Origin of the sequence: Frankia sp. Allo2 (genome assembly GCF_000733325.1) — a bacterium.
GTDB lineage: Bacteria > Actinomycetota > Actinomycetes > Frankiales > Frankiaceae > Frankia > Frankia casuarinae.
Window position 1 is genome coordinate 57,672 of the sequence record NZ_JPHT01000007.1, and the last position, 57,671, is coordinate 115,342.

A 57,671-nucleotide genomic window follows, 5' to 3' on the forward strand; every position below is an offset into this window, starting at 1 on the left:
TCGGACTTCTCGACGCTGGTGGTGCCGACCAGGACCGGTTGGCCCTTCTCGTGCCGCTCGGCGATGTCCTCCACCACGGCGTCGAACTTCGCNATCTCGGTCTTGTAGACGACGTCCGGCTGGTCGAGCCGGACCATCGGCTTGTTCGTCGGGATGGGGACGACCCCGAGCGAGTAGATCTGGTGGAACTCGGCCGCCTCGGTCATGGCGGTACCGGTCATGCCGGAGAGCTTGTCGTAGAGCCGGAAGTAGTTCTGCAGCGTGATCGTCGCGAGGGTCTGGTTCTCCTGCTTGATCTCGACCTTTTCCTTGGCCTCGATCGCCTGGTGCATTCCCTCGCTGTAGCGACGACCGTGGAGCACGCGGCCGGTGAACTCGTCGACGATGAGAACCTCACCGTCGGTAACGATGTAGTCCTTGTCCCGCTTGTAGAGCTCCTTGGCCTTCAGCGAATTGTTCAGGTAGCCCACGAGCGGGGTATTCACCGATTCGTAGAGGTTCTCGATGCCGAGCTGGTCCTCGACCTTCTCAACCCCGGACTCGGTGATGGCCACCGTCCGCTTGCCCTCTTCGACCTCGTAATCGACATCGCGTTCGAGCAGCGGGGCGATCCGGGCAAACTCCGTGTACCACCTGGTCGGATGATCCGCTGGACCGCTGATGATCAACGGCGTGCGGGCCTCGTCGATGAGGATGGAGTCCACCTCGTCGACGACCGCGAAGTTGTGGCCACGCTGGACGAGCTCCTCCGAACTCCAGGCCATGTTGTCACGGAGGTAGTCGAACCCGAACTCGTTGTTGGTGCCGTAGGTGATGTCGCAGGCGTACTGGGCCCGCCGGACCGGCGGCGGCATCTGCGGATGGATCACCCCCACGGTGAGGCCGAGGAAACGATGGACCCGGCCCATGTTCTCGGCGTCGCGCTGGGCGAGGTAGTCGTTGACGGTGATGACGTGCACACCCTTACCGGCCAGCGCGTTGAGGTAGGTCGGCAGGGTCGAGACCAGCGTCTTGCCCTCACCGGTCTTCATCTCGGCGATGTTGCCGAGATGAAGGGCCGCGCCCCCCATGATCTGCACATCGAAATGCCGCTGGCCCAGCGTGCGCCGCGCCGCCTCGCGCACGGCGGCGAAGGCCTCGGGCAGCAGGTCGTCGAGGGTCTCCTTCCCGTCCGCGAGCCGCTGGCGGAACTCGTCGGTCATGCCTCGCAGTTCACCGTCGGACAGGCCGGTGAAGTCGTCCTCGATCAGGTTCACCTGCTCGGCGATCGCCTTGAGCTTGCGCAGGATCCGGCCCTCGCCGGCACGCAAGATCTTGTCTAGTACCACGGGCGAAACTCCTCCGGCAGGCGCGTCGGCGAGGTCACCGACCCCACGATGCTAGCCCTTCGACAGCCGCCTACAACATCCATCCGCGCGCGGTTCCTCCGGCTGGGACCGGTGAGGAGCGGGCGACGGGAAGGGGTGCCGGCGAGCGAGGCCAGGGGTCGTACGGACGGGAACGACCAGAACGGGATGACAACACGGCGTGCATGGTCCGCCCATGCCACGCCGCACTGTCCAACGACCGGGAGCGCGGATGGGTGCCCTGGATCGGCGGCAACGGTGGCGGCCGGTGCAAGGTTGGAGCATGGCACCTCTCGAACCGGCGGAGATCACGGCGGGCCGTCTGCATCTGCGCCCCTGGCACCCCCGGGACGCCGACGCCGTACACCTGGCCTGCCAGGACCCGGAGATAAGCCGGTGGACGAGAGTCCCGACGCCGTATCTGTACCAACACGCGGTGGACTTTGTCTCACGCCAGTCGCCGCAGAGCTGGGCCAGCGGGACCGGGGCGCTGTTCGCGGTGGTGGATGCCACGACCGAGCAACTCCTTGCCTCGGTCGGACTGACGGATCTCTCCGGCGACGGCGACGCGAAGATTGGTTACTGGTGCGCGGCGCCGGCGCGCGGGCGGGCAGTGACCTCCCAGGCCGTTGCCGCGCTGACCCGCTGGGGTTTCGGAGCTCTGGGGCTGGCCCGGATCGAGTGGCGGGCCGCGGNGGGCAACCNCGCGTCTCGCCGCGTGGCCGAGAAGGCCGGCTTCACCGTGGAGGGCACCCTGCGCCGGGCCCTGCTGCTGGGCGACGGTAACCGGAGGGACTGCTGGGTGGGATCGCTCCTACCGGACGATCCCGCGCCGCGGTGACGCCCCCCCGACCGGGCCTCAGGTGATCTCGAGCAGCTTCTCCCGGACCGCGTACACGACCGCCTCCATCCTGGAGTGCAGCTGGAGCTTCTCCAGGATGTTGCGGATGTGGTTCTTGACCGTGTTCTCACTGATGTAGAGCTGCTTGGCGATGTCACGGTTGTTCATGCCCTTGGCGACGAGCCGCAGCACCTCCATCTCCCGGTCGGTCAGCCGGGGGGTAGGGAGCTGCGGACGGTCATCCTTGTTCTTAATCATGGCTGCGAACTCGCTGAGCAGCTTCGACGCCATGGACGGGCTGATGAGGCTCTGCCCCCCGTACACGGCGCGGATGTCCGCGGCGACCTCGTCGATAGAGATCTCCTTCAGCAGGTAGCCCATGGCCCCCGCCTTAATCGCGTCATAGAGGTCGGCCTCCTCGTCGCTGATGGTCAGCATGACGATCTTGGCGCTCGGGACAGCCTCCTTGATGGCGCTCGTGGCGTCGATCCCGCCACGGCGCGGCATCCGCACATCCATGAGCACGATGTCCGGCGCCATCTCCTTAGCCATGGTCACCGCCTCGGCACCGTCCGCGGCCTCCCCGACGACCTCGATGTCAACCTCCTGCCCCAGCACCATCTCCAGCCCACGCCGGAACAGCGCATGGTCGTCAACGATCAGCACCCGGATGGGGTTCGCCTCCGATGGCGTCGGCAGCATCTCCTCAGAGCGCTGCTCCTCCACCGTCATCTGACCTCCCTGGACCACTGCCCGCGGCGCACCGCCCCGCGTGCCTCCACGCGGGGCGGTGCGCCGTGTACTCCGACACCCGAGGCAAATGGTCGCACGTCGGCCGGCGGACGCGGCCTTCAGATCGTCTAAACGGCGGCGGCCGAGCTCACGAAGGCGCCTCGGGTTGGCGACGGCCGCTCGTCCCGCTGATCGGCGCCCGCCGGCCCCGACCTGCCGGCCGCCGCCGAACCGGACAACCGGATGACNCCNNNNTCGTANCCNNCCCGCCGGTAGACGACGCTGGGGAGGCCAAGATCGACGTCGAGGAAGAGATAGAAATCATGCCCCACCAGTTCCATGTTGGACAGGGCCTCCTCCAGCGACATCGGCTCCGCCTCGTGGGTCTTCTCCCGGACGATCAGCGGAGCCTGCTCGCTCTGCTCGCCCGCACCGATCCTGGCGGTGGATTCGTCGGCCGGGGCGGCGACGACCGGCCTGGATCCGCCGCTGCCGCTCCTTCCGGCGGCACCGGCCTCCTCGGCACCGGTCGGTAGGGCAGCCGCCGGCTTCGTGCCCTCCAACGGCATGAGACTGCCGAGCGGAACCGAGGTGATCCCGGTCGGCTTGGCTCCAGCGTGGTTGGCGTGGTGGCGGACCCGCCGGTCGGCGGCCCGGCGCAGCCGCTCGGCCAGTTTGCCGGCGGCCAGGTCGAGGGCGGCGTAGCAGTCGGCCGCGGCGGCCTCGGCCCGGATCACCGGACCCCGTGAGTACACGGTCAGCTCGACCCGGTCGCAGACGTCGGACAGCCGGGGGTTGCGTTCCTTCGACAGCTCGACATCCACCCGGATGATGTTGGAATTCAGCCGTTCCAACTTGGCGAGCTTGGCCTGGACATGATTGCGGAACCGTTCCGGAACCGCGGTGTGCCTGCCCTTGACCACGATGTCCACGCGATCCACCTCCTGTTCGCCTGTCCGACGCCCACGGCCCTCGCCAAGGCTGCCGACCGTGCGCCGGTGTCTCGGAACTTCCGGAGGGAACCGTCTCCGCGGGGCCGAGACGATCCCCCGGGCGCCCTATCTACGGTTGTCGCACCTTCCCAACGTTCTGCGGCTGGCTGCCCGCATTCGGCTCCCTTCCCTTCAGCGGCGGCGCTACTCCGTCCGCCGGCCCGGTATCCGCACGACGAGTGCACTGCGACCGACAAGCGGTCACTCCCGCTCCGTCGGGCCACTCGGCCGTTGCGCCGACTGCCTGGTCAGGCGGTGCGTACTGGTAGTTTCACCCCGACGGCCCCGTCATTGCGAGCAAGCGGTCCCGTCCGCGCGTCGGGCCCGAAGCGGCCACCACCGCGACGGCGCTCGCCCGCAGGGCGCCGGCTCGTAGGGCCCGTACCGCCTCACCCGCCGTGGCTCCCGTCGTCAGTACGTCGTCGACCACGACGATGCGCGGGTCCGCGGGAGGTCCGTCCGAGAGATCGTCGGCGGCCCGCACCAGCCGGGCCGTGCGGGCAGGACCGACCAGGCCGAAGGCGCCCGTGAGGTTGACGAACCGTGCCGCCGCCCCCAGCCCGGCCTGGTCCGCCGTGTGCCGCACCGGCCGCAGCACGGGAGCGATTCCGACCCGGTGCCCGCGTCGGCGCAGGACCGCGGCCGCCACGGAACACAGCAGCTCGAGGTGGTCGAAACCACGCCGACGCCGCGCGGCGCGGTTCGAAGGCACCGGGACCAGCACCACACCGCGCCCGCGAGGACAGCGACCGGGATGCACGTCGGTGGCACCCACCGCGCCCGACGACACCGCCCGCGCTACCGCGCGGGCGAGCGCACCGCCCAGCGGACCGGCCAGGTCGCGCCGGCCACGCTCCTTGTAGGCGAGAAGGAGCGCCCGGACCCGGTCGGCGTAGCGGGCGGCGGCCAGGCACGGCGGCAGCCCTCGCCGCCACGGGGTGGCCAGGGAGCCCGCGGCGGCGAGGAACACGGGACCACGAAGCTCGGCGACACACGCCGGGCACGCCGACGCCCCCCAGTCGCCGCATCCGGCGCAGGCAAGCGGCATGATCAGATCAGCGAGAATCGCAAGATTCCTGGTGAGCAGGGACAACGTGGCTCGAGGCATGACAGGAAGGATCAGCCGCGGGCCGCGGGCCGACCAGCCCCGAGTGGTGATCTGTGGATACCGCCCCCGGCAGTCGCGAAGCGGCTGTGGACAATCCCGGGCGACGCGGTCGGCCACCGGCCCCGCAGCCGAGGTGGGGCCGGCCTGGCCGGCACGTCCCGGCCGGCACGTCCCGGCCAGCACATCCCGGCCAGACCGCGTAATTCCGCCGGCATCGCCAGCATCCATCCTGGCCGAGAGCACAGAATCCTCACAGTGGCCGCGGCATGCCCACCACAAGCACGGCATCCTTACCTCGACACATCGAACCTCGACACCGAACCTCGACACCGACCGCGACGAGTGGAGACACACCGATGGCCGACGGACCCGGTTGGGCCTCGCCCGGCACCCCGCCGCCCGGCGCCCCGCAGGGCCCGTGGGGACAGTGGCGGTGGGGCCCNGCCGTCCCNAAACCGGGCATCATCCCGCTGCGCCCCCTCGCTCTGGGCGAGATCCTGGACGGCACGTTCGCCACGATCCGCACGAATCCCGGCGCGACCGTCGGGGTGACGGTGGCGGCCGCGGCGGTGGTGGAGACGGTGTCCACCACCGTCGCGATCAGCGGCGAGGACGCGTCGCCGGGCGCCAGGGCCGCCATCACCGTCGCGATGCTCGGTCTCGATCTCATCCTCGGGCTCTTTCTTTCCGGGGTGCTCAGCGTCGTGGTGAGCGAGGCGATCCTGGGAAGCCGAATCACCACAATCGACGCGGTCCGACGGGTCGCGCCGCGGCTGCCCGGCCTGCTCGGCCTCACGGTCATCGTGGCGCTGTCGGTGGTACTGGGGCTGATCGCGCTGCTGGTCGGGGCGATCGTCGTCGGGGTCTACCTGGCGCTGGCCACGCCCGCGTACGTCCTCGAGGGCGGCACCGTGCGCGACGCGCTGCGACGGTCGATCGCGATCGTGCGTGGATCATGGTGGCGGACGTTCGGTATTCTGCTGCTCGCCATGCTGGTGGCGGGGTTCCTCGGTGCGATCTTCGCCATCGCCGCCAGCATCGTGATGGCCTCCTCCGAGTCGGTGTTCGGCGACCCGATCAGGGGTGATCTCACCGTCACCGGCTACATCGTCCAGGCGATCGGCAGTCTGCTCGCCACCGCGATCTCCACGCCGATCGTCTCCGGAGCCGTCGTCCTGCTCTACGTCGACCTCAGGATCAGACGCGAGGGTCTGGACGTGACCCTCGCCGAGGCGGCCCGCGCCCGCACCGCCGGCCTGCGGCCCTCCGGATGACGCTCGGCGGTCCTGTCACTCGGGACGGAGCTCGGGAGGAGGCTCGGCGGGAACTTTCCAGGCACCTCTACAGAAGTTCCGAACCCAGCTGGTGGAGCCGGGCGGTCCGGTGGATCGACGACAGGATCGGGGATCTGGTCCACTGGCTGCTCCCCGGCGGAGACGGCCTCGGCGGAGGGTCGGGTGGTCTCGGGGTCCTCGCGCTCGTCCTCGTACTCGTCGTCGTGGCGGTGGCGCTGCGGTGGTGGCTCGGCCCGGTGCGCCGCAGCGCGCGTACCAGGCGGGAGGATAACGACCTGTCCAGTTCGTCAACCGCGGCGCAGCTGCGTGCCGAGGCTGACGGCCACGCCGCCGGCGGAGCCTATGCGGAGGCGGTTCGGTCCCGGCTACGGGCCATCGTGCGGATGCTGGAGGAGAAGGGCGTGCTCGATCCGCGCCCCGGCCGTACGGCCGGTGAACTCGTCGAGGAGGTGGCGAGAATCGCGCCGTCCCCCGACGGCGGGCAACCCCGGGGCGGAACGGACCGGCCGGGCGCGACGACGGGCGCGGCGGGCGATGGACCCGGCACGGCGTTCGAGCCGGCCGCGGCGCTCGCCGCGGCGGTCGAGGTCTTCAGCGAGATCTGGTACGGCGGGCGCCCGGGGTCCGCGGCCGGCTACCGGGTCCTGGTCGAGGCCGACCGCGCCCTGATCCAGCTGCGTCGCGGCGCAGACGGCACAGACGGCACAGACGGCGCAGACGGCACAGACGGCACAGACGGCACCGGCGGCACCGGCGGCACCGGCACCCTCGCGGTCCCGGCATGACCATCCCCGGCGCCCCGGCGATCACCGGCGACCATCTCGGTGGCGGCGGGACGGCCGGCGGCCGGTCCGGGCGGGGGTCGCCGAGCGCGTTGCGCAGCGGTCCCAGGCCCCCAGCGGTGCGCCGCGGGATCCTCGTGGTGGCCGTCCTCGGCGTCCTGGTCCTCTGTTACGTGGTCGTCTCGGCGCTGGCCGGGCGGCCCGACGGCCAGGCCTACCTGGACGTGGCCTCCGCCGAGCCCGGAGGAACCCGGGCCCTAGCCGAGATCCTGCGGGCACGCGGGATCATCGTCTCCGCCACGGACAACCCTTCCGGCGGCCGGCAGCAGGGGCCGAACCCCGGTGGTCTGGGCGGCGGGGTCGGTCCAGCCGGGGCGGGCGGTAGGGCGACGCTGGTCGTCGTCCATCCGGGACGGCTCACCCATGACGAGCTGATCGCCCTGCTCGGACGGGTCTGGCAGGGCGCCGACGTCGTCCTCGTGGCGCCGGACGCCACGGTGCTCGGTGCCCTAAATGTCGGGGTGGTCACAGCAGGCTCCGCGCCCAGCGGCGAGCAGAGTGATCCACGGTGCCTCCTGCCCGAGGCGACCACGGCCGGAACAACCTCGATCGGCGCCGACGAGACCTTCACCCGCCAGGGCGACGGAGCCGGTCTCGGCGACATGGCGGTCTCGTTGTGCTACGGCGACCCGCACGGCGAGGCACGCCTCGCCGTGCTGACCCCCACCCGATCGGGCTCACCACGCGCCGGTGGCGGGCGGCTGGTACTGCTCGGCTCGGCGGGGNTCCTCACCAACGAACACCTCGGCCGCACGGGGAACGCGGCGCTGGCCCTCGGCCTGCTCGCCCGGCAACCCGTACTGTCCTGGATCACACCCGACGCGGGTGGGGCCGGCGGGGNCGGCACGAAAAGCATGATGGATCTGCTGCCGTCCGCCTTCTGGTGGACCTTTCTGCACATCGTCGTCGTCCTGGCGCTGCTGGCGCTGTGGCGTGGCCGGCGGCTCGGGCCGCCGGTGCCGGAGCCCCTTCCGGTGGTCGTCCGGGCGGCCGAGACGGTCGAGGGACGCGGGCGACTGTACGCGGCGGCACACGCCCGGGACAGGACCGCCGACGCGCTGCGGGCCGGGACGCGCGTCCGGCTGGCCGAACGGATGGGCCTGCCCCTGATCTGGACCCCCGCCGGTTCCCTGAGCCCCGATCCCGTCGCTCTGGTGACCACTGCCAGCGAGCAGACGGGACGGTCACCCTCGGAGATCGGATCGCTCCTGTACGGTTCGGGCATGCCGCCGCAGACCGCCGGACCGCCCGGTCACCTCGGGCGGGCCAGGGACTGGTACCAGTCAGGCCGCTACCCGGCCGAGAACGGACAGCGGGCGGCATCCGGCGGGGCCGGACGGTATCGCGACGGCGGATCCGAGCGGACCGCCGCGGCGGGCGTTCCCCGGGCCGGCGTTCCCCGGGCCGGCGTCGGCGCCCCTCGACGCGATACGCAGGACGCGGCGCTGCTGGCGCTGGCCCACGCGCTCGACGAGCTCGATCGACAGGTAGGCATACGGTGACATCCCCGCGCATCGACGCGCCGACGACAGCCCCCCCGCCCTCGACCGCATCGTCGTCCGCCGCGGCGCCGGGTCCGGGAGAGCAGCCGGCACCACCGGACGCGCAGACGGCCCGCCGGTCCCTGATCGCGCTGCGCGGTGAGGTGGCCAAGGCGGTGATCGGTCAGGACGCGGCGGTCAGCGGGCTCGTCATCGCCCTGCTGTGCCGGGGACACGCACTGCTCGAGGGGGTGCCCGGCGTCGCGAAGACGCTGCTGGTCCGCACGCTCGCGACCGCGTTGGCACTGGACACCAAGCGCCTGCAGTTCACCCCGGACCTCATGCCCGGCGACGTCACCGGCTCGCTGGTGTACGACAACCGCAGTTCCGAGTTCACCTTCCGGGAGGGCCCGGTCTTCACCAACCTCCTGCTGGCCGACGAGATCAACCGGACTCCGCCGAAGACGCAGGCCGCCCTGCTGGAGGTGATGGAGGAGCGTCAGGTCAGTGTGGCGGGCGTCCCNCGGCCGCTGCCGGCCCCCTTCGCAGTCCTCGCCACCCAGAACCCGATCGAACACGAGGGCACCTATCCGCTTCCCGAGGCGCAACTCGACCGCTTCCTGGTGAAGGTGACGCTGCCACTGCCGCCCCGCGACGACGAGGTCCGTGTCCTCGCCCACCATGCGGACGGGTTCGACCCCTCCGACCTGCCCGCCGCGGGGGTCCACCCGGTCGCGGGACCAGCGGACCTCGCGGCGGCCCGCGCCGCGGTGCTCACCGTCGCAGTCCACCCGGAGGTGCTGGCCTACATCGTCGATCTGGCCCGGGCGACCCGCGCGGCACCGTCGGTACAGCTCGGGGTGTCCCCCCGCGGCGCCACCGCGCTGCTGGCGACGGCCCGGGCCTGGGCGTGGCTGTCGGGACGCGGCTATGCGACCCCCGACGATGTCAAGGCGCTGGCCCGGGCAACCCTGCGGCACCGGATCAGCCTCCGTCCGGAGGCCGAACTGGACGGCGTGACGGCCGATGTCGTGCTCGAACAGGTACTCGCCACCGTTCCGGTGCCCCGGTAGGCGGAAACGGTGGCGATCACCGGCCGTACCGTCGCACTGGCCCTGTTCGGGGCGCTGGTCGTCGTCCTGTCCCCCGCCCCGGGCCTGACCCTCGTGCTGGTCGACCTGGTGGTGGTGGGCTTGGTCGCCCTCGACCTCGCCCTGGCGGGTGGGGTCCGCACGCTGGAGTTCAGCCGCTCCGGACCGACCGCCGGGCGGCTGGGTCAGCCCGTTCCGCTGGTGCTCGGCGTCACGAACGGCGGCACCCGCACGGTGCGTGCCCACATCCGCGACGCCTGGCCGCCGTCCTCGGGGTCCCGGCCGCGGGAGCACCGGGTCACCGTTCCGGCGGGGGAGCGGCGCTTCCTGGAGACGACGCTGCATCCGACCCGGCGCGGCGACCGGGAGCCGTTCCGCATCACGATCCGTTCGCTGGGGCCACTCGGCCTCGCCGGCCGGCAGGGACGGCATCACTGCGCATGGCGGGTCCGAGTGCTGCCGCCGTTCACGTCACGCCGCCATCTGCCGGCCGCTCTCGCGCGGCTGCGGGAGGTCGAGGGCGAGGTCGCCATCCGCGGCGCGGGCGCCGGCTGCGAGTTCGACAGCCTGCGGGACTATGTGATCGGCGACGACGTTCGGCTGATCGACTGGCGGGGTACCGCCCGGCGCGGGACCGTCGTCGTCCGTACCTTCCGACCGGAGCGTGACCGCAGGGTCGTCTGCGTACTCGACACGGGTCGGACCTCGGCCGGGCGAATCGGCGATACCCCCCGACTGGACCACGCGCTCGACGCCGCGCTGCTGCTCACCGCGGTGGCGCTACGCGCGGGTGACCAGGTGGGTCTCGTGGCGCACGACAGCGTTCCTCGGATCACCCTGCCAGGCGGGCACGATCACGGGTTGCTCGCCCGGATGAGCGACGCGATGGCCACCCTGGAACCGGCCCTGATCGAGGCCGATCATGGCGGAATCGTGTCGACGGTGCTGCGCGGGACTTCGCGGCGGTCCCTGGTCGTCCTGTTCACCGACCTGGTACCAGCGGTGATCGAGGAGGGGCTGCTCCCGGCTCTGCCGACGCTGGCCGCGCGGCACACTGTCGTGGTCGCGGCGCTGCGCGACCCGCGCGTGGACGAGATGACGACCGGCCGAGGTGACGTCCGTGAGGTGTACGCGGCCGCGGCGGCCGAACAGACTCTGCTGCGGCGACGGGAGCTCACCGAGACGCTGCGCCGCCGCGGGGTCGAGGTGGTGGACGCACCGCCGAGCGGCTACGCGGCGGCCGTCACCGACATCTACCTCACCCTGAAATCCCTCGGCCGGCTCTAGACGACTATCTCAGCGAAATCATCGAAGGTGATTTCGCGAGGTGCCGGCCGGGCCGGCCGGTGTCCCCGGATGGTTCCGTGGCGGTAGACGGTACTCTGACCAGCATGGTCCGGGGATGGCCGCTGCCAAGGCGGCGTCACGGGACATCGCACCGACCGCGTCGCGCCCTTGTCCAGGAGGCCGGTTTCCGCGGTTCTTGGCCGGCCGAGGCACACCATGCCCCTCCCACCGCCCGGCCCGAGGCCGGCGCGACCCGAGAGTCCGCGCTCCGGCGCCCATCCGCGAGGGTGGGGCATCTCAGGAGGTCTTCCATGCAACGCCCACGGCGGCCTGCCGCTCTCGCGCTGGTGGTCGCGGCGGTACTGGCACTCGCGTCCTGCGCGTCGTCGGGTGGTTCGACCCCGGGCTCGTCGGGCACCACCGGGTCGGCCTCCCTTCACCTGGTCAAGCCCGGCCAGCTGACCATCGCCACCGGCTCACCGGCATATGAGCCGTGGTTCGCCGACGGCAGACCGGAGAGCGGCCAGGGATTCGAGAGCGCAGTCGCCTACGCCGTCGCCGCGAAACTCGGTTTCACCGCGGCGCAGGTGCACTGGATGAACGTGCCGTTCAACAGTTCGTTCGCACCCGGCGCGAAGAACTTCGACTTCGACATCAACGAGATCTCGATCACGCCGGAACGGCGGCAGGCAGTCGACTTCAGCAGCGGCTACTACGACGTCGCGCAGGCCGTCGTGGCGCTCAGATCCTCACGTATCGCGCACGTGACGACTCTCGCCGGGCTGAAGAACGCCAAGCTCGGCGCCGCGATCGGCACGACGAGTCTGACCGCCATCAACAAGCAGGTGAAACCGGCAGCGCAGCCGGCCGTCTTCAACGACACCAACGAGGCCGAGACCGCGTTGGAGAACGGCCCGATCGACGGGATCGTCGTCGACCTGCCCACCGCGTTCAAACTGACCGCCACCGAGATCGAGAATTCCGTCATCATCGGTCAGTTTCCCTCGACCGGCGAGCCCGAGCAGTTCGGCCTGCTGTTCGAGAAGGGTAATCCGCTGGTGCGCAACGTCAACGCCGCGCTGGCGGAACTGACCGCCAGCGGCGAGCTCAGGAGGATCACCGAGCAGTGGCTTTCAACCACGGCCGGAGCCCCCGTTCTGAAAACCGATGGTGCTCGCCACCCATGAGATGGTGCCGGGTAGTCGGTGTACCCGCGCTCAGGCCACCGGGAGCAGGTCGGCGCCGCCGCGTCCGGTGTCGATGTCACCGGTCTCTCCGGCCGCGGCCGCCCGGCCGCCATACAGCCGGACGTAGGCGATGAAGCCGCCGAACGCTACCGCGCCGATCCCGATCCGGATCGCCGTGGGCAACCCCGACGGGGTCACGAACGCCTCGATCAGCCCGGAGGCGGCCAGCACGAGCGCCATCCCCATCGTGATGGCCACCGCCGCGCGCCCCTCGGCGGCCAAGGCCTCCACCCGCCTGCGCGGACCCGGCGCAATGATCGTCCAACCGAGACGCAGCCCGACCCCGCCCGCGACGAACACGACCGTGAGCTCCAGCAGGCCGTGCGGGAGGATCAGGCCGAAGAACTGCCCGCTCTCCCCACAGCTGGACATGTATCCGCCGACGACGCCGAGATTCAGCGCGTTCAGCAACATGACCAGCAGGGTCGGGAGACCCAGCAGCACCCCGGAGACCACCGCCTGCGCGGCCACCCAGGCGTTGTTCGTCCACACCTGGCTGGCGAAGGACGAGGCCGGATTCTCGGTGTAGTAGGACGCGAAGTCGTGGCGGCACAGATCCGCGACCGCGTCCGGCGCACGCAGGTTCGCCTGCACCTCGGCGTCGTGCACGACCCACAGACCGACGGCCAGCGCGACGAGCAGGGAACCGAGCGCCGTCGCGACAGCCCACCATCGGCGTTCGTACACGGCCACCGGAAACGTCACCGCGAAGAAACGGCCGACGACATGCCAGCCGGGGTCGGGTGCGCCGCCCACCGCCGCCCGGCCTCGCGCCACCAGGTTCGTCAGATCGTCGACCAGGGTCGTGTCGTACGACCGGCTGCGGATGACCGAGAGGTGGGTAGCCGTGCGCTGGTACAACTCGACCAGTTCGTCGAGCTCGTCCGGTGCCATCCGCCGCGGCCGGCCGGCCTTGTCGACGAGCCGACCAAGCCGGACCCATTCCGGACGGTGCACGGCGACGTACGCATCGAGATCCATGGCGGTCTCATCCTCCCAGCCCGTCGAGATCCTCCCAGACCTCGAGCCGCACGCGTCCGAACCGTCCTCACCGCCGTCGGCGGCACCACCCGGCGAGGAGGATCGAACCGGGCGGCGTAAGCCATAAGGTGATGTCCGGATACCCATCGAGGTCCCGGGGGGCCCAGATGAACCAGGTCGTCACGGGAAAGGGATCCGCCGGTCTCGCCGGCACGGGTGTCCTCACGGGTGAGGCGATCGTCACAGGTGAAGCGATCACCATCGAACTGCGGGTGGCTCGGCTGGGCTCCCGTCTGATCGCCGGCCTGCTCGACCTGCTCATCCAGCTCTACATCCTCTACGCGGTCGGCGCCGCGGCCCTGCTGATCGTGCGGCCCGACAACGACGCCCTGATCGCCGCGGTATTCCTGCTGGTCTACGTCGGCGTCGTGCTCGGGTATCCGGTCACCTGCGAGACGCTGACGCGCGGGCGGACCCTCGGCAAGATGGCCATGGGGCTGCGTGTCGTCCGCGACGACGGAGGTCCCATCCACTTCCGGCACGCGTTCGCCCGGGGTCTGGTCGGGGCGGTCGTCGAACGTCCCGGACTGCTACTGGGCCTGCCCGCGGTGATCAGCATGCTGGTGTCGAAACACGCGAAGCGGCTGGGGGACGTCTTCGCCGGCACGGTCGTCCTGCAGGCCAGCGTGCCGCGCCCTGGCGGAGCGCCGCCGTCCGTCCCGCCCCAGCTCGTCGGCTGGGCCGCCACCCTCGACCTCACCGGGTTGGATGATGCTCTGGCCCTGCGTGCCCGCCAGTTCCTCGGCCGGGCGCACGAGCTGTCCCCGCAGGCCCTCGAACGCCTCGGCAGCGGGCTGGTCCGGCAGGTGCGGGCCGTCGTGACACCACCGCCGCCGCCCGGCACGCCGGGCTGGGCCTACCTGTCCGCCGTGTTGGCCGAGCGAACCCGGCGTGCCTACCATCGGCTGACGGCGAACCGGCCGAGATCGATACCCTCTCCCGTCTTCTCCCCGTACCCGACGGCCCAGTACCCGACGGCCCAGTACCCGACGGCCCAGTACCCGACGGCCCAAGACCAATCCCCGCCACCCCCCTACCCCACGGCCCCGCAACCCCCGCCGGGCCGGTAACCCCCGCCGGGCCGGTAACCCCCGCCGCCCTCACCGGTCCCCGGCAGGCAGCCAGCCCATCATCCGGCCGCACCCGCCCGGACCAGCCGGGACACGCACCATCAGATCCACACTTCCTTAACGTCTGCTAAACAATGTGGGGCGTACCGCACACACCGGACGTGGCGGCTGGTCCGCCGGTGAAACGCTCGTCTAGCGTTACCTAGGAATCAGACCGTCCGCACCAACCGCCTCGAACCCGGCGCGCACCCGCTGCCACGTCGCACCGGGTTCGAGGCGGTGATGCCGGTGAGCGACCAAGTGCCGGCTCACGCATGCTGGACAGGTCCCAGGAAGACTCCGGCCCTTGCGCCGGTCCACGGAGGGGGTGACGTTGACGTCTGTCGGACGGGAGTCGAGCACTCCATCTCAAGCCACCCCGCCCCCGCGCGCGAGCAAGCCGGCCGACCCGAGCAAGCCGGCCCGGCCGGGTGTCCCGTCGCGCGCCGTCGCGCCGGAACGTGCCCCCGCCCCGCCCCGATCCGCCGCATCGCCCCGATCCGCCGCATCGCCCCGATCCGCCGCATCGCCCCGATCCGCCAGGCCATCCCGATCCGCCAGGCCATCCCGATCCGCCAGGCCGGGCAACGTGGCGAGCGGCGTCACCTATGCGGACGACGGCGCTTCCGCGCGTCGCTCCCCCGGCGGCACGGGCGACGGTCCGGCCGCAGCCGGCGCGGCCGGGGCCGGTGGAGCGGGTAGGCCGCTCAACCCCCGTCCGCCCGTGAACCGGCGTCGGGTCCTGAAGAAGATGGGGCTGACGGCGATCGTTCTGGGGCTGGTCGTCGCGTTGTTGTCCCTGCCGTTCGTCGGTGCGGTCGGCCTGTTCGCCAAGGAAAGCGCGGACCACTTCCTCGGGCTGCCCGGCGAGCTCGTCACGCCTCCGTTGCCGCAGAGTTCGACGATTCTGGCCGCCGACGGATCAGTGATTGCCACGTTGCGCGGCGCCGAGAACCGCATCGTCGTGCCCGGCAACGAGATCCCGAAGATCATGCGCGAGGCGATCGTCTCGATCGAGGACGCCCGCTTCTACAAGCACGGCGGCGTCGACCCACAGGGCGTCTTCCGCGCCGCGCTGCGCAACAGCGAGGCCGGCGGAGTCGCTCAGGGCGGTTCGACGCTGACTCAGCAGTACGTCAAGAACGTGCTGCTGCAGAACGCCCGCACCACGCGGGAGCGAGAGGTCGTGGCCGGAGACTCCCTGGACCGCAAGATCCAGGAACTCCGGTACGCCCTGGACATCGAGAAGCGGTTCTCCAAGGACGAAATCCTGGAGCGCTACCTCAACATCGCGTATTTCGGTGACGGCGCGTACGGGATCGGCACCGCCGCCGAGCACTACTTCGGGGTGCCCATCTCCCAGGTCACCCTCGAACAGGCGGCGCTGCTAGCCGGGCTCGTGCAGAGTCCGTCCCGGTACAACCCCGCAGCTCACCCGGAGGCCGCGCTGGCCCGGCGCAACACCGTGCTGGACAAGATGGCCGCCGAGGGGTATGTCTCTACCATCCAGGCGGAGGCGGCGAAGCAGCTGCCGCTGAACGTCGTGAAAGCCCCGCCGCCAGCCGCGGACTCCTGCGAGACGTCGTCGGCGCCGTTCTTCTGCGACTACGTGCGCTCCCAGCTGCGGGCGAGCCCGGCGCTCGGTTCCACCCTGGAGGAACGCAACCGACGCATCTACGAGGGCGGCCTGGTCATCAGGACCACTCTCGACCCACTGGTGCAGCAGGCGGCGCAGGACGCCGTCAACTCGACCATATCGCCGAGCAACCGGGTGTCGGCGACCGAGGTCGTCATCCAGCCCGGTACCGGCAACATCCTCGCCATGGCAGTGAACCGGGTGTACGGCTCGAACACAGCAGCCAACCAGACGGTGGTGCCGCTGCCGACCAACGCCACCTTCCAGCCCGGGTCGACGTTCAAGACCTTCGTGCTCGCCGCCGCGCTCGAACAGGGCTACGGCACCTCGACGGCCTTCTACTCCCCGGCCTGCTACGAGAGCAAGAAGTTCCCGTTGGACCGCGGTGAGGGCGACTGCCCCAGGGGTTTCTCGAACTCCGATCCCGCCGAGGCCGGCATCTACGACATCCCCAAGGGCACCTGGGACTCGGTGAACACCTTCTACGTGCAGCTCGCGGAGAAGACCGGCATCCCGGCGGTCCTGGAGATGGCCAAACGCCTGGGCGTCACACCGCCGAAGGCGGACAAGATCGGCTCCACCGACGGGGCCACCGCCATCGGTGGCGGCCAGTACATGTACGTTTCCCCGTTGCAGATGGCCGACGCCTACGCGACGATCGCCGGCGGCGGGGTGCGCTGCACGCCCCGCTTCGCCACCGGGGCCGTCGACTCCAGCCACGACCCGATCGACATCGCCCAGCCGCCGCAGTGCGAACAGGTACTCGCCAAGGGTGTCGCCGACACCGTNACCAGCGTGCTCGCCGGCGTCCCGCTCCACGGGACCGGGACCAAGGCGGCCATCGACCGCCCCTCGGCGGGCAAGACCGGCACCACCGACGAGTTCTCGGCCGCCTGGTATGTCGGCTTTACCCCGCAGATCACCGCAGCGGTAGCCGTCGGCGATCCCATGGGAGCGGAGAGCCACCCGCTGCGGGGCGTCGTCGCCGACGGCCGGACCTGGCCCCGTGTCTTCGGCGGCGACCTGCCCGCGATCATCTGGAGCAAGTCGATGCGGGCCGCCCTAGCCAACCAGCCGGTAGTCCCGTTGCCCGGTGCCGATCCGACCGTCGCGCGCGGCATCAAGGGAGGTCTGCAGAACACCCCGCCAGCGCCGGCACCCGGTCAGGGCCTCGGCGACCTGTTGCAGAACCTGGGTCAGCAGATCTTCCCTGGCACGGGCGGGCAGCCGCAGGGAGGCGGCACCCCGCTCGGCCAGCCCGGCACGGACCAGAGCGGGCAGAACCAGGGACAGCCGCAGCAACCCCAGAACGGCGCCGAACCGGGATCCGGCAGAGGGGATCAGCCTGCCGCCCACTAGCCCGCCTTCCGGCGGTCTGTCAGCGCCTGAGGTCTGTCAGCGCCTGAGGTCGTGGGCGGCGGGTACCTGCACGGGATCGACCCCGAGCGCCAAGGCGAGATAAACGGCCGTGTAGTCGAACAGGCCGATGAGTGAGGCGAGCCGTTCCAACGGCCCGCCGCCGTCGGCGCGCAGTTCGGTGACGCCGACGCCTCGCTCGGCCGCCACCGCCACCGCCGCCTCGGCCTGCCGGGCGACATCCGGACGTTCGACGTCGGGATCGCGCAGCAGGACCAGGCGGAGCCGGATCGACTCGTCCTCCTCGGCGCGGTCGCGGAAGAAGTCGTCGAGGTCGTCGCGCGCCGGGTCGCCAGCCGCCGCGAGACCCGCCCCGAAGGCACCGTCGAACAGCGCGACCTGGTGGCGGGCGGGATGCGGCAGCGCCCCGGCGATGGCCGGATACTTCGCGCTCGTCGCGAGCTGGGTGACGGCACGTTCGGCCACCACGTTCGTCACCGGTGAGGTTCCCCAGATGAGCGGCAACGTACCGGCCAGCTCGAGCGCGAGCGTCTTCGCCGGATTGACGAACGACTCGCTGGACGAACGGCAACGGGTCGCGACGTCCTCGAGGCGGACGGCGGCCGCCTCGATCGCCTCGTCCGCCACCCGCGCGATACCCAGGGCCCGGGCGACGATGATCAGTGGCAGCGACAACGACCACAGGACGGCACGAGCGGGCCGCTCCGCCGAAGTCACGACGAGGGGCGCACCGGCCACCCCGGCCAGGTAGGCCAGGGGGGTGTCGGCAGGGGCGACCACGGCCACCCGCGCGCCGCGCCGGTTCGCCTCCTCCACCGCCGAACAGGTCTCCGCGGAGGCACCGGACGCCGACACCGCGAGGACGATGTCGGCCACCCCCACCCAGCCCGGAAGGCCGTAGGTGTGGTGACCGATGACGGGCACCGGGCTGGCCGGCCCGGCGACGGCGGCGAGCACCTCGGCGGCCAGCGCCGCGCCGCCCACACCCACCACGACGACCGCCCGGGGCCGTCCGTCGGCGGCGAGGCGACCGACCCCGGCCTCCTGGGCGAGGGTGGCACCGCGACGGACCTGGCGGGCGGCGGAGGCGATGTGCGGCAGGAGACCGCCGGCGTGACCGGCGTCGATCCGGGCGGTGTCGTCGAGGATCGCCTCGTCGAGATACACGTCGAGGCCGCGGCGTCAGTTCGACGCCGACGCGCCGGAGAACGGGATCGCCTCGTCGAGCAGCATCACCGGGATGTCGTCCCGCACCGGGAACGCCAGGTCGCAGGCGAGGCACACCAGCACGGGGGCGCCGCTCAGCTCGTCGGGCCGCAGCTCACCGTGCTTGCTGCACGGGCAGACAAGGATCTCCAACAGCAGCGGGTCGAGACTCATCAGGCTTCCCTTCCGCTCCGGATCCGAGCGAGGATCTCGTCGCGCAGCCGGTGCATCGTGGCGTCGTCGGGCCCCTCCACATTGAGCCGCAACAGCGGCTCGGTGTTGGACGGGCGGAGGTTGAACCAGGATCCGTCCGAGAAGGAGATCGTCAACCCGTCCAGGTGGTCCACGTCGGCAGCGTCCGGCGCGTACGCCTTCTCGATCACGTTCATCGCCGCCGCGGCGTCCGCGATCTCGGAATTGATCTCACCGGACGCGCTGTAACGGGCGTACCCCCCGAGCAGCTCGGACAGCGGCCGGTCCTGGCTGCCCAACGCGGCGAGCACATGGAGCGCGGCGAGCATGCCGGAGTCCGCTCGCCAGAAGTCGCGGAAGTAGAAGTGACCGGAATGCTCGCCACCGAAAACCGCGCCGGTACGGGCCATCTCGGCCTTGATGAACGAGTGGCCCACGCGGGTCCGGACCGGGACCCCCCCGCGCTCGGTGACCAGCTCGGGGACCGCCCGGCTGACGATGACGTTGTGGATGATCGTGCCCCCCGGCTCCCGGGCCAGCTCGCGATCGGCCACCAGGGCGGTGATGGTCGACGGAGAGACGATCTCCCCCCGCTCGTCGACGACGAAGCAGCGGTCGGCGTCGCCGTCGAAGGCCAGGCCGATGTCGGCTCCGGAGCTGCGGACGGCGGCCTGCAGGTCCCGCAGGTTCGCCGGCTCGATCGGGTTCGCCTCGTGGTTCGGGAAGGAGCCGTCCAGCTCGAAGTAGAGCGGGATCACTGTCAGCGGCAGCCCGGTGAAGGTGGCCGGGACGGTCAGCCCGCCCATGCCGTTGCCCGCGTCCACGGCGACCGTCAGCGGCCGGATCTGCGCCAAGTCGACCAAGGTGCGCAGATGACGCACGTAGGAGNNNNGCAGGNCCCGCCGAGCCACGGTGCCGCGACGACCGGGACCGGCGGGAATGCCCGCCTCGATCATCGCGCGGATGTCGGCGAGCCCGGTCTCCTGGCCGATGGGTGCCGCGCCGGCCCGGCAGAGCTTCATGCCGTTGTACTTCGCCGGGTTGTGCGACGCGGTGAACATCGCACCCGGAATGTTCAGCGAACCGGCGGCGAAGTAGAGCAGATCGGTGGATCCCAGCCCGGCGGCGATCACGTCCGCGCCCTGGCTGGCCGCCCCTTCCGCGAAGGCCTCGGCGAGCGGGACCGACGACTCCCGCATGTCGTGCGCGGTCACGATCCGCGGGGCGCCGAGCAGCCGCACGAAGGCGGCTCCGGTGGCTCGGGCGACGTCGGCGTCGAACTCCGCCGGCACCACGCCACGCACGTCGTACGCCTTGAAGATCCGCGAGAGGTCACGCATCCCTTCCAACCCTTCTCCCTGGTGTCCCCCGGCACCGGGTGAATGGTGCCTCCCGGCCGCGCGGCCACTACTGCGACCGGCTCGGTTGACCTTATCCGCCGGGTCCGACACCGCTGGAACCGCGTCCGGGCGAACTCGCGCCGAACCACTCGCCGAACCACCGGTACCAGGACAAACGGAAGATCGGGACGACCACCTGACCGGGACGGCCAAGAGGTGGGAGCGCTCCGGATCAGGACGGACTGGGAACGGCCCGCAGGTGACCCCGCCGGCCACCCGGGGGTGGGGCCTGCGGACCCTGCGGGGGCTCCGGCCCTCCCCGCCGGGACGCCTCACGCACGGCGTCCGCGAGGGCCTCCAGATCGTCCCCGGCCACCTCACGACCCCCCTCACGGGGTGCCTCGGCCTCGAGCCGGACCACAGCCCAGCCAAGCGGCACGGTGAGCCGATCCGCGTGGGTGCCGCACAGATCGTAGGAGTGTGGTTCGACGTACGGGGAGAGCGGGCCCAACACCGCCGTGGATTCCNCGTAGGCGTACGTGAGCGTGGCGACCGCGGCTGCGGAACAGGCCGAGCGGGAGCAGCGCCGAGGCTTCACGTTCCGGACGGTAGCCCCCGGAACGGACGACGGCCACCACCTCGGGTCGTGTCGCGTGGCGCGACGACTAATCGTCACGCGGCGTCGACCATGCCATCGCGGCCCGCATACAATATCCCTCGTTCAGCACGTATCCAGAGCGATTTTGAGATCATGGACCGTCCTCGAGCTGGTAGCGATGGGGGATGGAGCGCAGGGATGTGACCGGAACCGTCGTTGCCGCGCCCACGGATCGGCGCACCACTCCGAGCGATGCCGGAAGCGGCGCGGAGTTCACCGCGATCGACGGACGACCGTCCATCCTTGAACGCTACGCTGACAGGGTGACCGAGCCCGAGCGGTTCCCGGCAGTCGCCCGGCCGATCCCGCCACGGCGCCGGCGCGACCGGCGCGGCCGTGGCATCCGGGGCACTCTCCTTCCGCCGGACGTGCCCGCCTACGCCACCCGCGGCGACCGCTTCGACGATCTCGTCTTGGACGCCGTCGAGCATCTCGACCACCGGTGGTCCACTGAGCTCGCGGACGTCGAGTTCGCCGTCGAGGACGTACCGCCGGTGGCGGTGACCGATGACGAGATCCCGCTCGCCCATTACCAGCCGGCCGGCGGCAAGGGTCGGTCGGGAACCCCGCGACGCATCGTCGTCTACCGCCGCCCGATCGAGGCGCGGGCCGTCGACAGCGAGGACCTGGCCGAGCTCGTCCTCGATGCGATCANCCACGAGANGGCTGAGATGANGGGGGTCGNCCCCGCCGTGATCGACCCGGAGGGCCACGGCTGGGGCGACGAGGAATAGCGAGCAACAGCGAGGAACAGCCGAGCCGCGGTGGCTGGCCGGCCGCAGGACACCCACCACGAGGGAGACCGTGACCACCAGGAACGAGCCCGCTCGGGCGACGGCATCCGGCGCCCGGGTCCTGCCACTGCACGGTCAGGCGCAGTCGTACGCCTGGGGGTCCCCGACCGCGATTCCGAACCTGCTCGGGGCGGCCGCGACCGGTGAGCCGGTCGCGGAGCTGTGGCTCGGCACCCATCCGGTGGCGACGGCCCTCGCCGAGGACGACGGCATCCGCCGTCCGGCCACCGACCTCGTCGGTCAGCTGCCGTTTCTGCTCAAGGTGCTGGCCGCCGAGAAGGCGCTGTCGCTGCAGGTGCACCCGGACCTGGCGCAGGCCCGGGCCGGCTTCGACGCGGACGACGCGGCCGGTCTCGGCTTGGGCGATCCACGTCGACGTTACCGTGACCGGAATCACAAGCCCGAACTGATCGTCGCGCTGTCCCCGTTTCGGGCTCTCGCCGGCATGCGTGATCCCGGCCGGACCCTCGCCATCGTCGCCCGGCTGGGCTCACCGGCCCTCACCGCCGCCTTCCGACCACTGGCCGACGATCCCTCGGGCGGCGCCGCACAGGTGCTCCGCTCCCTGCTGACCATGCCGCGCGAACCCGCCCGTGACCTCGTTCGCGGCCTCGTAGCGACGGCCCGCCGGCTCGCCGCCGGCCCGTACGGCGCGGCAGCGCCGACGGCGCCGGGGCCGCCCAGCGCCGAAACGGACGACACGGCGACGGACGGGGCCGCGGTGGACGGCGCCGAAGCCGATGACGTCGCGCGGGCGGCCGATCTGATCGGTCTGCTCGCGGCCGCGCACCCGGGCGACGTCGGGATCGCGGCCGCCCTGTTGCTGAACGACGTCACCCTGCGCCCCGGGGAGGGGCTCTTCCAGCCCGCGCGGCTGCTCCACGCCTACGTCTCCGGCCTGGGTATCGAGATCATGGCGGCCTCGGACAACGTGCTGCGCGGCGGGCTCACCCCCAAGCACATCGATGTCGACGAGCTCCTACGCATCCTCGATCCCACTCCGAGCGCGGCACCGATCCTCATGCCCCGTACCCTCGCGGTCTCCTCCGGTGGTCTGCTCCGCGGCTGGGATGTCCCCGTCGGGGACTTCGCCCTCACCGAGGCGATCTGCACCGGGGGTGCCCTGGACGTGGGACGGCCCATGCTGCTGCTGGCCATCGAGGGTGCGGTCCGGGTGACCGGCACCGCCGACGACGGGACGACCGTCGCCCCGGTGGAGTTGCGCGGGGGCCGGTCCGCCCTGCTGGCCGGATCCGCCGCGTTGACCCTCACCGGCACCGGTCGGGTCTTTCTCGCCGCTTCCGGCCGCTGACGGGCGACGCCACCGACAGGGCGGGGTGCTGACGGCCCGGAAGACCGGAAACGTCACGAACCTCCCGCACGTCCTGGGAGGACGCCGACCGGTGCCCGGCCCGCCACGAGGCGAAGGTCGAAGGTCGGCGGACACAGGCCTAGCCGCGCTGATACAGGACGGTGGGATCCTCGATGGAGACCGGAGCGTCGAGGAGCCTCGACGCCCCCCACAACGGAACGACGGTGGAGATGCTCCGCGGCATCACGGGCTTGGGCATCCCGAAGGTCGACGACGCGGCGGTCGACGACGCGGCGGTCGACGACGCGGAGCCGGTGGAGCCGGAGGAACCGGAGGGGGTAGGCCCACGGGGCGGATCCCCGGATACCCGGCCCTCCCCCGGCGTACCGGGGGGAGGGCCGATCACGGCGGTGGCCTCCAGCGGGCCGCCGACCGCGACAAGCCGTCCACCGGCCCGTCCGATCGGCATGCGGGCAGTCGCGACGGTGCCCGGCCGTACCCGTACCAGCTCGCCGTCGATCCACGCCGTGACCGCTCCCGCCGGAGCTGCGAGCACGACGACGCCGGTCGCGCCGGGCGGCACCGGTGGGAGGGAGACGACCGCGTCCGGCGCGGATCCCGCCCCGGCGGCCAGCCCCGTCGGCCCGGAGAGGCCGACCGCCTGGCCGTACGCGTCGAGCCCGCGCGGGTCGAGCGGAGGATCAAGGCTGGTGGCGCCGACCCAGGTGGATCCGCCGGCCGAGCCGGTCGACCGCTCTCCCGCCCGGCCCGACGGTGCGGCCAGTCCGGCGAGCACCGGTGCGTCATCGGCCGATTCGACCAGGACCGCCGAGGCGGCGCCCGCCGGCAGCGGCACGGGCGTGGTGATCGCACCCGTGGCGGGCACGACGACGGCCTCCAGGCCGATCGGCGTGTGCCGACCCGTACCCGTGAGGACCGTGATGCGCACCGTGGCCTCCCGCAACGGTGCGGCGAGCACCAGGTGCGCCGTCGAGGACGCTGACCCCGCCGGGACGACGACCCCGCCAAGCAGGAGACGCCGGGCCGGGGCGGAGGTGCTCGGGACAAGGCTCACCGGATCCGCACGCCCCGCCCGGTCCGTCCCCGGCACCGAGTCCGTACGCCCCGCGCTGGGCCGGTCCGCGACCCAGGTGAGAACCCGGCCGGAGCGCACCTGGACGTCGAGCGCGGTCGCGGTGGCCTCCGGTGCGAGGGAGGCGAGTCGCCGGATCACCGCGTGCTCCGGGGGCACGGTGATGTCCTGCGGCGACGTCGCCGGTCCGTCGGAAAGCACCCGCACGTTGATCCGGGCCGGTTCATCTGCCAGATTCGACCAGATCACCACCGGATCCCGACCGGCCACGGTCGATGGTCCGGTGAACCAGACCCGGGCCCGGGACGGCTCGCAACGCGCCTGAATCGGCCCGACGCCGTCCATTGACCCGACGCCGTCTTTGTCCCGGGCCGTCACGGTGGCCGACAGTCCCCCGGCGGACGCACCCTGGGCGGTCACCAGGATCGATCCGCGGCTGCCCGCCACGCCGGTGACGGCGCTGCTCTCCGAGGGCCGCGGAAGGTCCAGGTGACGTCGACCACGGGCGTCCATCCGTAGTCCAAGCCCTTTGGTTGGAACCTCGGACCCCACCGTGGACACCCGCACCCGGCCCGTCGGTCCACCGCCGGCGGCCACGTCCAGGCCGAGCGAACGGGCCCGCCCGCCCGGCCCGTCCGGATCGGGTGCCACCAGCGTCAGGTCCGGGCAGGCCAGCATGGCGCCTGACAGCGGCCAGATCCGTCCCTTCCCGGCACCGGTGCTGGTGCTGGTGCTGGTGCCGGTGCCGGTGCCGGTGCCGGCGAGGAACGCCCCGGTCAGCCCGAGCAGTCCGAGGACCGCCAGCGGCAGCACCGTCCGCGAAACGACCGTCCGCGAAACGACCACGACGTGACACGACGGCCGCTGGTATGACGGCCGTTCGACCTTCCCGACCCGCCCCGGCTGCGTCGCAGCCGGGGGAGCCATCCGCCGCGACCGCATGACCGGGATTCCCAGCATGACCGGGATTCCCAGCAGGACGAGCGCGGCGAGTGCCGCAGCCTGGCCCACCACTGCCCGGTGGGGTGAAGTCCGGTCGTGGTCGATGCGGAGCCGACCGCCGTCGGGCGGCAGTTGGAATCCGGCTGCCCAGCCCCACGCCCGGAACGGAGCCAGCGGCCGGCCTTCCAGCCACGCGTGCCATCCGGCATCCGCCGGTACGGCGAGCACCAGGCAGCGTGCCGGGCCGGACCGGGCTGCGAGGGCGGGCAACCGCTCGCCGGAGGCCAACCGACGTACCGAGGAGGGCGCTGGCGGCAGCGGCGCCGAGAGGAGGGGAGGAACACCCGGCGCCGTACCGATCGGGCGGGTTGTCGGCCTCGTCGCCGCGGGAGCGGAGTGCCGCGCCACCGGCTCACGACGATCGGCCCGATCGGACTCCATCACCCAGGCCAGGGGTCCGCCCGCCCACCCGGATGCGTCCGGTCGCGGCGCGCCGGCCCCACCGGGCTCTCCCAAGGCCGTCGCACCACGGGCCGCAACGGCGGGGCGCCAGAGGATCGCCCCCGGGCGGGGACGATCCCGGATCAAGGACGGCGTCGCGTCCAGGCGGGCGACGAGCTGAGAGGCCGAGTCGACCGTAGGTACAGCGACCGATGTCACGCCCAGAAGCGGGAGCCAGCCGGCTGCCCGGCCACCGTTGGTGGCGAGGTCCGCGACCATGTCGGCGAGGAACCGGCCGGACCGCCGCGGGGTGCGGGCGCCGGCCTCGGGAAACGTCGGCCCGGACGCGGAGGCCAGGGTGTACCGGATCGTTCTGGCCGAGGCCGGTTGGTGCAGGACGAGGACGCGGGCACCCGGCCCAGCGGCGCGGGTCACGGCCGCGACCGCGTGGGCGAGGGCGGACCCCTCGACGCCGGCCGGGTTCGCCCCTGTGGTGTCGCCGGGCCGGGCCACGTCCACGGCCAGGAAGCGGGCGGCAAGGATCAGCGGCCCGACGAGGAGGAGCAGCGTCACGGGAAGGACCACCAGCACGGCCGTGCGCCGCCGGCGGCCCCGCTCCCGGCCCGCGAGGCGGCCGAACAACCAGCAGGCCAGACATCCACCGACGAAGCCGGCCACATCGGCCCTGGGTCCGCTGTCCGCACCGGCCAGCAGGGCCAGGGAGTACTGGGGCAACCGGGCCAGGGTGATCGCCGATTCGGTGAGGACAGCGACGGGATCCACCCGCAGGTCCGGAAGCACCGGGATGATCGTCGCGAGCAGAGCGACGATCATCCCGGGCAGCCTGGACCGCGCGGTCAGGAACGCGACGACGACCAGGCCCGCCCAGGCGATGGCCAGCGTCGACGGGGCGCAGGCGATGAACCCGACCAGACAGATCGCGAGCGTCCACACCGGCCGGCCCGGCGCCCCACCGACGCCAAAGCCGGAGCCGTCCCGCCGGTCCCGCAGGACCGCGTCGGCGGCGGCGAGCACCAGGGGAAGGCCGATCACCGCGCCCACGGTGTCGGTGCGGCCGGCGAGGACCGACCCGGTCATCACCGGGTTCAACCCGTAGCCGGCGGCGAGCCCGAACCGGGCGATCGGATGTGGTCCCAGCCGGGCNAGGGCCCGGTAGACGCTCAGGCCCGCGAGCGCCGGGCCGGCCGCCAGCAGGATCCAAGCGGCCGGCGCCGGCCTCCCCCCCAGCAGAGTGGCTGCCGCGGCGAGCAGCGCGGTGAAAGGGGGTGCCGGCCCAGGACCACTCAGAGGTCCATCGGGCGCCCCCGCCCATCCAGACCACACGGCCGACCACAGGTTCCGGCTGCCTGCCGGGAGCGGCAGGCCCCCGCCGAGCATGTCCGCCGGCATCCCCCGCATGGCCAGGAGCCCGACGGCACCCAGCAGGGCCGCCAGGGTCGTCGGCGGCCAGGCCGGCCGGCGCGGGTGCACATCCGGTCTGGGCCCGGTGACCATCAAGGTGGTGTCGGCGACGTCTTCGGCGGCTCCGGCCCGATCAAGGAGATCATCGGCGCCGGCTCCGCGCCGCCACGGCAGGCGGGCCGGGAACAACGGGCGGACGGCCCGATGCGGCNCCGCCCACGTGCGGGCGGCGCGCCGACGCATCCGGCGCAGCTGCCATGGCCGCCCCAGCACGGTACCGGCGAGCGTGAGCTCGGCGAGCGCCGCCCGGCGTCGGCCGCGCAGGAGCAGGCCGAGGGTGCGCACGACCGTTCCGACGAGCAGGGCGACCACCATCGCCGGAAACAGCACCGTCGCCGTGTTCGCCAGCCGGACCCGTAGAACCCCCGCGCGGTCGGCCGATGCCCTGGGGAAGGCCGGCCCCCCGGAAAAGGCTGAGGCCGAGGTCACGGTCACCGTGGCCGACGGGACGACGACGACCCGNAGGCCGGCACGGGCCACCCGCCAGCCGAGATCGATGTCATGACCACCATCGAGCTCGGGGTCGAGTCCACCCAGCAGTCGCCAGACCACCGCCCGCACGAGCATGCCCGAACACGCGACGGCGAGGACGTCACGTACCCCGTCACACTGTCCATGATCATCATAGTCCGGGCGAATTCCGGGATGCCGTCGCCCGGCCCGGTCGACGCTCACCCCGGCTTCAACCACCCGGGGTCTCGTCACCGGCCGGGACCGCGCACCTGCCGGTCCAGCGGAACCGCCCGCTCCGGCGGGTGGGACGAATTTGGCGGGTGGGGCGGATTCCGGAGCGCGGGCGAGCAGTTTGGGGCCGAGGACGGCGGCGCCCCGGTCCAGCCGGGCGTAGGCCAGCAGGGTGTGCAACGCGCCCGGGGTGGGGATCGCGGTGTCGTCGAGGAGCCAGACGAATCCGTGCTCCGGTGGGTTCCCCAGCCGAGCCAGCCCCACGGCTACGGCGGCGCCGAACGGTGTGGCGGACGGCACCTCTACGACGAGGGGCTCGGCGACCGGGTCACCGGCCTGAGCATCCGCGCCGTCGGTGCCCGGGTCGACGGGATGGTCGGCGGACGGGAGGCGACCCTCCCCGTCCAGGGGAGACGCGCGTTGCCGGGGAACGCATCCCCCGCCACCGAGCCGCACCTCGACGACCCGGTCCGGCGGTCTGGTCTGGGCACGCAGGGCGGCCCGGACCTGGGCGGCAACGTCGGGTCCACCACCCCCTCGACCGAGCACGCAGACCGCGACGACCGGCGGCCCCGCGTCATCGGCCACGGTCACCGCGGCGACCGTGGCCGCCTGTGACCTGCCCGGATCGCCCGTCATGCGCCGACCGCCGGTCACCGGTCGGGATCAGACCGCTCGGCGTCGCTGCTTGCGCCTCTCCCGCTCGGACATGCCGCCCCAGATCCCGAACCGCTCGTCGTTCTCCAGCGCGTACTCCAGGCACTCGGCCCGGACCTCACAGCCCGAGCAGATGCGCTTGGCCTCGCGGGTCGAGCCGCCCTTCTCCGGGAAGAACGCCTCGGGATCGGTCTGCGCGCACAGCGCGCNTTCCTGCCACTCCATCGCCTCGCCGAGAAGGTCCCCCATCCCCAGATCGATCACCTGGGCGAGGGCGGACCTCCCGGCCGATCCACCAAGATCCTCCAAGTCCTCGGTCTCGGCCTCGTCAGCCTCGTCAGCCTCGTCAGCCTCGTCGACATCGTCGACATCGTCGATGTCCTCGACGGAATCGTCCTGGATGTCCTCGACGAGGTCGGTGCCCTCGGCGACGGACCGACCGGTCAACTCGGGGAGGGCGGGAGCGGCCGTGGCCGGCACCCGCGCCCGCGGGACCGTTTCGGATGTGGCCCNGGTGTGCCGTTCGGTGAGCACCCGCTCAGGGTGATCAGCGAACGGGTCATGCTCAGCGGGACGCTCGACGTCCGCGAGGACAGTGTGGACGCCCGCGTCGGCGTGCTCCATGTGGACTCCTCCAGACCCGTCGCGGTGCGGTCGGCCACCCCTGGGCGCCGGCGCGCAGGTGACTAGTTTCCACACCGGTCAGGCGACGCACTACCGCACGAACCCCGCCAGCGGGGGGAATGACACGCCGGTAATTACACGCTCCAGACTCGATCGCGTCAACCCCACCGTCGCAACATCTTCTACAACCAGCGATGAGACCATAGCTCACAGTCACTACAGCCTGTCGCCGAGGGTCCACGCAACCCTCCCTTCCGTCACTCTGCGCGATCAGACGGGTCGCGGCAACGGCATTATCCCGCCCAGATCTAAAGGGCATAANCCCCNAAAAGGGCAGGTCTGAGCTNGGGCAACCGCCGCAGGCGCATACCGATCAGCCGCCAGACCCGGCAACCCCAGCCCATTCGACTACGGAGAGTAGTTTTTGGTGATCAGAACTTGGCGGGTGTCAGGACACCACCGGCAGCATGGCCCGGACGGTGCGGCCCCGGGCAGCGCGAAAGCGCTCGTCAGGGATCCGGCCATACGTGGTGGTGCGTTGCCGAGCGGGACGACCCGCCCCCGCGGCCACCTCCTCGAGTTCGGCCACGGAGCGCCGCGAGCCGTGCTGCGAGCCGGCCATCCGACTGATCGTCTCCTCCATCAGCGTGCCGCCGATGTCGTTCGCCCCACCGGTGAGCACGGCCCGACAGCCCTCCACCCCGAGCTTGACCCAGGAGCACTGGATGTTGTCGATCGAGCCGTGCAGCAGAATGCGCGCCATCGCGTGCACAGCCCGGTTCTCCTGGCGGGTGGGGCCGGGACGAGCGACACCGGCCAGGTAGATCGGCGAGCTGTGATGGACGAAGGGGAGGGCCACGAACTCGGTGAAGCCGCCGGTGGAGTCCTGGATGCGCCGTAGCAGGCGCAGATGGGCCACCCAGTGTGCGGGGGTGTCCACGTGCCCGTACATCATCGTGGCCGAGGAGCGCAGGCCGACCCGGTGCGCGGTGGTCACCACCTCGACCCAGCTCGCCGCGGGCAGCTTGCCCTTCGTCAGCACCCAACGGACATCGTCGTCGAGGATCTCCGCCGCGGTGCCGGGGATCGTGTCGACGCCGGCCTCACGGGCCGCGGTGAGCCAGTCGCCGATCGACAGGCCGGTGCGGGTGACGCCGTTGAGAACCTCCATCGGCGAGTAGGCGTGCAGATGCAACCCCGGCGCCTGCCGCTTGATCTCACGGGCAAGATCGAAGTACGCGGCGCCCGGTAGATCGGGATGGATCCCGCCCTGGACGCAGACCTCGGTCGCGCCGACCGCCCAGGCCTGCGCCGCCCGGCTGCCCACCTCGTCCAAGGACAGCGTGTAGGCGTCGGCGTCCCCACGGCGTTGCGCGAACGCGCAGAACCGGCATCCGGTGTAGCAGACGTTGGTGAAGTTGATGTTGCGGTTGACGACGTAGGTGACGTCCTCGCCCACGACGTCGCGGCGCAATCCGTCCGCGAGCGCGCAGAGCTCCTCCAGGGCGGCGCCGTCCGCGCCGAACAGGGTCAGCGCCTCGGCGTCGGTGATCCCGGCCGGATCGGACCCGGCGTGGCGCAGGGCGGCGAGCATGTCGGGGTCGATCCGCCGCATGGCACCGGCACCGGCAGCCGCGCCGGCCCGGCTCGCGATGGCCCGGCTGCCCGTGCCGACGACTCCGTCAACCCCCGTCCCGGCCGCGCTGACCTGTGCCCGAAGCGACTCCCAGTCACCGTAGACCGTGTCGAAGTCCGCCCGTTTCTCGCTGCGGCGCCCGACCGTGTCGACCGCGGCGTGCAGATCGGTGCGGCCGGTGTCAGCGAGTCCGCCGTCGGGCTCCTGCCAGGGGCGGCCGACCGGGAGCACGCCGTCGGCGAGCAGGCCGTCCACGCCGGCCAACGCCCCGACGTGTCCGGCCAGGCGCGGGTCGATCCACGGTTCACCGAGATGGGAGGGGTAGACGGTGAGCCGGGGCCGCAGCGTGAACCCGGCCTGCGCCGTCACGGCCGCCAGGACGTCCAGGTCCGGCCAGGGCCGCTCGGGGTTGACGTGGTCGGGGGTGACCGGGGAGACGCCGCCCCAGTCGTCGATGCCGGCCGAAAGCAGCAGGGCGCACTCCACGGTGTCAACGAGGTTCGGCGGAGCCTGCACCCGCATCGTGGGGCCCAGCACCAGCCGGGTGACCGCGACGGCCGCGGCCAACTCCTCGGCACCGACGTCGGGCGCGGAGCGCATCGCGGTGTCGTCCTTGGCGCGGAAATTCTGGACGATCACCTCCTGGATCGACCCATAGCGGCGGGCCAGACCTCGAAGCTCGAAGATCGTCTCGGCCCGCTCCGTCCGGGTCTCCCCGATGCCGAGCAGCAGGCCGGTCGTGAACGGGATCGACAACCGCCCGGCGTCGGTGAGGACCCGCAGGCGGACGGCCGGGTCCTTGTCGGGTGATCCGTAGTGCGCCCCGCCCGGCTCCGACCACAGGCGGGTCGCGGTCGTCTCCAGCATCATCCCCATCGACGGGGCCACCGGCTTGAGCCGGGCGAGTTCCACCCAGCTCAGTACACCCGGGTTGAGGTGCGGAAGCAGACCGGTCTCCTCCAGCACGGCGATCGCGACGGCACGCAGGTAACCCAGCGTCGAGTCGTAGCCGTGGGCGTCGAGCCATTCCCGGGCCGCCGGCCACCGATCCTCGGGACGATCACCAAGCGTGAACAGCGCCTCGGCGCAGCCCGCCGCGGCGCCCGCCCGGGCGATGCCGAGCACCTCGTCCACCGTGAGGTAGGGGGCGGGCAACCGGTGCGGCACGGTGGCGAAGGTGCAGTAGTGGCAGCGGTCCCGGCACAACCGGGTCAACGGGATGAACACCTTCGGCGAGTAGGTGACGACACCCGGCCGCCCGATCGACGCCAGACCCGCGTCGCGGACCCCGGCCGCCGAGCGGCACAGGTCCGCGAGGTCATCGCCGCGCGCGGCCAGCAGAATGGTGGCCTCTACCACGTCGAGCGTGGCGCCGTCCCGGGCCCGGCGCAGCGCCCGGCGTAGCGCCGACGGGGACGGTGGGGAACTGGATTCGGCACCGCTGGATTCGGCACCGCTGGATTCGGCACCGCTGGATTCGGCACCGCTGGATGTCGCCGCCGTACTCATCATGAATTCCTCTGATTCTCCGGCGGCGCCCCCGGCGCCCGGCAGGTGAACCGGTCCGGTCGGTGGCCATCGGGATCGAAGGGATGCGGTGTCGAAACGGTACTGAGCGGTTCGGGAGGAAACCCGGTCGGCCCGGAGTCAGGGGGTCACGCGGCCGGCCGCACGCCACCCGGTGGCGGGTCTGCGCAGCCGGTCGAGCGTGCCGATCAACATATTCGTCCGCCGGCGCGAGGCCAGCGTCTCGACCAGAGCCTGCGTCCGGTCGGCTCGCCGGCCGGCGCCGGCGACGTCGGACCCGTCCGGCGTCGTACCGGTGGTCTGTCGCATCTGGGCCCGGCGGGCGGCCACGACCTGGGGGGCGCGGACCCCAGCAAGCGCGCGATTAAGGGAGGCAGACAGGGCTTCGAGGCTCTTGGTGGTTCTGATATCGGACATGACGGTCCTTCCAGCAACGTAGAGAGCTGGGATTCACTCTCACAGCTCTCTCTAATCGGAATCAAGAGAAAGACGGTGAGCAGGACACATCCGCCCGAGACGTCCACCGGACCCCGCTACCCGAGCCCGGCCGGAGTGCACCCACCGACACCGGGACACGATTCCGATCATGCCGGCGTCGGGACGGCGCCGGCGTGCGCCGGCGTACCGCACGGGGGCTACCACTACTGGGCATCGATTTTCTCCTGCCCCACCATGGGAGTCGTTACGCTGATCAGGTGCCACGCAACCGCCAGGAGGTTCCCCGCGAGGAACGGATCGATGCGTTGCTCACCGTCGCCGAGGAGCAGTTCCTGGCCCGCGGGTTCGCCGGGACGTCCATCGCGGAGATCGCCCGTTCCGCCGGCATCGAACCGGGCTCCGTCTACTGGTATTTTCGGTCGAAGGACCACGCCTTCGCGGCGGTGCTGAACCGACTGCTCGACGTTGAGGTCGACCGGATCGCCGCGTTACCCGGAGACCCGGCGGCGAAGCTCTTCCTTGCCCTGGACTCGGTCGAGCGGCGCCGCACGCTGCATCCCTGTGTCGCCGAACGCGCCCCGCACGCCGCGCCGGCCATGGAGTACCACGAGCGGCTGCACGACTGGCTGCACGGGCTCGCGCTCGCCGCGGTGCACGACTTCGTGCCCGAACCCGATCGGGAGCTCGCGGCGGACGCGGTGGTCGCCACCATCGAGGGCGGGCTCGCCAACCCTGCACCCTCCCGGCCGACCAGCCATCTCGTGCACTTTCTGCTCTCGGCCTTCTGCACGGACACGCCGATACCGGCGAAGCCGGAGTTCCACGGATGGATGACGCCGTTGTTCGCCCGACCGAGGCTCGGTTAGGAACCCCGACCGAGGCTCGGTCAGGAACACGACCGGCGCGCCCGCCCCGGTCCGGAGAAATCCGTCCGTGGCCCGGCGGTGGCCGCTATCACCCCGGCCGGGAGATCCACCACCGCCCACCGGTGCCCCATCCGTCGGGGCGCGGTGCCAGGATTGGTCGGTGTGAGAGTTACAGCCCTGGCTGGCGGGATCGGTGGCGCCCGGTTCCTGCGCGGCGTGCTCGCGGCGCTGCCGGAGGCCGACGTGACGGTAATCGGCAACACCGGCGACGACATCACGTTGCACGGACTGCGCATCTGCCCCGATCTCGACACCGTCATGTACACCCTGGGCGGCGGGATCTCGGCCGAACGGGGCTGGGGGCGCGAGGGCGAGTCGTTCGTCGTGGCCGAGGAACTCGCCGCCTACGGCGTCGGGCCGGCCTGGTTCGGACTCGGCGACCGCGACCTCGCCACCCACCTGGTGCGCACCCGGATGCTCGACGCCGGCTACTCCCTCTCGGACGTGGTCCGGGCGCTGTGTGAGCGGTGGAAGCCGGGGGTACGGCTGCTGCCGATGTCNGACGAGCGGGTCGAGACCCACGTGGTGATCTCGGACGCCGACGGCCAGCGCGCGGTGCACTTCCAGGAATGGTGGCTGCGGCTGCGTGCCGCCGTGCCGGCACAGGCGATCATCCCGGTAAACGCGGAAAAGGCCAGGCCCGCGCCCGGCGTCCTGGCCGCCATCGCCGACGCGGACGTCGTACTGCTCCCCCCGTCGAATCCGGTCGTCTCGATCGGCACCATCCTCGCCGTTCCCGGGATCCGCTCGGCCGTGCACGAGACCGCGGCGCCGGTGGTCGGGGTGTCGCCGATCATCGGCGGCGCGGCCGTGCGCGGGATGGCGGACGCCTGCCTGGCCGCCATCGGCGTCGAGACCTCCGCCCAGGCGGTAGGCGTGCATTACGGCGGCNGGGGGCGCNCCGCCGAGCCGGCCACCGCGCCCGCCACGACCGGGCACGGGACGGCCCCGCGCCCGGGAGACGGGACGGCGGACGGCCTGCTCGACGGCTGGCTCGTCGACACCGCCGACGCCGGCGCGACCGTTCCCGGCGCGACCGTGGCCGCGACACCCCTGTTGATGACCGATCTGAAGGCCACGGTGGCGATCGTCCGGGCGGCTCTGGAGCTCGCCGGTGTCTGAGCGCAGCGCGGAACGGGCGCTGCGCGTGTTCCCGCTCACCGGCATCGGCGAGGTCCGTCCCGGCGACGATCTCGCCGTCCTGGTGGCCTCGGCCGTCCGGACGCACGGCCCGACACTCGCCGACGGCGATGTCGTCGCGGTCACCTCAAAGATTGTTTCGAAGGCCGAGGGACGGCTCGTCACGGTGTCCGGCGACCGCGAGGAAGCCAGACAGGCCATGATCGACAGTGAATCGGTACGCGAGGTCGCCCGGCGCGGCCCGACCCGGATCGTCGAGACGCACCACGGTTTCGTCCTCGCCAGCGCGGGGGTCGACGCGTCGAACATCGCCAAGGACTCCCTCGCCCTGCTCCCGGTGGATCCGGACGCCAGCGCCAGGCGGCTGCGGTCGGGCCTGGCCACCGTGCTCGGCGTGGATGTCGCCGTCATCGTCACCGATACCGCCGGACGGCCGTGGCGGCGCGGCCTGACCGACATGGCCGTCGGGGTGGCCGGCATGGCGGCGCTGCGCAGCCACGTCGGCGACCTCGACGGCTACGGCAACGAGCTGGGGATGACCGAGGTGGCCGAGGCCGACGAGCTCGCCGCGGCCGCCGACCTCGTCAAGGGCAAGCTGGGCGCCACACCGGTGGCAGTCGTCCGCGGCTACGGCCGGCTGCCCGACGACGGCGCCGGCGGGCGGGCACTGCTGCGTCCCGCTGGTGAGGACATGTTCCGCCTCGGCACCCTCGAGGCGCGCCGGGCGGCGCTGCGCGACCGGCGCACCGTGCGGGACTTCTCCGACGCCCCGGTCGACCCGGCCGCGGTCGACCGGGCGATCGCGGCCGCACTCACCGCCCCGGCCCCGCACCACACCACACCATGGCGTTTCGTGATCGTGACCGAGCGGCACGCCGCGCTGCTCGACGCGATGGCCGAAGCCTGGGCGGACGATCTACGACGCGACGGGTTCGACGAGGCGGCCGTCGAGCGTCGGCTTCGGCGCGGCGAGGTGCTGNGGCGTGCCCCGCTGCTGATCGTTCCGATCATGGTCCTCGACGGCGCGCATCCCTATCCGGACGCCCGCCGCGCCGCCGCCGAGGAGCGGATGTTCACCGTCTCCGTCGGGGCCGGGGTGCAGAACCTGCTCGTCGCCCTGGCCACGGAGGGTCTGGGGTCGTGCTGGGTGTCGTCGACGCTGTTCTGCCCGGAGGTGGTCACCCGGGTGCTCGACCTGCCGGCCGATTGGACACCGATGGGCGCGGTCGGGGTCGGGCACGCCGCCGCGCCCGCACCCGCCCGACCGGACCGCGATACCGCGGCGTTCGTCCTCCACCGCTGACCTCGTGGCCGACCTCTTCCGGGTGGCCCGGCTCCGGGATGATCCGGGACGCCACGGTCACGGTGCGGCGTGGCGGAACAGGGCGTGTCCGGTGGTGTTCGGCGGGTCGGATCCATCCTGCCCGGACGACGTGGTTCAACACTTCGTAGGATCAGTTGCCGTGGGTAAGAAGAGCGTCGAACGCAACACCCGGCTCGAGCAGTTGCGCCGTGAACAGAAGCGCAGGGAACGCCGCCGCGCGCTGCTCATCTACGGGACGTCGGGGCTCGTCGCCGTCGCGCTCCTCGTCGGCATCATCATCTACAGCGTCGCGGACAGCAGATCGAAGAACGAGGCCCGCAAGGTCGGCTACGTCGCGCCGGCCTCGGCGGCCGCCACCGCGGCCGGGTGCACCGGCACGGCGAACGACCCGTTCCGCGGCTCGACGCACGTCAGCACGGCGGTCACGTACGAGGCGTCACCGCCATCCTCGGGTAACCACAACCCCGACCCCCTGCCCGACGGCATTCCCTTCTACAACCCGAACTCGGGCATCTCGGTGGAACGGGCCGTACACAACCTCGAACACGGCTTCGTGATCGGCTGGTACGACAAGAGCCTGCCGACGGATCAGGTCGACAAGCTGCGCAAGCTCGCGGCGGACGCCGGGCCGCGGTTCATCGGTGTGCCCTGGCCCCGGAGCACCTTCGTCGACAACAAGCACTTCGTCCTGACCGCCTGGGACCGCACCCAGCGCTGCTCGACGGTCTCCGCGGACGTAATCAAGGATTTCGTCACCAAGCATGCGAACCCGGACGCCGCCGGGGCCACCTGGGACTCACCGACCGCGCCGGAGTCCGGCGCGGCGGGCGGCACCCTGAACGTGACGGCGGACGGCCCCCTGGTGGATCCGGGCGCGGCCGCCTCCCCGATCCCCGGCGCGGGCACCATGTCACTGTCGCCCACCACCCCGGCCCCGGCACCCTAACCCTCTCGGCCGGGGCGGAGATGTCGGTGACGAGGCGGGCCGCCCAGGACGAGCACCGTCCCGGGCACGGCCCGCCCGGCTAGCTCCAGATACCGGTGCTAGCTCCAGATACCGGTGATGTCCGATGCGCTTCCGGCGTTACCCGCGTGGGTGGTCAGTCCACTCAGGTCCTCCAGGGTACGTAGCACGTTGTAGTGGTTGTAGGTCGTCGACGAGCTGCTTCCGGGGGTGACGTGCGCTCCGTAGAGCACCGTGGTGATGTGATTGCCGCTGGAGCCGTTGTCCTCGTCGAAGGTCACGATGAGCAGACTGTTGTGGGTCTGGGCCCAGGTCGCGTAGGCGCTGAGATTGCTCTTCAGCCACGTGTCACCGGTGGAGACCGAGCAGTCGTGCATGTCGTTGCACAGGTTCGGGATGACGAACGAGACCTTGGGCAGCGTGGAGTAGTTGCTCGGGAACTGGGCGAAGGTGTGGGCGGTGTTCAGCGGCACGTTACTGAAGGCGAACCATGGATTGTGCTTGCGCGCATACTTGGTGCTGCTGTTGGTGCACACCGTCGAGCCCTCGGCGGGCAGGCCCTCGTTGTAGCTTCCCCAGGTGCGACCGGCGGCGATCAGCTCGGAGCCGAGATTGGCGGCGCTACTGAACCCCGGCGTGTAGCAGTTGTCGTTGGTGATGCCCTGGGTACCTCCGGAGAAGAGGGCGAGATAGTTGGGCTGGCTCGGGTGGGTCAGGCCGTACGACGCGGTGAGGTTGGCGCCACCACTTTTCAGTGTATTGTTGATGTAAGGGGCGCTGGAACTACCGATGATCTGCGAGTAGGAATGGTTCTCGAACACCACCACGACGACATGGTCAGGGCTGGGCAGCGCCGCCGCCCGCGCGGGCGCGATATTCCAGGATACGAGCACGGCGACGATCAGACCGACGGCAAACGCGGTCAACACGAGACGTGAACGCCGGACACCGGCGAGAACGGACACGGCAGGCCTCCCGAGGAACCAGAAAAGTAACAACGAGTTCTTACCGTGGAGCCAGATCAGGTTAGAGCCTCCACCGGACATCGTCAGTGCACCAGAGGTAAGAACCGGGGAAACAGGAGGGGCCGGATCCCGAACGGGAGATGTCGGGTTCTCTCCGCATCGGTAACCCGAGCGGGGTCGCGCGGAGGCCGCGGGACGAATTTCCCACGGTGTTTCTTCGGCGTATCTGTGGCCTGTCTCCGGCTATCCGGGTACAAGGCTGTCCGGTCCTCGTCAGGGCCGCGGCCGGGCCGGCTCATCACCCCGGATCCATNCCCTGGACCGCCGAACCAGACGATCAGGAGGAACGGTCCTGGCCCTCGGCTCAGCCCCCGCCGTGGCGGATCGGCATCAGTAGGTAGCGGTAGGCGCCCTCGTCGACAGCGCCGCGGCCGCTGTCCTTGCCGGTGAGCACCGCGGGTTTCGCGGCGGCCTCGACCGGATCGTCGTCAACGAACCCGATCGTCGCCTGATCGTCCTCGACGGCACCGAGCCCGTCCAGCAGGTAGGACGGATTGAACAGCACCGAGAGCTCGGGACCTGCGTACTCGACCGGAATCGTCTCGCTGGCCTGTGCGCCACCACCGTCCCCGGCCTCGGCGACGACCTGGTTGTGGGTGAAAGTGAACCGCAGCGGCCCGGTGCGGGTGGCGACGACGGCCACCCGACGGACCGCCGCGGCGAGCGCCGCGGTCTGCGCGGTGACGACGAGCGCGGCCGCCTCGGGCAGGAGCTTGCGGTAGTTGGGAAACGTCCCTTCGATGAGCCGGACGATGGTCTGCCGGCCGCCGGCGGCGAGGCCGAGCCGGGCGCCGGACGGATCGTCGAGGTCCAGACCAATCACGATGCGGGAGGCCGACGTCGGCGTGCGGGCCACCTCGGCGAGAACCTTGGCAGGCACGTGCGCGAGCGCCCACGGATCGTCGACTGTCGGCTGCCAGGGTATGCCGCGTACCGCGAGCCGGTACCGGTCGGTGGCGACGAGGGCCAGCCCACGCCCGGAGATCTCCATCCGGACCGCGGTGAGCACGGGCATGGTCTCGTCCCGGCCGGCCGCCGGGGCGACCTGACCGACCGCGGACGCGAACCCAAGCGTGTCCACCTCGCCGATCGGTCCGGGAAAGCTAGGGAGCTGCGGGTACTCACCCGGGTCCATCAGCGGCACGGTGAAACGGACGCTGCCGCAGCGCAGGACCAGCCGGTCACCGTCGACCACGACGTCGACCGTCGTCGCGGGCAGGCTGCGCACGATGTCCGTGAGGAGCCGGCCGGGCACCAGCACCCGCCCCGGTTCGTCCACCGAGGCCGCGACCGGAGCCCGCACCGCCACCTCCGTGTCGTACGCGCAGATCGTCAGGACCGAGGCCGTGGCCGCCCCCAGGGGCGCCGCGGAACCGGGAGACGCCGCGGAGCCCGACGGCAGGGGAACCGCCGCGGAACCGGGAGACGCCGGGGAGCCATGGCCCGCGGCGAGCAGGATGCCGGTCAGGACGTTCCGGGCCGGGCCCGGCCGGTTGGGCAGATGCCGAGCGGCCCAGCCGGTCGCGTCGGCGAACGCGTCGCGTTCCACGCTGAACCTCATGAGTGCGATTGTCCTCGGCCACGGCGCGGAATCGCCGCATTCAGCGGACGGTTTTTGTTCCCCGTCCGTGGATGTCCGCGAGATCTCCGCACGGACGGACCGCAGCCGCCGCGTCGTGAGGAAACGCGGCGGCGCTACCAGTGGTCCGCCGCCACCCGCAACCGGTCGGCTGCGCTCAGGTGCGGTCCGAGCTGAATCGCACAGCGCCCGCCGAGAGGACGACTCCGGGGAACACGCGCGCCCCGGACCGTAGTTCGTTGCCTCGCTCGATCCGTACCCCGTCGCCGATGACCACCCCGTCGAGCGCGACACCGGAGCCGATCACCGCGTCCCGACCGATCACGCTGTCCCGCACGACCGCNCCGGCCTCGACAACCGCACCGTCGAACAGCACCGCACCGTCGATCGCGGCACCCGCGCCGACCCACGCGCCGGCCCCGACGGTCGCCCCGCCACCGATCTTGGCGTCGGCGGCCACGACGGCACCGGGCAGCACCAGGCAGTCCCCGACCGGCCCCGGCAGCGCCGGCGACGCCATCCGGCCGGTCACCAGGTCGCGACTGCCCTGCACGAACGCCGCGGGAGTTCCGAGGTCGAGCCAGTAGGTGTCATCCGGGTAACCCATGACCGCCGTGCCGGCGGCCAGCAGTCCCGGGAAGGTCTCCCGCTCGACCGAGACCGGTCGTCCCGTCGGGATCGTGTCGATGACGGACCGCCGGAACACGTAGCACCCGGCGTTGATCAGATTGGTGGGCGGGTCCGGGGTCTTCTCCAGGAAGGCGGTGACGCGACCATCGTCGTCGACGGGCACGACCCCGAAGGCACGCGGGTCCACCACCCGGGTCAGATGCAGGGTGACCGCCGCGCCGGTCCCCGTGTGCCGCGCGACGAGGGCCTGGATGTCCAGACCGGCGAGGATGTCACCGTTGAAGATCACGACCGGATCGCCCGGTCCCCCGTGGAGCCGCTCGGCCACGTTGCGGATCGCACCGCCCGTGCCCATCGGCTCGGTCTCGGTGACGTACTCCAGCTGGAGTCCGTGCGCCGAGCCGTCCCCGAAGTACTCCTCGAAGACCTCCGCCCGGTACGAGGTGGCGAGCACCACCCGGTCGATTCCCGCGTCTCGCGCGCGAGCCAGCATGTGCGCGGTGACCGGCACCCCCGCGACCGGCAACATCGGCTTCGGCGCCGACATCGTGAGCGGTCGCAGGCGGGTCCCCTGACCGCCGACAAGCATCACTGCGTCCATGGGGCGTCAGTGTCGCAGAACACGCGGTGGACGCTGAAAACGGATCGGGGTCAGGACCATACGACGAACGGCATGCCATGGTTTCGACACGTTGTGTCGGACCGGGGTTCACCAAGCCGCCCGGATATTCCAAATATCTCGGACATCCAGGACATCCATGACTACCAGCAACTCGCCTGCCGGCCATCGGCCGGCCGCGGTCCGCTCAGGCGCCCCGCGCGGCACCACCCCGGGGAAGCAGATCCGCAGAACGGGTCGCCTTCGCCCCCGCGCTGTCCCGGGCGAAGATCAGCGCGAGCAGCAGCCGAACCACGAGACCGACCCCGAGCAGCAGCCGCAGCGGCGCGCGCGCGTTGCCGGGGTACTGCCAGGACAGGTAGCGGAACATGCTGCGGTGATGAGCCAGCACCATCCGCCGTGACGACCGCTTCGTCGAGTGTCCGCCGAGATGCTCGACCACCGCGGACGGCACGTACACCGACTGCCAGGACGCCTCGCCGATGCGGCGGCCGAGGTCGACATCCTCCATGAACATGAAGTAGGACTCGTCGAACCCGCCGACCGCCTCGAACGCCTCCCGGCGCAGCAGCTGGCAGGAACCGGACAACCAGCCGGCGGTCATCTCCNGGGGGANNCCCCGCNCCCGCCGATAGGAGGCCGTCCACGGGTTCGTCGGCCAACACCAGCCGAACAAGGCGTGCCCCACCCCGCGGCCGAGCGAGGGCAGGTCCCGGGCCGAGGGGTAGAGCGCCCCGTCCGGATTGATGATCCCCGGGCCGAAGGCCCCGCCCCCCGGCCAGCGGTCGGCCGCGGCAAGCAGTTCGTCGACCGCACCGGGCGCGAAGGAGATGTCGGCATTGGAGATCACCAGCCAGGGCCCGCGGGCTCCGGCGGCACCACGGTTGACCGCGGTGCCGTAGCCGAGGTTGCGACCCGGGCGCACCAAGCGCACCTCGGCCCGCTCGGCGGCCGCCGCCGTGCCCTCGTCGAGGTGCGGCGAGTTGTCCACCACGACGACCTCGTAGGGCCGCGTGGTCGCCTTCGCCAGCGAGTCGAGGAAGGCTCCGATCACCTCCCCGGACCGGAAGGTCACGACGACGACCCGGATCTCCGGATCCACACCCATGTCTCGCCCGCCCGTTCTCGCCCACCACCGGTCGCCCGACACATTCCCGTGACGACGCACGGCACCTTGTGCACCGAGGAGACCGTAGCGCGCCCTTTGCGGCGGTCCTCGCCCCGGGGCCGGGCCGACGGGCGCCTCAGTGCTCGGCGACCGCCCGCGCGTAGCTCGCGAGATGCGCCTCGGCGCTGGCCGCCCAGGTGAACTCCCGGGCCCGGGCGAGACCGGCCTCACCGAGTTGCCTGCGCCGCTCGGCGTCATCGAGCAGGGCGCCCATCTCCCGGGCGATCGAGCCGGCGTCCGGCTGAGTGTAGGCGACGGCGTCGCCGCCGACTTCCGGCAGCGACAGACGCGGCGTGGTGAGAACCGGGGCGCCGCAGGCCATCGCCTCCAGCACCGGCAGCCCGAAGCCCTCACCGTGCGAGGGATACGCCACCAGTGACGAACCTCCCAGATAGCCCGGCAGGTCGGAGAAGCGCAGATAACCCGGCCGGATCACCCGCAGGTGGCTCGGCACCGAGGCGACGGCGGCATCGACGTCGTCGTCCCAGCCGGAGCCGCCGGCCAGGACGAGCGCGGGCGGCTCGTCCCGCCAGTGCACCGCCTCGGCCCAGCCCCGGATGAGGTTCGGCACGTTCTTGCGCGGCTCCAGCATCCCGAGGAACGCGACGTAGCGCGAGTCGCCGAGCCCGAGCCGGCGGCGCACCCGCCGCTTGTCCTCCTCGGTCGGCGGATGGAAGGTCGACGTGTCGACGCCGTGGTAGGCGACGTCGGTGGTCGTCGACTCCCCGTCGAGCACCCGCACCAACTCGTCCCGGGTGGCCTTCGAGGGGACGATGATCCGGGCCGCCCGGCGCACCGCGGTGCGCATCGCGGACCGGAAGAACGTGCCCTTCACCGCGGTGTGCATGTCGGGCTCGGTGAAGAAGGTGACATCGTGAATCGTCACGCACACGGGCTGGTGCGCCCGCAACGGCATCGTGTAGTGCGGTGAATGGATGACATCGGCATTCACCTGTTCGGCGACCAGTGGCAGCCCGGTCTGTTCCCAGGCCAACCGCGCGGGCCGGTGGGCGATGGCCGCCGGCCCGGACAGAACGGTGGCGTGTGGGGCCATCCGGCTGTAGCGTTCCTCATCCGACCGTTGGCAGACGAGCGCCATGTCCGCGCCGGTCGCGCCCAGCGCCGCGACCAACCCGTCGACATAACGCCCTACGCCACCACGGTCGGCCGGGACCGAAGTGGCGTCGACGAGCACCCGGGGTCCCACGGCGCTCCCTCCCTGACGCGCCACCCGCGACGGGGTGGTCGCTTGCTTCACGGTGACCGCTTGCTTCTCAACGGGGGCAACACTACGCCCGCCCGTCGTCGGCGACGGACACGGCGGGGGAACCGCTGACTCGACGGNAGAGCGCCCACGTCGCCAGTGCTGCCCCTTTCCAGGTAAATGACCGGGCACGGAGACGTCCAGACTCCGACAGCCGCCCCCGCAGGTCCGGATCGCCCATGACCTTCGCCACCGCGGCGCCCAGCGCNGCCGGGTCGTCCACCCCGACCACCACGGCGGCGTCCCCGCCGACCTCGACCAGCGCGGGGGCATCCGAGACGATGACCGGCACACCGTGCGCCATCGCCTCGACGACCGGCAGCCCGAAGCCCTCCGACCGGCTCGGCGCGAGCAATACGCCCGCACGGGACAGGACCACGGCGAGATCCTCGTCACTGAGCCGCCCAAGGGTGCGCACCCGGTCCGCGCCCAGACCGTGCCTGGCCGCCGCCGCGCGCACGTCCAGCCCACCCCAACCGGTCGCGCCGACGTGGACCAACGGCAGGCCCGGATCGTCCGGTCGTCGCAGCGCCGCGAGCGCGGTGTCGAGGCCCTTACGGGGTTCGAGCGTGGCGAGGGTGAGTAGATAACGCCCCGGAGGGGGTAGCCCCATCCGCGCGGCGCGGGCGTCGGCATCGGGCGGAACCCGGACCACCGCGTCGGCGACTCCCTCCCCGATCGCGTGCAGGCGATCTTCGGGGATCGGCAGATGCCGGGCGATCTCGGCCGCCACCGCGAGCGTCGGCACGACGATCGCGTCGGCGTGGCGTGCGGCCCGTTCGCCCATCAGCCGGTGCCACCGGACCCCGTGCGGGGTCAGGGTCTCGGGATGCGTCCAGGGAACGGCGTCGTGGATCGTCACGACGAGCTTCGGGCGCGGCCGGCGCCGGTCCAGGGCATCGCCCAGGGCCGGCGCGACGGTTCCGGAGGCCCAGGAAGCCAGCGACGGACGGGGCGGCGCGCCGGAAAGTCCGGAAGGTGGATATGAGTCCACATAACCAGGGGAGCACCGATAACCAGGAGAACGCCGATAACCAGGAGAACGCCGGGAGCCACCGGACCGTTGCCCGCGCCGGGACCCGGTCCGGTCGTCGAGGCCGCGCAGGGCGTCCGCCACCGAACCGGTCACGAACCCCCGGGTGCCACCCGCGGGTGGCACCAGCAGGGTCGGAGCGTGAATGACGTCTACCCCCGTCGGAGCCGGACCCACGCCACGCGCCCAGGCCACGGCGAGTGCGCGGCGAGGCAGACCGAGCCGGAACGGACCGAGGACGCCGGGCAGCACGGCCGGACCGACCTCTCGGCGCCCGGCACACCACCCGGTCACCCGATCCTCGGGAGCGGCGGTGCGGGCGAGCGCCGCCGCGAGTTCGGCGGAGTAGCGCCCGGTCCCGCCGGGAACCGGCGCGAGCAGCTGCTCGACAAGGAAACCCACACGCACGGGTCACAGTCTGCCCCTGCCTCCTCCGTCCCCGGACAGCCGGCCCGGTCCCCGGACAGCCGGGGCCGGCGGGTCAGCGGGTCAGCGGCCGCGGGCGCGCAGAGCCGCGAGTACCATCACGACGCAGGAGATCCCGCCGACCAGGTATCCCCAGCCCCGATGGCCGAAGAGCGCGAACCCGGCACCCGTCCCGGCCACGATCAGCCCGAACAGCAGCACTGTCAGGACGGCGGCGAGGATGCGCTGGTTGCGCAGGGAGGTGGGGGGCGCCGGCGGGCCCGTCCGCGGGTCGTGCTCCGGCTGCCGGCGCGGTTCACGGCCGGGGCCCGGGCCTGCCGACCGGCCGGCGGGCGCCATCGTTCAGCCCTCCCGTCTGCGGGCGTGGGTGAGTACGACGCTGCCCGCGGTGTCGGGAGCCCGCCGGTCCGACAGGGCGACGGCCGGCGAGAGCACGGCCGCGGCGTTCCATCCCGTCCTGCCGCCCTTGGCGGACAAAGTCAGGTAGAGCCGCTCGGCGCGTTCGCTGCGGAACATGTACGTCTGCCGGATGACCTCAAGCCCGACATCATCGAGCAGCTTGGCGAGATGGTCGCCGGAATAGGTGTGCCTGACGTGGTAGCGCTCGCGGTGCCGGTCGAACAGGTCCGGCCAGGACGCCGCCCGGGTGAGGGCGTCGGCGGACATCACCAGGTCGCCACCCGGACGCAGCACCCGCGCCATCTCGGCAAGCGCGGCCGGACCATCGTCGAAGTGCTCGATGGCGCAGACCGACATGACGACGTCGAACGTGGCCGCGGCGAACGGCAGCGCCAAGGCGTCCCCCTCGACGAGCCCGGGATGCCCGCGCAGCCGGCGACCGAACTGCAGCTTGTGCCGGGCGAGGTCGAGGCACACCGCCCGAGCCCCGCGACGGACGGCCTGGCCGGCCCAGTAGCCGTCACCGCCGGCCACATCGAGCAGGGTGCGCCCGGCCAGTTCTCCCGCCCACGACAGCAGGGTGCCGACCTCCCGGCGGCGCATGACATGTACCTGATGGCCCACGAAGGCGAGGGCGTCGTCCCGCACCGGGCTCACAGGTCGGCCCCGCCCGTCCAGTCAGCCCCGCCGATCCGGTCCGCCTTGCTCATTCCACTCCGCCTTCCGAGTCCACGATTCACCCGTGGGCCGTGACCCATGGATGGGCCGTGACCCATGGATGGGCCGTGACTCGCGTATGCGCCACGGCTCATGTGCGCCCAAGCGCGCCCAACGTCACATCAAGGTAACGCTCCCACGCCCCGTCAACGTCCGGCGGTATGACCTTCGAGCGCAAACCGGCGAGCACGCCGGGCTCGTAGAGCCGCCGCAGCGCCACCGCCAGCGCCTCCGCGTCGTCGGGCGGCACGAGTAGACCGTCCACCCCATCGCGGACCGTGGTGGCGAGCGTTCCCACCGTGGTCGCCACGACCGGCACGCCGTGCAGGTGCGCGAGACCGACGTTCTGCGACGCCGTTCCGGCCCGGTAGGGAAGCACCAGGGCGTCGGCACCAGCGAACAGCGCGGGCACCTCCGCCGCGTCGACATAGCCCGACCGCAGGTCCACCCGGGTGGCCAGGCCGAGCTCCTCGACCAGCCGGGCGATCTCCCCCGTCCCGCCCCAGAACTCGCCGGCGACGGTGAGACGGACGTCCGCCGGCCCGCGGGCCAACGCCCGCAGCAGGACGTCCAGTCCCTTGTACGGCCGCACCAGCCCGAAGAACAGCAGGTTGCGCCGGGTGACGTCGGCGGATGGCCCACCGCGGCCGGCCACCGGCCCGGGCGGCGAGGACGACAGAGCCGAGGACCACAGGTGCGTGGCCATCTCGGCCACCAGGACCGGAGCAGGGGTGAGGCGCGCGGCGAGCTCCGCCTGGGCCGGCGTGTGGACGAGAACAGCCGACGACCGGCGCAGCACCGCACTGGTCAGCGGTTCGTCCACGGCCCGGCGCTCGTGTGGCAGGACGTTGTGGCAGAGCGCGACGACCGTGGGACCCGCACCCCCGGGGTCCGCACCCCCGGAACCCGCTCGCCCGGAAGCCGTGCCCCGGCCGCGCGGCCCCCGGGCCCGCAGTGCGCCGAGGACGCCCAGGTACGCCGGGGCCTGCACGGGAGTGACGACGACCAGGATCACCGCGTCGGCCTGCCGCCGCAGGCGCCTGCCGAGCCGGATCCATCCGTCCGGCCGGCGCCACGACAACGGGTAGCGGGTGACCTCGAACGGCTCCATCTCGGGCTCGGTGACGCGCTGCACGCCGGGATAGAGCCGCGCGGGGTACTGCGCCGACCAGGACTCGACCGCCACCTCGTGGCCCCGCGCCGACAGCCGGTGCGCGAGCTCGGTGGTGTGCTGCGCGATCCCCCCCTTGTAGGGATGGGTCGGACCGACGATCGCGATGCGCACGCCGGTCAGGTGTCGCTGCGCGAGCGGGCCACCAGATCGCCGATCAACGCCAGCACGACGATCTGGAAGCCGACCAGAATCGCCAGCAGCGTTGACGTCGCCACGTGGAAGTCGTAGCGGATCAGGTCCACGATCAGCTTGACGAAACCCAAGCCCATGATCCACAGGGCGACCGGCATGAGAACCTTGATCGGATCGAAGTACATCACCATCCGCAGCACCTGAAGGATGTAACGCCGCGCGTCCCGGAAGGGATGGAACTTCGACGTTCCGGACCGTTTTGCGTAATCGATCGGGATGTAATCCACCGGATGCTGGTTCGACAGGAAGGACATCGTGATCGTGGTGACGCAGGAGAAACCGGGGGGCAGCAGCCGCAGATAGGGCAGGGAGACGTCCCGGCGGAAGGCGCGAAGCCCGGAGTTGAGGTCGGGAATCTTCATGCCGGACAGCCGCTGGGCGATCATCCGGATGAACCNTTTCGCCGGCACCCGGGCCCACTTGTGAGTGCCCTCCTCGGTGCGGCGCGCCCCGACGACCTGGTCGACGTCGAGGTTGTCGTCCAGGTAACGGACGAACTCCGGGATGCGCTCGTTCGGGTACGTCATGTCCGCGTCGGTCCAGACGACGATCTTGCCGCGGGCCTCCTGGGTCCCGATCCGGCGGGCCGTGCCGGAACCACCGTTGCGGCGGAACGGCATCACCCGCATGCGCGGAAACCGCGGGGCCACCTCGCGCAGCACCGCGAGCGTGTTGTCGGTCGACTTGTCGTCGATCGCCAGGACCTCGTAGGAGTAACCGCTCGCGTCCATCGCGGCGGTGATGCGCTCGAGTTCGAGCAGCACATGGTCCTGCTCGTTGTAGCAGGGCAGCACGATGGTCACGTAGGGGGCGTCCGGACCGACGGCGGCGACGCCGTCCCCGGAAGCCGCCTGCACTGGGGTGCCGGCCTGCGGATGTTCAGGTCGGTGGATGGCGCTGACACTCACGTCGGTGTGGCTCCCGGTCGTCGTTCCGGCCCAGCGGCGTCCCGGGCCGGCGTCCTGGCGGTCCGACGTCGTCGTTCCCGCTCCGATCGCCGGTCCGTGGCGGTGGTGCACGCTCCGTCGAGGGCTCGCGCACGACTCTAGGGTGGCACGCCCGACCCGGCGAGCCGACAGCCGGGCGGTCCGGCCACCTGGGCAGCGCCTACTGTTGCTCCGTGGGTGCGTTCAAAAGTGATCTGCGGGAGTATGTGCGGCACGTTCGTTCGCTGCGGGCGGCGCAGGAGACCTCGGCCCGCTCGTTCGTGGCCGGGCTGCGTTACCCGCTCGCATACAGGCAACCGATCTGGACCGGTTCCCCCACCGTGATCGAAGGCCGGGAGCGCATCGAGTTCGCCGAGGGCGCGGCGCTGCGGGTGGGGCTCGGCGCGTTCGGGCTGTCGACCCGACGCGATACCTCGATCATCCGGGTGCATCCCGAGGGCCGCCTGCGCTGCGAAGGTGTCGTGTCGCTGCAGCGGGGCGTGCGGATCGTCGTCGACTCGGGCGTGCTGGAACTCGGCCCCGGGGCGAACATCAACGGGTTCGCCAAGATCCTCGTGCGCGAACGCGTCTCGATCGGCGCCTGCTGCAACGTCTCGTGGGACACCCAGCTACTCGACAACGACTTTCACCCGATGGTCGTCGACGGCGTGGAGCAGCCGATGAGCGGACCGATCGTGCTGGAGGACCGGGCCTGGATCGGCGCGGGGGCCATCGTGCTCAAGGGCGTGACGATCGGCGAGAGCGCCGTCGTCGCCGCGGGCTCGGTGGTGACCCGGGACGTGCCGCCCAAAGCCGTCGCCGCCGGATCCCCCGCGAAGATCGTCGGCCACATCGACTCCTGGCGCTGATCCGGCGTCCGGATCACGCGCTCCGGACGCCGGACCTCGGACCTCGGACGCCAGGGTGGGAAGCCGGACGTCGGGGGCAGTCGGACGTCAAAGGCGGCCTCGGCTGTCCGCGTGCCACGCGGACACCTCCGCGGCCACGCCTAAACCGGAATCTTCGCCTCGCCGAAATCCGACAGATCCTGCTATCCGACAGGTCCTGCTATCCGGCGGACTTCGCAGCCGGATAGCCGAGGACATCCGTATCGACCTCCCGATTCAATGACGGTGAACCGGCCCTCGGGCGGTCAGGATGATGGTTGCGGGCTGCGACGTTGATGGTCCGGGAACACTGACGGTCCGGGAACACCGCGACAACGGTCTGGACACCCGCCCGGGAGCACCCTCACCACCGTGCGCGACCAGGGCTGACGGGAGAAGGGCACCCATGATGTCGACGGGGAATCGGGGGTCCGTAGCATGACTCCACCTTCGTCCGATGGGACTCTGCCACTCGTGGGTGACTCTGTGGATTCGACCGCAACGGCCCGCGCCGACGCCGAGGCCGGCGGAGACGTGTTCCCGATGGGGACGCGCTTCCGGCCGTGGGGGATTCTCCGCACCATCCCCGCGGCCATCTGGGTGATCACCCTGCTCTTCACCGCGCTGCTGGCCGGCTGGTCGGTGATGATGCCGCAATACCATGCGCCCGACGAACCAAACCACGTGGACGCTGTGATGCGGCTCGTCGAGGGCAAGGGCTGGCCGCATCCGGGCCATGCGATCGTGACGCAGGGCGGCGTGGGGGCGATCATGGCTGCCCCCTACGGATCCGAGGAGCGGCCCCGCGACCTGTCCGCCGGCCCGTTCNCCGCGGCCGACGCCGNCCCCCGCCACGATCGTCCCAGCTGGGAGGAGTTGGACCGGACGCCGGCGCCGGAGGGTAGCATCCAGCAGCTCGTGCAGCATCCCCCGCTGTACTACTGGGTTGACGCCATGATTCTCAAGGCCGTCCCCGGCGGTGGCGACCACCTGCGCTGGGACGAGATCATCGGGATCCTGCGCCTGATCAGCGTGGCAATGGTCGCGCCGTTGCCGTTGCTCGCCTGGGCCGGGGCGAACCGGCTCAGCGGTGGCAGCCGGGTGGCGGGGATCTGTGCCGCCCTGGTACCGCTCGGGATCCCCCAGCTCACCCACATCGGATCCAGCGTCAACAACGACAACCTGCTGGTTCTGACCAGCGGCCTGGCCACGGTCTCGATCGTCTACGTGCTGCGCGGGGACACCTCCCTGCGCACCGCGACCTGGACGGGGGTCTTCGTCGGCCTCGCCCTGATGACGAAGTCACTGGCGATCACGCTGGTTCCCATGGCGGCGCTGGCCTACCTCGTCGCCTGGGGCCGGGCCCGACGCGACGCCCGGGCTGCGTGGGCGCGGGGACCAGCGGTCGCCGTGGCAGTAACCGGACCAGCCGCCATCGCCCCTTACCCGGCCACCCCTTACCCCGCCGGCCCCCGCACAACCGGCCCCCGCACAACGGGCCCTCACCCCACCGGGACGGAGCCCTTCCTGCTCGCCGAGGCCGGACCCGCGGGACCACCCGCCTCCGCGCTTCGCGTGCCCTGGCGCCAGCTGCTGCTTGGCGGCGCGCTGGCGATCGCGCTCGGCGGCTGGTGGTGGATCGTCAACATCGTCCGCTACGGCACCTTCCAACCGGAGACGCCGGGATTCCCGCTCGGCCAGTATCTGGGCGACGACTGGGGTGCCTACACCGAGCTGCTGATCAACGGGACGATCCTGCGCTGGTGGGGATCCTTCGGATGGTTCGAGGTCAACCTGACGACGGTCCCGGTGCGCACGGGCACCGCCGTCGTCATCGTCTTCTTCGCCCTCGCCCTCATCCGGGCCCGGACCGGACGCATCCGGGTGGACCTGCTGTTCCTGCTCTGGCCCACCTGGGCGCTGTTCGGCCTGATGACCCTGCAGTCCGCGAAGAACTTCGACAGGTACTTCCACGTCAGCGGGATCTCCGGCCGCTACCTGTACGCGGGCCTGGCGTCGCTGGCGATCGGGGTCGGGATGGGTGCGGCGGCGACCGGCCGTTATCTCTCCCGGATCATGCCGCTGCTCTTCCTGGCCGGCGCGACCACCCTGCAGGCCTGGGCGATCTCGATGGTGTTTCCGCACTTCTGGCGACCCACGGGCGGCGACCTCAGCGACGCGTGGGACGCGATGGTGGCGTGGGCCCCATGGCCGCAGGGCGCCCTGACGTGGCTTGCCGGCGCGGTGTGCGTCCTCGCCGTGGCAGCCCTGGCCTGCTGCATCGGGGTCCTTGTCACCGGCGGTCCGGCCACCCGCTCCGCCGGCGGGGCCCCCGCTCAGCCTCCGTCCTCGTCCAGGGGACGGTCGCCATCGACGGGACAGCGGCCGGCTCCACCCCTCGCGCCGTATCCGTCGCACCTGCCGCCGAAACGGCCGCGGACCGCCGGCGCGCCGGATGCCACCACCGGCTCGAAGGCGGTCACCGGCTCGGGCCCGGCGGCCGGCACGAGTCCGGAGCCCACCGGCCAGGGCCCCTCCGCCGCGGGGCATCCGCGCTCCCCCTGATCCGGCATCGCCGACAAGGAACCGGAAACCATCCGACCATCGTGCGCGTTCTCTCACGGAGAGTAACACTGAATCCTGGGCCTCGGACAAGGCGCAACCGGCCACGGCGGCGCTGCGCATCGGGGCTCGGGGGCCTCGGATGGTGATTCCGAGGCGCATAGGATCCGCGATGTCAACCATCTCGGTTCGGGAGGGGTCTTGCGCCGCAAGCGGGAGACGGGCAACGCGGGGACGGTGGCGCCCCCGTCCGCATCGCCCGCTCGACCCGACCCCGCCTCCGAAGCGAACCCCGTGGGACCCGAGACGCCCTCCGGACCCGCCGCTCGGTCGGGACGGGGGACGTCCTCGGCGCCGGGCTTCGGCCCGGTGGGCGGCAGCGGTCTGACGGGGCCGTCCATCGAGCCCCTCGACAGCGGCGACCCGACCGAACTGGGCCAGTTCACGCTGCTGGGACGCCTCGGTGAGGGCGGGATGGGGACCGTCTTCCTCGGGCGGGGCAGGCCGGACGTCGCCGAGCACGCCGGCCGGCTCGTCGCGGTCAAGGTCATTCGGCCCGACCTGGCCCGGGTGCCCGAGTTCCGGGCCCGGTTCCGCCGGGAGGCCGACATCGCGCGCCGGGTCGCCCGCTTCTGCACCGCCGAGGTACTCGGCGTCGTCGATCCGCCGGACGGGCGGCCCTACCTCGTCACCGAGTACATCGACGGCCTCACCCTCGCCCAGACGGTGGCCGCGGACGGCCCGCTGCGGTCGGCCGACCTGGAGCGCGTCGCGGTCAGCGTGGCCGCGGCGCTGACCGCCATCCACGGCGCCGGCCTCGTACACCGTGATCTCAAACCGTCCAACGTGCTGCTCTCAGCCTTGGGTCCCCGCGTCATCGACTTCGGCATCGCCCGGGCGCTGGACGCCCCGACGATGCTCAGCCAGGAGATCCAGCGGATCGGTACACCGGCGTTCATGGCCCCGGAGCAGGCCAACGGCGAGCCGGTGACGGCGGCGGCGGACGTCTTCGCGTGGGGTGGCCTGGTGACCTATGCGGGCACCGGTTCCTTCCCCTTCGGGGACGGGCCGACGCCGGTGCAGCTCTACCGCGTCGTACACCGCGAACCACTGCTCGACGGTCTCGCTCCAGCCCTGCGGCCGATCGTCGAAGAGGCCATGCGCAAGGACCCGGCCACCCGGCCGAGTGCCCAGGAGCTGTTCCTGCGTCTGGTCGGAATGGGTCCGACCACGCATCCCGACCCGGAGGTGACCCGCGTCATCCGTGCCGGGGTGTCGATGCCCGCGCCCCCGCAGCGGACCGACCCGGACCGCTGCGCGCCCGGACAGATGTCTGCCCCGGGCGGGTCTGCCTCAAGCGGGTCGGTCGGCGCCGGGCCGCCCGTCGACCTGTCGGCACGGGACCGCGGCCGGTGGAACTGGCGCCGCGTCGCGCTGCTGGCCGCCCCGCTCCTCGCGGTCCTGCTCATCGCGGCCCTCATACCATTCGCGCTCACCACCGGCAGTGACCGGCGGCCGAGCCGGGAGGAGACGGCCGCTCGCGTCGCTCTGGCCGCCGAGGCCGTCCGCAACTCCGATGCGAACCTGGCCGCCCGGCTGTCCCTGGCGGCCTACCGCATCAGCCCGGTGCGGGAGGCCCGCGCCGCCCTGCGCACCTCCTTCGCCGCCGCGACGGCGACGGTGCTCGACGGGCACACGCAGTCGGCGCTCGGTGTGGACATCAGCCGGGACGGGCGCCTGCTGGCCTCGACCGGTGCCGACAACCTCGTCCAGCTGTGGGACATCTCCGCGCGTTCCCATCCGGTGAAGCTCGCCACCCTGGCCAGGCACACCTCGTGGACGCTCGACGCGGCGTTCAGCCCGGACGGACGGCTGCTCGCCACGGTCAGCTACGACCGGTCGGTGATCCTGTGGGACCTCGGCGATCCGCGCCACCCCGTCGAACTCTCCGTCATCCTCGGACACAACGGCTGGGTACTCGACGCCGCGTTCAGCCCGGACGGGAAGGTCCTCGCCACCTCGGGCTATGACAACACGGCCCGGCTGTGGGACGTCACCGATCCGCGCCGCCCCAGTCAACTGTCCGTGCTCGACCGCCACACCAGTTGGGTGAACGAGGTCGCGTTCAGCCCGAATGGTCACCTGTTGGCGACCGCCAGCGCCGACCGGACGGCCCGGCTGTGGGACGTCACCGATCCGCGCCGGCCGCGACCGCTCGCGGCCATCACCGCGCACACCGACTACGTGTGGGCGGTCGCCTTCAGCCCGGACGGCCGGCGCCTCGCCACGGGCGCCTATGACGGTACGGCCCGAATCTGGGACATCACCAATCCGTCTCGGCCGGCGGCCACCGCTTCCTTCCCGGCCGACGAGAAATGGGTGTTCGACGTGGCGTTCAGCCCGGACGGCAGGACCCTGGCCACCGCGGGCTGGGACACCACGGTGCACCTGTGGGATGTCACCGAACCGGGCCGGCCGCCGGCGATCGGCACCATCACCGGGCACGGGGACTGGGTGCAGGCCCTGGCGTGGACACCGGACAGCCACAGCATCGCCACGGCAAGCGACGACTACACCGTGCGCATCAGCCGGATCGGTGACGCCGACCTGATCGCCGCCGCGTGCGCCGACCCGTCGAAGCAGATCACCGATGCCGAATGGCAGCGCCACATCTCAGACGTGCCCTACCAACCGGTCTGCTGACCATCCGAGGTCCGCTCCGAGGGCGGTCGCCGCATGCCCGGCGGCGCCGCTGCCGGCGGGGGNGGCACCGGGGNGGCCGAGCGACGGCGCAGCGCGGGCAGGGCGCCGCGACCCGCGCCGGCATCGGCGATCCGCGTCTGTACCCTCGCCAGGCGGTCCTGTCCGGTGGTGCTCAGCCGGGACCGCAGCACCGAGTTCGCGATCCGCGCGACCTGCATCAGCTTGGGCTCGTCGACGTCCGCGGCCGCCCAGTGGCTCTGGGCCCACCGCTCCTCGCGTTCCTGCTCGCGCCGGCGGAGCTCGGCGACCTCCTGCTCAAGCTGGGCGATACGGTGCAGGTGCTCGAGCTCGATGGCCGCGAGCCGGCTGCGCTCGTCGTCCAGGCGCGCCCACTCCCGCTGCCGCGCCCGGGCGACCGCCGCCGCGGTGTCCTGCAACCGCAGGACGTGCAGGTAGAGGTCGATGCGGTTGCGCTCCAGGCGGGAAAGTAGCCGGTTGGACACCCACGGAATGAGCAGGTCGGCGACGCGACGCGCCCAGGGAGCCCGCCGGTCGATCACCACGCCCAACCCGAAGATCGGTGCCACGGTGAAGAAACGCAGGTCAGGGTGGTCTGCGACGAAGTCCTCGACGGCCGTGCGCACCCCGTTACGCGGACCGCCCTCGGTCAGCGCCCAGGCGAAGGCTCCCATGCCCCGAAATCCCCCGGGAACCGTCTCCCTGTTGTCGATCTCGACACCGACGTCCCACGAGTGCGGCTGCCGGGCGCCCTCGGGAATGCGGTCGGGGTTGTAATACTGGTCGCGCCGGCCTGCCGGCCAGCCGACGTCGTGCAGGATCACCAGGGGAAAGTAGGACCGGCCGAACAAGGTGACCGCTCGGTCGATCTCGGTGAGCTCGCCGTGCACGGTGGCGTAGTTGTGGTCCCCGTCGATGAGGTAGGCGTCGGTCGGCGCGTGGCCGTCGAGCGCCTGCGGGCTGTGCCCCCGGATCACGTGCACATCGAGGCCCCCGCCGGAGGCCGGCGACACCCCGGGCTCGGGATCGATGACCACTAACCGCCCGCCACCGCCACGGCGCAGCAGGTCGACGAGGAGCGAGGTGGTGACCCCGCTCTCGGAACCGATCTCCGCGATGCTGCGCGCCCCGGACGTCTCCAGCAGCGGCACCCAGATCTCGCGCAGATCGGACAGGGAGTGCAGGAGCAGGGGCGCCAGCGTGGGTTCGGCGGCGTCCCCGACCTCGACGGCGTGATCGCCCTGCCAGGTGGGCGCCGTGCCTGGTCCGGTGCCCGGTCCGGTGCCTGGTCGGGCCTCGAGGTCCGTTCCGGCGTCCATCCCGGCGGCGACGGCGGCGAGCTCGGCGAAACTGTCCCGAACCTCGCTGCGCTCTGAGTCCGGGTGGTCCGTCACCGCGATCCCCCGAGCTCGCGCCGGATCTTGCGGGCCGCCCGCAGCGGCAGACCGTCGCGGGCGGGCTCCGCCGCGGGCAGGGCCAGCGGATCACCCCGGATGCCCATCCAGCCGAACGCCAGCTCGACGTCGAGGGCGTAGACCCCGGCGAGCTGCGGCTGTGTGGCGAGGTCGATCGTGTAGACGAACTGTGGGTCGTCCCCGGTGATCTCTACCAGGTTCGGCTGGAGCAGCCGGCAGCCGAGGAGGGCGAGCTGCTGGGCGGGATCGTCCAGCGAGGTGATGGTTATCTTGTCCGGCTCTGGGGTGTTGTTGATATGAAAGGACAGCGTCAGCCAGTCCAGGCGGAGCAGACCGCGCCGACCCGCCGGGTCGATGCGGATCCGGCGTACCCCGACCGCCTCCAGGCTGAGCCGGACGATCGACAGGCCGTCGCGGGCCGACCGGGTGACCGCCGTCTCCTTCGGACCGTTGACGAAGTCCCCGCCCGTGTCGATGTAGNCCTCCACGGGCCCCGCCGCGGCCTCGGGCGAGACCTCCTCCGGCGGGATGCCCGCGGCGGCGGCCAGCCCGCTGATCACGGCCAGCGGCCGGTTCGCGACCCCGGCCACCCCGGCGGGCCAGTAAAGCTCGCGCATGGAGATCCGGTCGATGTCGGCCGGGGTGAGATACGGCATCCGGCGGACCAGCTCCGGCGGCAGCAGGCCCTCGGTGGCGTCGGAGCCGAAGTTGTCGTCGTGCGCCCAGGCACCGAAGGCCGCGGCCTCCACCGCGGTCGGCCGGGCGACGAAGCGGGTCAGCGTCCGCAGCCCCGCCTGGCGCGCCCCGGCGCAGGCCAGCGACGGCATCGGGGTCTCCGAGCGCCGGTAACGCAGCCATTCCCGCTGGAAGGCCAGGACGCCGTCCTGGACGGCGGCTCGCTGGGCGACCTGCGTCCGCGAGGTCCGGTCGATGCTGAGCACCGGATTACCCATCTCGTCGAAGGAGACCAGTGACCCGACGTCGGGCATGCAAAGCTGCTCGAGTACCTCGGGGCTACGCATGAGCTGGTTCGCCAGGGTCTCGGGCTGACCGCTTGTCGCAACATATCCCTCCAGCTCCAGACCGGCCAACCGGTGCGTCATCGCCGCCTGGTTCGTAGCCAGGTACAGGCCGAGGATGTCCAGCCCGCGGCCGGTGGAGGCGAGCAGCCGGGTGAGCAGCGCCTGGATCGTCCCGCCCCAGCCCAGGTCGAGGAAGACGACCCGGCCGCTCTCGGGTAGCTGGCTGTCGAGGTAGCGCACGTAACGCTCACGCAGGCGGGACGCGGTCAGCACGATCTCGCTGCGGATCCGCTCATCGGAACAGAGCGCCTCGAGGGTGTCGTCGAGCAGGCCGGGCACGTCGAGGCGGCGGTCGGCCAGCGCCGAGATGCCGGCGACGTTCTCCAGCCGGACCCCGAGCTGGCGCAGCAACTGCCCCACACTCGGCGCGTGCCGACGGACCAGGAAGCTCCTGAGCTCCTCGGGGTTGCCCTCGAAGACGTTGGCCAGCGCGCACACCTGCCGCGACGCCCACAGCGTCGAAATGGTGACCCCGACATCCTCGCCGGGACCGACGAGCAGGCGGGAAAGGAAGTCGCCCTCCCGCATCAGGCAGTGGATGTGGTCGGCGCCGAAGTCACGGGCCCGTTCCACAGCCCACTCCGCGAAACCGGTGAAGACCGGCCCGAAGACCGTCGCGCCGGCCTCCCAGTACCGGCGCAGCCCCGCGGGGACCGCGAGGGCGTCGGCACGGTGCAGTGACCGGGCTCGCAACGCGGTCATCCCGTAGTCGCCGTCTACCGGGTCGATCGGGAGGTCGTCGCTCGGCGCCTTACGCAGACCCTCGAGCTCAAGGGTCTGCTCCAGCGCCCCGGAGTACTTCGGGTAATGGATGGCGACAAGCCCGTGCTCGCGGGCGCCCTCGACGTCGGCGACGGGGTGGTCGCCAAGGTGCACGACCCGGGACGGCCGCAGGTTCGACGCTGCGAGCATGTGCTGGAACAGCCCGTCACTCTTCGACGTCCCTGCGTCGGAGGAGGTGAAGATGTGGGTGAAGGGCACGCCGGCCAGCTCCGGCCGGTTCAGCAGCCGTTCGAGCTGGCCGGCCGAGAAGTACGTGTCGGACAG

The 57,671-nt window shown here is 71.7% G+C and carries 43 protein-coding genes (2 of these 43 cut by a window edge); 18 read left to right on the forward strand and 25 right to left on the reverse strand.

Annotation, left to right across the window (positions count from 1 at the left end; all coding sequences use genetic code 11):
* Positions 1-1,328, reverse strand: the 5' portion of a protein-coding gene (gene secA, locus ALLO2_RS07485) for a preprotein translocase subunit SecA (protein WP_035730737.1). 1,657 nt of this gene lie to the left of the window's left edge; 1,328 of the gene's 2,985 nt are visible here — the first part of the coding sequence; its start codon is at positions 1,326-1,328; its stop codon lies beyond the left edge, outside the window.
* A gap of 301 nt (positions 1,329-1,629) precedes the next feature.
* Between secA and ALLO2_RS07490 the strand changes: the two genes are divergently transcribed.
* Entirely contained in the window at positions 1,630-2,187 is a 558-nt protein-coding gene (locus ALLO2_RS07490; protein WP_035730820.1) for a GNAT family N-acetyltransferase, read from the forward strand.
* An 18-nt stretch (positions 2,188-2,205) separates the two neighbouring features.
* Here ALLO2_RS07490 and ALLO2_RS07495 read toward each other — a convergent pair whose 3' ends face one another.
* The 3 genes from ALLO2_RS07495 to ALLO2_RS07505 all read right to left on the reverse strand — a co-directional run bounded on the left by ALLO2_RS07495 (position 2,206) and on the right by ALLO2_RS07505 (position 5,019).
* Entirely contained in the window at positions 2,206-2,919 is a 714-nt protein-coding gene (locus ALLO2_RS07495) for a response regulator transcription factor (RefSeq protein ID WP_011435218.1), read from the reverse strand.
* A gap of 128 nt (positions 2,920-3,047) precedes the next feature.
* Positions 3,048-3,851 carry a ribosome hibernation-promoting factor, HPF/YfiA family gene (gene hpf / locus ALLO2_RS07500; protein ID WP_035730739.1) on the reverse strand — a complete coding sequence of 268 codons (804 nt, stop codon included), beginning with the start codon at positions 3,849-3,851 and terminating at the stop codon, positions 3,048-3,050.
* Positions 3,852-4,182: 331 nt separating this feature from the next.
* A complete protein-coding gene (locus tag ALLO2_RS07505) occupies positions 4,183-5,019 on the reverse strand; it encodes a ComF family protein (protein ID WP_011435216.1) in 837 nt (278 codons plus the stop codon).
* A 356-nt stretch (positions 5,020-5,375) separates the two neighbouring features.
* Between ALLO2_RS07505 and ALLO2_RS07510 the strand changes: the two genes are divergently transcribed.
* From ALLO2_RS07510 to ALLO2_RS07535, 6 genes are all read left to right on the forward strand, one after another.
* Entirely contained in the window at positions 5,376-6,293 is a 918-nt protein-coding gene (locus tag ALLO2_RS07510; protein ID WP_023839914.1) for a hypothetical protein, read from the forward strand.
* Positions 6,290-7,099 carry a DUF4129 domain-containing protein gene (locus ALLO2_RS07515; RefSeq protein WP_023839913.1) on the forward strand — a complete coding sequence of 270 codons (810 nt, stop codon included), beginning with the start codon at positions 6,290-6,292 and terminating at the stop codon, positions 7,097-7,099. The genes ALLO2_RS07510 and ALLO2_RS07515 overlap by 4 nt, the downstream gene beginning before the upstream one ends.
* On the forward strand, positions 7,096-8,658 hold the full coding sequence (locus tag ALLO2_RS07520) for a DUF4350 domain-containing protein (RefSeq protein ID WP_232234958.1): 1,563 nt from the start codon (positions 7,096-7,098) through the stop codon (positions 8,656-8,658). Before ALLO2_RS07515 ends, ALLO2_RS07520 begins: the two co-directional genes overlap by 4 nt.
* Positions 8,655-9,710 (forward strand): MoxR family ATPase, encoded by a 1,056-nt coding sequence (locus tag ALLO2_RS07525; RefSeq protein ID WP_011435212.1) that lies wholly within the window; start codon positions 8,655-8,657, stop codon positions 9,708-9,710. Before ALLO2_RS07520 ends, ALLO2_RS07525 begins: the two co-directional genes overlap by 4 nt.
* Positions 9,711-9,719: 9 nt before the next feature.
* Positions 9,720-11,015, forward strand: coding sequence for a DUF58 domain-containing protein (locus tag ALLO2_RS07530; protein WP_023839911.1), 1,296 nt, complete (start codon positions 9,720-9,722; stop codon positions 11,013-11,015).
* A 311-nt stretch (positions 11,016-11,326) separates the two neighbouring features.
* Complete coding sequence (locus tag ALLO2_RS07535) at positions 11,327-12,202, forward strand: ABC transporter substrate-binding protein (protein ID WP_011435210.1); 876 nt, start codon at positions 11,327-11,329, stop codon at positions 12,200-12,202.
* Positions 12,203-12,232: 30 nt separating this feature from the next.
* Here the strand turns inward: ALLO2_RS07535 and ALLO2_RS07540 are convergent, their stop codons facing one another.
* A complete protein-coding gene (locus ALLO2_RS07540) occupies positions 12,233-13,243 on the reverse strand; it encodes a stage II sporulation protein M (RefSeq protein WP_011435209.1) in 1,011 nt (336 codons plus the stop codon).
* Positions 13,244-13,410: 167 nt separating this feature from the next.
* Here ALLO2_RS07540 and ALLO2_RS07545 point away from each other — a divergent pair, with 167 nt between their 5' ends.
* A complete protein-coding gene (locus ALLO2_RS07545; RefSeq protein WP_023839910.1) occupies positions 13,411-14,373 on the forward strand; it encodes an RDD family protein in 963 nt (320 codons plus the stop codon).
* Between the two features lie 790 nt (positions 14,374-15,163).
* The gene (locus ALLO2_RS07550; protein ID WP_232234965.1) at positions 15,164-17,407 is read left to right on the forward strand and encodes a transglycosylase domain-containing protein; all 2,244 of its coding nucleotides are present in this window, start codon (positions 15,164-15,166) and stop codon (positions 17,405-17,407) included.
* Positions 17,408-17,443: 36 nt separating this feature from the next.
* On the opposite strand, the gene ALLO2_RS07555 is transcribed toward ALLO2_RS07550, so the two are convergent.
* The 4 genes from ALLO2_RS07555 to ALLO2_RS07570 form a co-directional block, all read right to left on the reverse strand.
* A complete protein-coding gene (locus ALLO2_RS07555; RefSeq protein WP_011435206.1) occupies positions 17,444-18,592 on the reverse strand; it encodes an SIS domain-containing protein in 1,149 nt (382 codons plus the stop codon).
* 15 nt (positions 18,593-18,607) lie between these two features.
* Complete coding sequence (locus tag ALLO2_RS07560; protein WP_011435205.1) at positions 18,608-18,805, reverse strand: Trm112 family protein; 198 nt, start codon at positions 18,803-18,805, stop codon at positions 18,608-18,610.
* The gene (locus ALLO2_RS07565; RefSeq protein WP_035730742.1) at positions 18,805-20,163 is read right to left on the reverse strand and encodes a phosphomannomutase/phosphoglucomutase; all 1,359 of its coding nucleotides are present in this window, start codon (positions 20,161-20,163) and stop codon (positions 18,805-18,807) included. Before ALLO2_RS07565 ends, ALLO2_RS07560 begins: the two co-directional genes overlap by 1 nt.
* A 232-nt stretch (positions 20,164-20,395) precedes the next feature.
* A complete protein-coding gene (locus ALLO2_RS07570) occupies positions 20,396-20,761 on the reverse strand; it encodes a DUF3499 domain-containing protein (protein WP_035730745.1) in 366 nt (121 codons plus the stop codon).
* A 401-nt stretch (positions 20,762-21,162) separates the two neighbouring features.
* On the opposite strand from ALLO2_RS07570, the gene ALLO2_RS07575 reads away from it, so the two are divergent.
* Complete coding sequence (locus ALLO2_RS07575; protein ID WP_035730828.1) at positions 21,163-21,555, forward strand: metallopeptidase family protein; 393 nt, start codon at positions 21,163-21,165, stop codon at positions 21,553-21,555.
* A gap of 70 nt (positions 21,556-21,625) precedes the next feature.
* A complete protein-coding gene (locus ALLO2_RS07580; protein ID WP_011435201.1) occupies positions 21,626-22,927 on the forward strand; it encodes a type I phosphomannose isomerase catalytic subunit in 1,302 nt (433 codons plus the stop codon).
* A gap of 139 nt (positions 22,928-23,066) precedes the next feature.
* Here ALLO2_RS07580 and ALLO2_RS27000 read toward each other — a convergent pair whose 3' ends face one another.
* The 4 genes from ALLO2_RS27000 to ALLO2_RS07605 form a co-directional block, all read right to left on the reverse strand.
* Positions 23,067-28,208: a DUF5719 family protein gene (locus ALLO2_RS27000; protein WP_051874965.1), complete on the reverse strand. Its 5,142-nt coding sequence runs from the start codon at positions 28,206-28,208 to the stop codon at positions 23,067-23,069.
* Between the two features lie 27 nt (positions 28,209-28,235).
* The gene (locus tag ALLO2_RS28080) at positions 28,236-28,850 is read right to left on the reverse strand and encodes a WhiB family transcriptional regulator (protein ID WP_035730747.1); all 615 of its coding nucleotides are present in this window, start codon (positions 28,848-28,850) and stop codon (positions 28,236-28,238) included.
* Between the two features lie 448 nt (positions 28,851-29,298).
* On the reverse strand, positions 29,299-31,998 hold the full coding sequence (locus ALLO2_RS07600; RefSeq protein ID WP_011435198.1) for a bifunctional FO biosynthesis protein CofGH: 2,700 nt from the start codon (positions 31,996-31,998) through the stop codon (positions 29,299-29,301).
* 135 nt (positions 31,999-32,133) lie between these two features.
* Positions 32,134-32,430, reverse strand: coding sequence for a hypothetical protein (locus ALLO2_RS07605; protein WP_011435197.1), 297 nt, complete (start codon positions 32,428-32,430; stop codon positions 32,134-32,136).
* Positions 32,431-32,708: 278 nt separating this feature from the next.
* Here ALLO2_RS07605 and ALLO2_RS07610 point away from each other — a divergent pair, with 278 nt between their 5' ends.
* The 4 genes from ALLO2_RS07610 to ALLO2_RS07625 all read left to right on the forward strand — a co-directional run bounded on the left by ALLO2_RS07610 (position 32,709) and on the right by ALLO2_RS07625 (position 36,787).
* The gene (locus ALLO2_RS07610) at positions 32,709-33,317 is read left to right on the forward strand and encodes a TetR/AcrR family transcriptional regulator (RefSeq protein ID WP_035730749.1); all 609 of its coding nucleotides are present in this window, start codon (positions 32,709-32,711) and stop codon (positions 33,315-33,317) included.
* A 162-nt stretch (positions 33,318-33,479) separates the two neighbouring features.
* Positions 33,480-34,499: a 2-phospho-L-lactate transferase gene (gene cofD, locus ALLO2_RS07615; protein WP_035730752.1), complete on the forward strand. Its 1,020-nt coding sequence runs from the start codon at positions 33,480-33,482 to the stop codon at positions 34,497-34,499.
* Entirely contained in the window at positions 34,492-35,820 is a 1,329-nt protein-coding gene (locus tag ALLO2_RS07620) for a coenzyme F420-0:L-glutamate ligase (RefSeq protein ID WP_051874968.1), read from the forward strand. Before cofD ends, ALLO2_RS07620 begins: the two co-directional genes overlap by 8 nt.
* 160 nt (positions 35,821-35,980) lie before the next feature.
* A complete protein-coding gene (locus tag ALLO2_RS07625; protein WP_023839903.1) occupies positions 35,981-36,787 on the forward strand; it encodes a DUF3105 domain-containing protein in 807 nt (268 codons plus the stop codon).
* A gap of 98 nt (positions 36,788-36,885) precedes the next feature.
* On the opposite strand, the gene ALLO2_RS07630 is transcribed toward ALLO2_RS07625, so the two are convergent.
* The 10 genes from ALLO2_RS07630 to ALLO2_RS07675 form a co-directional block, all read right to left on the reverse strand.
* On the reverse strand, positions 36,886-37,770 hold the full coding sequence (locus ALLO2_RS07630) for an alkaline phosphatase family protein (RefSeq protein ID WP_023839902.1): 885 nt from the start codon (positions 37,768-37,770) through the stop codon (positions 36,886-36,888).
* Positions 37,771-38,134: 364 nt separating this feature from the next.
* Complete coding sequence (dnaN, locus tag ALLO2_RS07635; RefSeq protein WP_035730754.1) at positions 38,135-39,391, reverse strand: DNA polymerase III subunit beta; 1,257 nt, start codon at positions 39,389-39,391, stop codon at positions 38,135-38,137.
* Positions 39,392-39,566: 175 nt separating this feature from the next.
* Positions 39,567-40,640 (reverse strand): sugar phosphate nucleotidyltransferase, encoded by a 1,074-nt coding sequence (locus ALLO2_RS07640; RefSeq protein WP_011435190.1) that lies wholly within the window; start codon positions 40,638-40,640, stop codon positions 39,567-39,569.
* 205 nt (positions 40,641-40,845) lie between these two features.
* Positions 40,846-41,766, reverse strand: coding sequence for a glycosyltransferase family 2 protein (locus tag ALLO2_RS07645; protein ID WP_198030961.1), 921 nt, complete (start codon positions 41,764-41,766; stop codon positions 40,846-40,848).
* A 136-nt stretch (positions 41,767-41,902) separates the two neighbouring features.
* Positions 41,903-43,033 carry a glycosyltransferase family 1 protein gene (locus ALLO2_RS07650; RefSeq protein ID WP_011435188.1) on the reverse strand — a complete coding sequence of 377 codons (1,131 nt, stop codon included), beginning with the start codon at positions 43,031-43,033 and terminating at the stop codon, positions 41,903-41,905.
* 82 nt (positions 43,034-43,115) lie between these two features.
* Complete coding sequence (locus ALLO2_RS07655) at positions 43,116-44,531, reverse strand: glycosyltransferase family 1 protein (RefSeq protein WP_035730756.1); 1,416 nt, start codon at positions 44,529-44,531, stop codon at positions 43,116-43,118.
* Positions 44,532-44,612: 81 nt separating this feature from the next.
* A complete protein-coding gene (locus ALLO2_RS07660) occupies positions 44,613-44,888 on the reverse strand; it encodes a hypothetical protein (RefSeq protein ID WP_011435186.1) in 276 nt (91 codons plus the stop codon).
* Between the two features lie 3 nt (positions 44,889-44,891).
* Positions 44,892-45,605: a class I SAM-dependent methyltransferase gene (locus tag ALLO2_RS07665; RefSeq protein ID WP_011435185.1), complete on the reverse strand. Its 714-nt coding sequence runs from the start codon at positions 45,603-45,605 to the stop codon at positions 44,892-44,894.
* Positions 45,606-45,756: 151 nt separating this feature from the next.
* The gene (locus tag ALLO2_RS07670; RefSeq protein WP_011435184.1) at positions 45,757-46,950 is read right to left on the reverse strand and encodes a glycosyltransferase family 4 protein; all 1,194 of its coding nucleotides are present in this window, start codon (positions 46,948-46,950) and stop codon (positions 45,757-45,759) included.
* Between the two features lie 5 nt (positions 46,951-46,955).
* The gene (locus tag ALLO2_RS07675) at positions 46,956-47,939 is read right to left on the reverse strand and encodes a glycosyltransferase family 2 protein (RefSeq protein WP_035730845.1); all 984 of its coding nucleotides are present in this window, start codon (positions 47,937-47,939) and stop codon (positions 46,956-46,958) included.
* Between the two features lie 212 nt (positions 47,940-48,151).
* On the opposite strand from ALLO2_RS07675, the gene ALLO2_RS07680 reads away from it, so the two are divergent.
* From ALLO2_RS07680 to ALLO2_RS07690, 3 genes are all read left to right on the forward strand, one after another.
* A complete protein-coding gene (locus ALLO2_RS07680; RefSeq protein WP_011435182.1) occupies positions 48,152-48,826 on the forward strand; it encodes a DapH/DapD/GlmU-related protein in 675 nt (224 codons plus the stop codon).
* Positions 48,827-49,330: 504 nt separating this feature from the next.
* Positions 49,331-51,409 carry a DUF2142 domain-containing protein gene (locus ALLO2_RS07685; RefSeq protein WP_232234960.1) on the forward strand — a complete coding sequence of 693 codons (2,079 nt, stop codon included), beginning with the start codon at positions 49,331-49,333 and terminating at the stop codon, positions 51,407-51,409.
* 198 nt (positions 51,410-51,607) lie between these two features.
* On the forward strand, positions 51,608-54,109 hold the full coding sequence (locus ALLO2_RS07690; protein ID WP_011435180.1) for a WD40 repeat domain-containing serine/threonine protein kinase: 2,502 nt from the start codon (positions 51,608-51,610) through the stop codon (positions 54,107-54,109).
* On the opposite strand, the gene ALLO2_RS07695 is transcribed toward ALLO2_RS07690, so the two are convergent.
* Both ALLO2_RS07695 and ALLO2_RS07700 read right to left on the reverse strand, forming a co-directional pair.
* Positions 54,091-55,521 carry a class I SAM-dependent methyltransferase gene (locus ALLO2_RS07695; RefSeq protein WP_035730760.1) on the reverse strand — a complete coding sequence of 477 codons (1,431 nt, stop codon included), beginning with the start codon at positions 55,519-55,521 and terminating at the stop codon, positions 54,091-54,093. The two genes, ALLO2_RS07690 and ALLO2_RS07695, sit on opposite strands and share 19 nt — an antisense overlap.
* Positions 55,518-57,671, reverse strand: partial view of a haloacid dehalogenase gene (locus ALLO2_RS07700; protein ID WP_035730761.1) — the 3' portion only. It continues 435 nt past the right edge of the window; only the last 2,154 of its 2,589 coding nucleotides appear in the window; its start codon lies beyond the right edge, outside the window; its stop codon occupies positions 55,518-55,520. Before ALLO2_RS07700 ends, ALLO2_RS07695 begins: the two co-directional genes overlap by 4 nt.

Coding starts and splice junctions, on each gene's coding strand:
- ALLO2_RS07535 (WP_011435210.1), top strand. CDS start 11,327: ATGCAACGCCCACGGCGGCCTGCCGCTCTCGCGCTGGTGGTCGCGGCG.
- ALLO2_RS07505 (WP_011435216.1), bottom strand. CDS start 5,019: ATGCCTCGAGCCACGTTGTCCCTGCTCACCAGGAATCTTGCGATTCTC.
- ALLO2_RS07660 (WP_011435186.1), bottom strand. CDS start 44,888: ATGGCGCCCGCCGGCCGGTCGGCAGGCCCGGGCCCCGGCCGTGAACCG.
- ALLO2_RS07605 (WP_011435197.1), bottom strand. CDS start 32,430: ATGTCCGATATCAGAACCACCAAGAGCCTCGAAGCCCTGTCTGCCTCC.
- ALLO2_RS07600 (WP_011435198.1), bottom strand. CDS start 31,998: ATGATGAGTACGGCGGCGACATCCAGCGGTGCCGAATCCAGCGGTGCC.
- ALLO2_RS07495 (WP_011435218.1), bottom strand. CDS start 2,919: ATGACGGTGGAGGAGCAGCGCTCTGAGGAGATGCTGCCGACGCCATCG.
- dnaN (WP_035730754.1), bottom strand. CDS start 39,391: ATGAGGTTCAGCGTGGAACGCGACGCGTTCGCCGACGCGACCGGCTGG.
- ALLO2_RS07540 (WP_011435209.1), bottom strand. CDS start 13,243: ATGGATCTCGATGCGTACGTCGCCGTGCACCGTCCGGAATGGGTCCGG.
- ALLO2_RS07545 (WP_023839910.1), top strand. CDS start 13,411: ATGAACCAGGTCGTCACGGGAAAGGGATCCGCCGGTCTCGCCGGCACG.
- ALLO2_RS07515 (WP_023839913.1), top strand. CDS start 6,290: ATGACGCTCGGCGGTCCTGTCACTCGGGACGGAGCTCGGGAGGAGGCT.
- ALLO2_RS07560 (WP_011435205.1), bottom strand. CDS start 18,805: ATGAGTCTCGACCCGCTGCTGTTGGAGATCCTTGTCTGCCCGTGCAGC.